Here is a 57,371-nt window from a genome sequence, read left to right as displayed (position 1 = left end):
GGTCAGCTTCGATCCGGCCAAACCGACGGCCGGCAGCGCGCAGCTCGACATCGACGTCGCCAGCTACGATCTCGGCGACGAGAGCTACAACGAGCAGGTGCGCGGCAAGGAATGGTTCGACGCGAAGACCTTTCCGAGCGCGACGTTCGTGTCGAGCGCGATCGCGCCGGCCGGCGGCAGCCAGTTCAAGGTGACCGGTAAGCTGACCATCAAGGGCAAGTCGGAGACGGTCGTGGTGCCGGTCACGGTCGGCCAGCAGGGCGCGATGCAGACCTTCGACGGCGCGCTGCCGATCAAGCGCTCGCAATTCGACATCGGCACCGGCGAATGGAAGGACACATCGGTCGTCGCCGACGAGGTAGTGATCAAGTTTCATATCGTCGCCGCGCGCAAGTAACGCGCACGGCGTGCGCGAGGTCCGCCGCGCCACGTGGGGCGCGGCCGCTTTCCCACCGCAGGTTGCACCGCGATTTTCAACGCAAAACAGGAGCACGAATTGAAAACGTCCATATTGATCGCTGTTGGCGCGCTGGCTTCGTCGCTGTCGCTCGGCGCCTTCGCCGCCGATACCTATCTGCTTGATCCGATGCATACGTTTCCGAGCTTCGAGGCCGACCACTTTGGCGGTCTGTCGATCTGGCGCGGCAAATTCACGAAGACCACGGGAACGGTGACGCTCGATCGCGCGGCCAAAACCGGCACCGTCGACGTCACCGTCGATCCCGCTTCGGTGCAGACCGGCAACCCGAAGCTCGACGATCACCTGAGGGCCGCCGAGTTCTTCGACGTCGAGAAGTATCCGACCGTGACCTACAAGGGCACCGAGATCAAGTTCGACGGCGACAAGCCCGTCGAGGTGATCGGCACGCTGACGATTCGCGGCATCACGAAGCCGGTGAATCTGAAGATCGATTCGTTCAAGTGCATGCAACACCCGGTCCTCAAGCGCGAAGTCTGCGGCGTCGAGGCGAGCACCGAATTCAATCGCGCCGATTACGGCATGGAGTTCGGCGCGAAGTACGGCTTCAGCATGCAGACGCGCCTGCATATCCAGTCGGAAGGTATCAAGCAGCAGTAGGGGCGCCGGCAGCTGTTGCGATTCGATCCGCGCTGCGCCGCAATACGAAAACCGCTTCGGTCGTTCACCGACGAAGCGGTTTTTTGTCGCCCGTTGCGAACGCCTCGGCCATGGTGGCGCGCCTCGGCCATTTGTCGCTCGCATCACTTTTATTTTTTCAGTTAAATAGAGCGCAAGCAGTCATGCCGGTGCTGCGCGTTGCCGGGATGGCCTGGGCGGACGTTATGCGTTCGTGTCGATAAATATTTCGCGCAGTACAGGAGATCTGGATGAATGCAACGACAGCAGCAAGCGTCGCGGGAAGCCGGCAGAATTCGTGGCGCGCGGTGGTGGCCGCCTCGATCGGCAACGCACTCGAATGGTTCGATCTCGTGGTGTACGGCTTTTTCGCCGTGACCATCTCCAAGCTGTTTTTTCCGGCCGGCAACGAGACCGTATCGCTGCTGCTCACGCTCGGCACGTTCGGCGTGTCGTTCTTCATGCGGCCGCTCGGCGCGATCGTGATCGGCGCGTACTCGGACCGCGCCGGGCGCAAGGGGGCGCTCACGCTTTCCATCCTGCTGATGATGAGCGGCACGCTGATCATCGCGATTTTGCCGACCTACCAGAGCATCGGTCTCGCCGCGCCGCTGATCCTCGTGCTCGCGCGGCTGATGCAAGGCTTCTCGGCCGGCGGCGAATTCGGCAGCGCGACTGCGTTTCTCGCCGAGCACGTGCCGGGCCGGCGCGGCTTCTACGCGAGCTGGCAGATGGCGAGCCAGGGTCTGACGACGCTGCTCGCGGCCGGTTTCGGCGCGTTGCTGACCGGCCAGCTGTCGCCGGAACAGATGGCATCGTGGGGCTGGCGCGTGCCGTTCTTCTTCGGTCTGCTGATCGGGCCCGTTGCATTCTACATCCGCACCAGGCTCGACGAGACGCCCGAATTCCTCGCCGCCGAAACGACGCAGACGCCGCTGCGCGATACGTTCGCGACGCAGAAGCTGCGGCTCGTGATCGCGATGGGCGTGGTGATCCTCGGGACCGTGTCCGCGTATCTGATGCTGTTCATGCCGACCTATGGCGTGCGGCAACTGGGGCTCGCGCCGTCGGTCGCGTTCTCGGCGATCGCGGTGACGGGTCTGATCCAGATGGTGTTCTCGCCGGTGGCCGGGCATTGGTCGGACCTGCATGGACGCACACGCATCATGCTGGGCGCGGCCGTGCTGCTGTTCGTGCTCGTCTATCCGGCGTTCGCGTTCCTGATCGCGCATCCGAGCTTCGGCACGCTGATCGTGTGGCAGATCGTGTTCGGTTTTCTCGTCAGCGGCTACTTCGGCGCGACGCCGGGACTGCTGTCGGAGATATTCCCGGTGCAGACGCGCACGACCGGCATGTCGCTCGCGTATAACATCGCGGTGACGATCTTCGGCGGCTTCGGGCCGTTCATCATCGCGTGGCTGATCAGCGCGACCGGTTCGAAGGCAGCGCCGAGCTACTACGTGATGTTTGCCGCGCTGCTGAGCATCGCGGCGCTGATCGGCGCACGGCGCAAGCTGGGGTTCCGCTAGGGCCTGAACAGGCCCTGGGAACGAGGCGGTAACGACGGCGTACGTAAACGCAAAAGGCCGGTTCGACAGAACCGGCCTTTTTTATTGTGCGCATCCTCAGCGGTTACGCGCGCATCAAACCTGGGCGCCCGCGTTCGGATCGTCCGGATCGACGCGTTCCTTCTTGTCCTTGATCAGGTCTTCGCGCTTGACGCCGAACCACATGGCAAGAGCCGCGGCGACGAACACCGACGAGTAGATACCGAACAGAATACCGACCGTCAGCGCGAGCGCGAAGTAGTGCAGCGTCGGGCCGCCGAACAGGAACATCGACAGCACCATCATCTGCGTACAGCCGTGCGTGATGACGGTTCGCGACATCGTGCTGGTGATTGCGTGGTTGATCACTTCGATCACGGTCATCTTGCGTTCGCGGCGGAAGGTTTCGCGAATCCGGTCGAAGATAACGACCGACTCGTTGACCGAATAGCCGAGCACCGCGAGCACCGCGGCCAGCACCGACAGCGAGAACTCCCACTGGAAGAACGCGAAGAAGCCGAGAATGATGACGACGTCGTGCAGGTTGGCGATCACGCCGGCGATCGCGTACTTCCATTCGAAGCGGAACGACAGGTAGATCACGATGCCGGCCACCACGCAGGCGAGCGCGAGCAGACCGTCGGTGGCGAGCTCCTTGCCGACCTGTGGACCGACGAACTCGACGCGCTGCAACTGCACTTCCGGCGTGTCGGCCTTCAGCGCGCCCATCACCTGGTCGCTCTGCTGCGCGGACGTGTAGCCCGTCTTCAGCGGCAGACGGATCAGTACGTCGCGCGAGGAGCCGAAGTTCTGCACCTGCGCGTCGGCATAGCCGAGCTTGCCGAGCGTGTTACGCACCGGGTCGAGCGGCACCGCGCCCGGATACTGCACCTCGATCACGGTACCGCCGGTGAATTCCACCGACAGATGCAGCCCGCGATGCACGAGGAAGAACACGGCGGCGAGGAAGGTGATCAGCGAGATCGCGTTGAAGATCAACGCGCGCTGCATGAACGGAATGTCTTTACGGAAACGGAAAAATTCCATGGTCTTGTTCTCCGGGACTCAGCGGGATGAACCCGGTTTATGCCGCGTCGAGTCATTCGACGTCGGCGTGCCCGGCGCATTGCGGCGACGCACGGTCGGCTTCGCGCGACCCTTCGCGCCGGCCGCGGCCGGTGCCTTCGAGCTTGCCTTCGCGCTCGCCTTCGCCGTGGCGATGGCCTGCGCGGTGTCGGTCGCGGCGTCGCTGCCGCCGAGGGTGTTGCCGGCATATGCGGCCGAGCCTGCCGCCGCCGTTTGCGGACGCCACACCTGGCCGATGGACAGCGACTTCAGCTTCTTCTTGCCGCCGTACCAGAAGTTGACCAGGCCGCGCGAGAAGAACACCGCCGAGAACATCGACGTCAGAATGCCGATACAGTGGACGATCGCGAAGCCGCGCACCGGACCGGAGCCGAACGCGAGCAGCGCGAGGCCGGCGATCAGCGTGGTCACGTTCGAGTCGAGAATCGTCGCCCATGCATGCGCGTAGCCGTTCTGGATGGCCAGTTGCGGCGGCGCGCCGTGGCGCAGTTCCTCGCGCACGCGCTCGTTGATCAGCACGTTCGCGTCGATCGCCATACCGAGCGCGAGCGCGATAGCGGCGATACCCGGCAGCGTGAGCGTGGCCTGCAGCATCGACAGCACCGCGACCAGCAGCAGCAGGTTCACGGACAGGCCGACCATCGAGATCACGCCGAACAGCATGTAGTACGCGCTCATGAATACGGCGATGGCCGCGAAGCCCCACACGACCGAGTGGAAGCCCTTCTTGATATTGTCGGCGCCGAGGCTCGGGCCGATCGTGCGTTCCTCGATGATTTCCATCGGCGCGGCGAGCGAACCGGCGCGCAGCAGCAGCGCGAGGTCGGCGGCCGCTTGCGGGGTCGGCTGGCCGGTGATCTGGAAGCGGTCGCCCAGTTCCGACTGAATGGTCGCGACGGTCAGCACTTCGCCCTTGCCGCGCTCGAACAGCACCATCGCCATTGGCTTGCCGATGTTGTCACGCGATACCGCGCGCACCGCGCGGCCGCCGGCCGAGTCGAGACGGATATTGACCGACGGACGCTGATGCTCGTCGAAGCCCGCCGACGCGTCGATGATGCGGTCGCCGGTGAAGATCACCTGCTTGCGCAGCAGCACCGGCGTCTGGTTGCCTTGCGTGAAGAGTTCATCGCCCGGCGGCACCGGCTCGTTCGGGTTCGGATGCGTGTTGACCGGATCGGCGAGGCGCGCTTCGAGCGTCGCCGTACGGCCGATGATGTCCTTCGCCTTCGCGGTGTCCTGCACGCCCGGCAGCTCGACGACGATGCGGTCCGTGCCCTGTTGCTGGATCACCGGCTCGGCCACGCCGAGTTCGTTCACGCGGTTATGCAGCGTCGTGATGTTCTGCTTGAGCGCGGCTTCCTGCACCGCGCGCTGCACGGCCGGCGTGAAGGTGCCGACGAGCTGCACGCCGCCGTCCGCGCCGGTGTTCGGCTGCGACGCCCACTGCAGTTCGCTGACGCTGCGGCCGAGCAGCTTGAGTGCCGCGTCCGCCGTGGCCTGGTCGGGCAGATTCACCACCACCGACTGGTTCACGCGATTCACGCCGCCGTCGCGCACGTTGTTGTCGCGCAGCAGCGTGCGCACGTCCGAGGCGTCCGAGTCGAGCTTCTTGTTCAGCGCGCCGGCCATGTCGACCTGCAGCAGGAAGTGCACACCGCCGCGCAGGTCGAGACCGAGGTACATCGGCAGCGCGCGCAGCGCGGTCATCCAGGTCGGCGACGCGCTTTGCAGGTTCAGTGCGACGACGTACTGCGGATCGTTCGGGTCGCTATTGAGCGACTTCTGCAGCAGGTCTTTCACGCGCAACTGCGTGTCCGTGTCCGTCAGGCGCACGCGGATGTTCGCGTTGTTCTGCGAGTTGTCGAACGTGATTGCGGTCGGCTTGATGTGATTGGCCGCGAGCGCGGCTTCGATCGACGCTAGCGTGGCGGCGTCGAGTCTGACCGTGGCCTTGCCGCTCGACACCTGCACCGCCGGCGCTTCGCCGTACAGATTGGGCAGCGTGTACACGAGGCCGATGACCAGAGCCACCAGCATCACGGCGTATTTCCAGAGGGGGTAGCGATTCATGAGTGGTCCAACGGGAAGGTTGGCTTGGATGCGATGCGTCCGGCGATGAGCGCGGGCCGTTCAGCGAACTGCCTGAACCGCCGGCGAGGCCGCACCGGACGCGGGGAGTGCAGGCCTTACAGCGACTTGATCGTGCCCTTCGGGAGAATTGTCGTGACCGACGCCTTTTGCACGGTGACTTCCGTGCCTTCCGAGATTTCGATGCCGACGTAGGCTTCGCCCACCTTCGTCACCTTGCCGACGATACCGCCGTTCGTCACGACTTCATCGCCCCTGGCCATCGCTGCGAGCATGTTGCGATGTTCCTTCTGACGCTTCATTTGCGGGCGAATCATGATGAAGTACAGCACGCCGAACATCAGGATCAGCGGCAGGAAGCTCATCAGGTTCGATTCGATACCACCTGCTGCTGCGCCTTGCGCGAAGGCATTGGAAATGAACGACACGTTGGTCTCTCCGTTATCAGTCAAACGATCAAAAAAATCAGCCGATTATTCTACCACCGGCCACACGCGCGCCGGCGCGGCGAATCGGCTTTGGGATCAACCGTTTAAAGGTCCGATTCGGGGCAAATTCAGCGGCCGGCGAAAGTAAATTGTAAGTTGTCCGCGTGCGGCATGCGCAATCCATGTGGCGGGCCGTCAGGACGACGGTTCGACGCCGCGCGCGCGGTCTTCGTGGAAACGCTTGCGGAATGTCTCGAACAGTTTCGCCTCGATCGCATCGCGCATTTCCTGCATCAGTTCCAGGTAGTAATGCAGGTTGTGGATCGTGTTCAGCTGCGCGCCGAGAATTTCGCCGACGCGATGCAGATGATGCAGATAGCCGCGCGTGAAGTTGCGGCAGGTGTAGCAGCCGCATTGCTCGTCGAGCGGGCGCAGCGAGTTCCTGTGGGTCGCGTTGCGGATCTTGATGTCGCCGAAACGCGTGAAGAGCCAGCCGTTGCGCGCGTTGCGCGTGGGCATCACGCAGTCGAACATGTCGACGCCGGCCGCGACGCCGGCCACCAGGTCTTCCGGCGTGCCGACGCCCATCAGGTAGTGCGGCTTGTCGGCCGGCAGCTTCGGGCCGATGTGGTTCAGGATCCGCATCATGTCTTCCTTCGGCTCGCCGACCGACAGACCGCCGATCGCGAGGCCGTGGAAGTTCTTCTCCGCGAGGCCGGCGAGCGACTCGTCGCGCAGATCCTCGAACATGCCGCCCTGCACGATGCCGAACAGTGCATTCGGATTGCCGAGGCGCTCGAATTCGTCGATCGAGCGTTGCGCCCAGCGCATCGACATGCGCATCGATTCGGCGGCTTCCGTGTGCGAGGTCGGGATGTTGTCGGTCGCGTACGGCGTGCATTCGTCGAACTGCATCACGATGTCCGAGTTCAGCAGCTTCTGGATCTGCATCGACACTTCCGGCGACAGGAACAGCCGGTCGCCGTTGATCGGCGACGCGAACGTGACGCCGTCCTCGGTGATCTTGCGCAGGTCGCCGAGCGAGAACACCTGGAAGCCGCCCGAGTCGGTCAGGATCGGCTTCTTCCAGCCCATGAAGCCGTGCAGGCCGCCGTGCGCCTCGATGGTTTCGAGGCCGGGTCGCAGCCACAGGTGAAACGTATTGCCGAGGATGATCTGCGCGTGCATTTCGTCGAGCTCGCGCGGCTGGACCGCCTTCACGGTGCCGTAGGTGCCGACCGGCATGAAGATCGGCGTCTCCACCACGCCGTGATTGAGCGTGACGCGGCCGCGGCGCGCGAGGCCGTCGGTGCCGAGCAGTTCGAATTTGAGGCCGTTCTCGGGGCGCTTGTGGGCAGGCTGTTGCGAGGGATGACCAAGGGTCATGGGGATCACTCCTGGGCGACCGGAAAACAGTCCGGCGCAATCAATGAAAACCGCCACGAGGGATCGCGGCGACTAGGAAAACTGCCAATACGCTGAAGCAGTGCGCGAACCGGCTCATGCATCGCGCCGCGTGAGCAGCATCGCGTCACCGTAGCTGAAAAAACGATAGCGCTCGTCGATCGCATGACGGTACGCGGCGCGAATCGTCTCGACGCCCGCGAACGCCGACACCAGCATCAGCAGCGTAGATTTCGGCAAATGGAAGTTCGTGACCAGCCGGTCGACCACGCGGAACCGGTAGCCCGGCGTGATGAAGATGTCGGTTTCCGCGCTCGCCGCGCCGAGCGGATGGCCGGCGGCTTCGGCGTCGCGCGCGGCGGCTTCGAGCGCGCGCATCGACGTCGTGCCGACCGCGATCACGCGGTTGCCGCGCGCTTTGGTCGCGGCGATCTTGTCCGCGAGCGCTTGCGGCAGGTGATACCACTCGCTGTGCATCTTGTGCTCGGCGATGTTTTCGACGCGCACCGGCTGAAACGTGCCCGCGCCGACGTGCAGCGTCAGCGTCGCGCGGTCGATGCCGAGGGCGTCGAGCCGGGCGAGCAGCGTGTCGTCGAAGTGCAGGCCGGCGGTCGGCGCGGCGACCGCGCCCGGGTTCTGCGCAAATACGGTCTGATAGCGGGTTTCGTCGGTCGCGTCGGGGTCGTGCTCGATGTACGGCGGTAGCGGCAGACGGCCGTACTGCTCGATCAGCGTCAGGCAGTCGTCGGGGAAACGCAGCGTGTAGAACTGATCGACGCGCTCGCCGACGGTGACGTCGAACGCATCCGCGAGACGGATCGTCGTGCCCGCCTGCGGGCTCTTGCTCGCCCGGATCTGCGCGAGCGCGCTGCGCTCGCCAGTCAGGCGCTCGACCAGCACTTCGATCTTGCCGCCGCTCGACTTCTGGCCGAAGAAGCGCGCCTTCAGCACTTTGGTATCGTTGAAGACGAGCAGATCGCCCGGCGCGAGGCACTCGGGCAGTTCGGTGAAGCGGCGGTCGAGCAGGCGCGCGGCGCCGTCGGCGGCGCCTGCGGCGTCCACGTCGAGCAGACGGCTTGCGCTGCGCTCGGGCAGCGCGACTTGCGCGATCAACTCGGGCGGCAGATCGAAATCGAAATCGGAAAGCGTAAACATGCGAACGACTGGAAGCGGGTTGGGACTGATTTGGGACTGAATTGAGCCGAAGCCGGAGCCGGGCGGCTATGATGGCGGGACGCCGAAGCGGCCCGCGCGCTTTGTGCCGCATCCTGCCTGCGCTGGACGCGCGAAGGGCGGCACGACTTCTTTTCGACAGCACCCGATATTGTACTTGCGAAGCAGCCTATGCCTTTGTCCGACCGCCGATCGTCCGTTGCCACCCTCGAAGCGGGCGCCGAACCGCGGCGCCGCGGTGCGCGGGCGGAGGCGGGGGAGCGGGATGCGGCGGAAGATGGCGCGCAAGGCGGCATGATGTCCGCCGGCCACGATGCCGGGCGCGACGGCGACAAGCCCGGCGGCCACGCGGGCGACCCGCCGGATCAATTCGCCGCCGACCGCGCGAGCGACGACAAACCCGCCGCCAAAACCAAAGGCGCGGCAAAAGCCGCCGCCAAAGCCCCGGTCAAAACCGCCGACAAGCTCGCCAAACTCGGCCTCACACGCGACATCGACCTCGTGCTGCATCTGCCGATGCGCTACGAAGACGAAACCTCGCTGACGCCGATCGGTCACTTGCTGCCCGGCGGCATCGCGCAAGCCGAAGGCGTGGTGTTCGACAATGAGATCGCCTATCGCCCGCGCCGGCAGCTGCTCGTGAAGCTGCGCGACGCCGACGGCGACGAACTCGTGCTGCGCTTTCTGAATTTCTACGGCTCGCAGGTCAAGCAGATGGCGCCCGGCGCGCGCCTGCGCGTGCGCGGCGACGTGCGGGGCGGCTTCTTCGGCATGGAGATGGTGCATCCGACCGTGCGCGTCGTCGATGAAGACACGCCGCTGCCGCAGGCGCTGACGCCGGTCTATCCGAGCACCGCGGGCGTGTCGCAGGCGTATCTGCGCAAGGCGATCGACAACGCGCTCGCGCGCACGTCGCTGCCGGAGCTGCTGCCCGCGCCGGTCGCGCGTGCGTTTCTCGAACCGCTCGGCGTGCCGGCGCTGATGGACGCGGTGCGCACGCTGCATCATCCGGGCCCGCAGTCGGACGAAACGGCGCTGATCGACGGCACGCATCCGGCCTGGGTGCGCATCAAGTTCGAGGAGCTGCTCGCGCAGCAGATGTCGCTGAAGCGCGCGCACGACGAGCGGCGCACGCGCGCCGCGCCGGCCATGCCGCGCCGCAAGCTCGGCGACGAGTCGGCGCTGGTCGCGCGGCTGCTGAAGGCGCTGCCGTTTTCGCTGACGGCCGCGCAGCAGCGCGTCGGCGGCGAGATCGCGCTCGACCTGACGCAGCCGCATCCGATGCAGCGGCTGTTGCAGGGCGACGTCGGCAGCGGCAAGACGATCGTCGCGGCGCTCGCCGCCGCGCAGGCGATCGACGCCGGCTACCAGGCCGCGCTGATGGCGCCGACCGAAATTCTCACCGAGCAGCACGCGCGCAAATTGCGCGGCTGGCTCGAGCCGCTCGGCGTGAATGTCGCGTGGCTCGCGGGCAGTCTGAAGACGAAGGAGAAGCGCGCCGCGATCGAAGCGGCCGCGCTCGGCACCGCGCAGCTCGTGATCGGCACGCACGCGATCATCCAGGACGCGGTCGAGTTCGCGCGCCTCGGACTCGTGATCGTGGACGAGCAGCATCGCTTCGGCGTCGCGCAACGGCTCGCGTTGCGCGCGAAGGCGCAGGGCGCCGCCGACGGCGCGGCCGACTTCCAGCCGCATCAACTCATGATGTCCGCGACGCCGATTCCGCGCACACTCGCCATGACCTACTACGCGGACCTCGACGTCTCCACGATCGACGAACTGCCGCCCGGCCGCACCCCGATCCTCACGAAGCTCGTGTCCGACGCGCGCCGCGAAGAGGTGATCGGCCGCGTGCGCGAGGCGGCGTTGACGGGGCGCCAGGTGTACTGGGTGTGTCCGCTGATCGAGGAAAGCGAGACCCTGCAGTTGCAAACCGCGGTCGAGACCTACGAGACGCTGGTGGCCGCGCTGCCCGAGCTGAAGGTCGGGCTGGTGCACGGGCGCCTCGCGCCCGCCGAAAAGGCCACGGTGATGGACGCGTTCTCGCGCAACGAGATCCAGCTGCTGGTCGCGACCACGGTGATCGAAGTCGGCGTCGACGTGCCGAACGCATCGTTGATGGTGATCGAGCATGCGGAGCGCTTCGGTCTCGCGCAGCTGCATCAGTTGCGCGGACGCGTGGGGCGCGGCAGCGCCGCGTCGGTCTGCGTGCTGCTCTACACCGGACCGCTGTCGATGACCGCCCGCGCGCGCCTGCAAACGATGCGCGAAACCACCGACGGCTTCGAGATTGCCCGCCGCGACCTCGAAATCCGCGGGCCTGGCGAGTTCCTCGGCGCGCGGCAGTCAGGCGCCGCGATGCTGCGTTTCGCCGACCTGCAGAACGATCAGCACCTCATCGAGCCGGCGCGCGAAGCCGCCGCGACGCTGCTCGACCAATATCCGGACGTGGTCATTCAGCATCTGGCGGGCTGGCTCGGCGCGCGCGAGCAGTATCTGAAGGCCTGAGCGCCGTCCCCGCCGCAAGCACAACGGCTAAAAAGTTGGCGAACCGACCCTATAGGTGTATAACTAGAACCTATCGAATCCATCGGACTGATTGATCCCCGAATGACGCTCACCGAATTGAAATACATCGTGGCGGTGGCCCGCGAGCGGCACTTCGGCCGTGCCGCCGAAGCGTGTTTCGTCAGCCAGCCCACGCTGTCCGTCGCCATCAAGAAGCTCGAAGACGAGCTGAACGTGCAGATTTTCGAGCGCGGCACCAGCGAGGTCAGCGTGACGCCGATCGGCGAACAGATCGTTACGCAGGCGCAACGCGTGCTCGAGCAGACGCTCGCGATCAAGGAAATCGCCAAGCAGGGCAAGGACCCGCTGCTCGGTCCGCTGCGCCTCGGCGTGATTTACACCATCGGGCCGTACCTGCTGCCGACGCTCGTCAAGCAGATGATCCAGCGCGTGCCGCAAATGCCGCTGATGCTGCAGGAAAACTACACGCTGAAGCTGATCGAGCTGCTCAAGCAGGGCGAAATCGACGTGGCGATCATGGCGCTGCCGTTTCCCGAAACCGGGCTGATGTTGCGTCCGCTGTACGACGAGCCGTTCGTCGTCGCGCTGCCGTCCGGCCACGCATGGGAAAGCCGCCCGAAGATCGACCCCGACGACCTGAAGCAGGAAACCATGCTGCTGCTCGGCAGCGGTCACTGCTTCCGCGATCACGTGCTCGGCGTGTGTCCCGAGCTGATGCGCTTTTCGCAGAACGCCGACGGCATCCAGAAGACCTTCGAGGGCTCGTCGCTCGAAACGATTCGTCATATGGTCGCAAGCGGCGTCGGCATTACCGTGCTGCCGCGCATGTCGGTGCACGAGGTCAAGCCACATGCGGGCGGTATCGACGCGGGCCTGCTCAGCTATGTCGCGTTCGACGAGCCGGTGCCCGATCGCCGCGTCGTGCTGGCATGGCGCAAGAGCTTCACGCGCATGCCCGCGATCGACGCGATCTGCGACGCAATCGCCGCGTGCGACCTGCCGGGCGTCAAAAAGCTCGATCTGCCCGCCGCCGTCAACTGACTCGCCATCATCCGCAGCCGCGCCGGACACCGGTGCGGCCTGCCGCAAAAAGGGCGCAAGCCCTATCGAATAGATTAAAGTAATCAAATACGAATACTCGATAGATGTTGCTATAGTTTCCTCCACGGATCGCCCGATCCCCTTATTCGATAAGGCTCAGCGCCCAGACTCCGAGTCGGGGCGCGAGACAAGCCAGGAGGAAAACACCATGCAAGCGCCTTCACAGCCCATCCACGCTTTTCCCGCGCAACCGGCCACGACGGCCGCCGCGCCGAGTATCCGTACGGTCGCCGTGTCGTTGCTGGCCGACCGGGTGCTGGCCGCCTGACGTGCCTACCCGTGACGGCGTCCGTCGCGCATGGATGCCGCATGCTTTTCCCCGATTCGATAGAGACCACGCAGGAGTGCCCATGTCCGAACGTAAGCTCACCAATGCCGCCGGCGCGCCCGTCGCCGATAACCAGAACTCGATGACCGCCGGCCCGCGTGGCCCCGTGGTGCTGCAGGACGTCTGGCTGCTCGAAAAGCTCGCGCACTTCGATCGCGAAGTGATTCCCGAGCGGCGCGTTCACGCGAAGGGTTCGGGCGCGTTCGGCACGCTGACGGTGACGCACGACGTTTCGCGCTACACGAAGGCGAAGGTATTCGCGCAGGTCGGCCAGGAAACGCCGCTTTTCATGCGCTTTTCGACGGTGGCCGGCGAGCGTGGCGCGGCCGACGCGGAGCGCGACGTACGCGGCTTCTCGATCAAGTTCTACACCGGGGAAGGCAACTGGGACGTGGTCGGCAACAACACGCCGGTGTTCTTCATTCGCGATCCGCTCAAGTTTCCGGACTTCATTCATACGCAGAAGCGTGATCCGTACACGAATCTGCGCAGCAACGTCGCCGCGTGGGACTTCTGGTCGAGTCATCCGGAGTCGCTGCATCAGGTGACGATTCTGATGAGCGATCGCGGCATTCCGAAGAACTACCGGCAGATGCACGGCTTCGGCTCGCACACGTACTCGTTCATCAACGCGAGCAACGAGCGTTTCTGGGTCAAGTTCCACTTCAAGTCGCTGCAAGGCATCGAGAACTTCACCGACGCCGATGCCGCGCAGGTAGTCGCCAATGACCGCGAAAGCGCGCAGCGCGATCTGGTGAACAGCATCGACGCGGGCAACTTTCCGAAGTGGCGCTTCGCAATTCAGGTGATGCCGGAAGCGGATGCGGCGAACTACCGCTTCAATCCGTTCGACATCACGAAGGTGTGGTCGCAGAAGGACTATCCGTTGATCGACGTCGGCACGCTCGAACTGAATCGCAACGCGGCGAACTATTTCGCGGACGTCGAGCAGGCGGCGTTCACGCCGGCGAACGTGGTGCCGGGCATCGGATTTTCGCCGGACCGTCTGTTGCAGGGGCGCCTGTTCTCGTACGGCGATACGCAGCGTTACCGGCTCGGCATCAATCATCACCAGATTCCGGTGAATGCGCCGCGCGTGCCGAACCCGCATTCGTTTCATCGCGATGGCGCGCTGCGCACCGACGGCAATCGCGGCGGCAACGTGAATTACGAGCCGAATCGCTTCGGCGACTTCGTGCAGGACGCGAACGCGTCCGAGCCGCCGCTCGCGGCGGGCGCGGTCGCGCGTTACGAGCATCGCGAGGACGACGACTACTACACGCAGCCGCGCATGTTGTTCGCGCTGTTCGACGACGCGCAACGTGAGCGTCTGTTCGGCAATATCGCGCGACATATCGACGGCGTGCCGCAGGAGATCGTCGCGCGTCAGATCGAGCATTTCCGCCGCGCCGATCCGGCTTACGCGGAAGGTGTGATCGCGGCGCTCGCCGCGTTGCGGGAAGGCAGGAACCGCTAGGCGTCATATACGCGGCGGATGGTAAAGCAGTGGCAAAGTAATCGACGGCGCGGCGCATTGCTGCGCTCCGTCACGAGACGAACCCGGAGTACGATCATGATTCGGATGATGATGGCGAGCATTGGCGGTCGGGCCGCCGCGCCGAGCATGCAGGCGCAATGGCAGGCGTTGATGTTCCGCAAGGCGCTGGGTTTTGCGATCGTCGCGAGCGGCTTTGCGGTAATCGCCGCGCAGGCGTTGCAACACGCGCTGGGCGGCTGAGCGCAGTACCGCCAGAATGGCTGTGCAGCAAGGCTCTCGGGCATGCGTTGCGCAAACCTTGCGGCATTCACGCTACACTGTCGAACGTTTTATTCGTGTTTTCGCTGACCGTCATCTGCCGACCGGTTCGTATCACTCTTCAAAGGAGTCATCATGGCCAAGAAAGAAGCCGCCGCAGCAGTACAGCACGTCAACATCGGGATCAGCGATAAGGATCGCAAGAAGATCGCCGAAGGGCTGTCGCGTCTGCTCGCCGACACCTACACGCTGTACCTGAAGACCCACAACTTCCACTGGAACGTCACGGGTCCGATGTTCAATACGCTGCACCTGATGTTCGAAACGCAGTACAACGAACTCGCGCTCGCGGTCGACTCGATCGCCGAACGCATCCGTGCATTGGGTGTGCATGCGCCGGGCAGCTACAAGGATTTCGCGAAGCTGTCGTCGATCCCCGAAGCGGACGGCGTGCCGGCCGCGGAAGACATGATCCGTCAACTGGTCGAAGGTCAGGAAGCCGTGGTGCGCACCGCGCGCGCGATTTTCCCGTCGACGGAAGCCGCCAACGACGAGCCGACCGCCGACCTGCTCACGCAACGCATGCAGACACACGAAAAGACCGCATGGATGCTGCGCTCGCTGCTCGCCTGATTTGGCGCAACTGAGCCGGTCGAGTCGAGTCCGATGCCGGCGCCGGCATCGCCCGCGCCGTGCTAAAAACGCACAAGCCTCCCTGCACGGGAGGCTTTGTTTTTTGCGCCGCTGCCGCACGACGCACAGATTCGAGCGCGTGGCACTTCGATACGCGGCCGCGCGAATCCTGGGCCGCCGTGCGCTTCCCGTAAAATAGGCGCACCGTGTTCGCACTTCACCGAATTCGTCCCATGTTCGCCCGACTTCCCCTGTATCTGCGCCTCGTGCGCATGGACAAGCCGATCGGCAGCCTGCTGCTGCTGTGGCCGACGCTCAACGCACTGTGGATCGCGTCCGGCGGTCATCCGTCGTGGCAATTGCTGGTGATCTTCACGCTCGGCACGGTGCTGATGCGCTCGGCCGGCTGCGCGATCAACGACTACGCGGACCGCGATTTCGACCGTCACGTGAAGCGCACCGAGAACCGGCCGATCACGTCCGGCAAGATCAATGCGTGGGAAGCGGTCGGGTTGGCAACCGTGCTGTCGCTGGTCGCGTTTCTACTGATTCAGCCGCTCAATGCATTGACCAGGGAGTTGTCGGTGGTCGCGCTGTTCGTCGCCGGCACGTATCCGTTCATGAAGCGCTTCTTCGCGATTCCGCAGGCGTATCTGGGCATCGCGTTCGGCTTCGGTATTCCGATGGCGTTCGCCGCTGTGCAGGATCACGTGCCGCTGCTCGCGTGGGTGATGCTGGTCGCGAATATCTTCTGGGCCGTTGCGTACGACACCGAATACGCGATGGTCGATCGCGACGACGACATCAAGATCGGCATCCGGACGTCGGCGCTGACGTTCGGCCGTTTCGACGTGGCCGCGGTCATGCTGTGCTATGCGGTGACGCTCGGGATTTACGTCGGCATCGGCGTGACGCTCGGGTTTGGTCCGCTGTACTGGCTCGGCTGGGCGGTCGCGGTGGGTTGCGCGATCTATCACTACACGCTGATCCGCCATCGCGAGCGCATGCCGTGCTTTGCCGCGTTCCGTCACAACAACTGGCTCGGCGGCGCGTTGTTCGCGGGGATCGCCGCGCATTACGTGGTGGCTTCGTTTTAATTCGCGTCAGCGCTTTTCTGGCTTCAGACCGCTGCGTTTCTACACGCCGTAGGCGCCTGCCCTGATGAGAAGAAGGACAGTCGCGCTACGGCGTGTCTGTTTCCGCTCTTTCTTTTCGACGCCGGTTCGCGTTACTGCTTGCCGAACTCGTCGCCCATCTCGCGCGCCCGCGCGTCGGCGGCCAGTGCGCCGCGCACGATCGCGTCCTTGATGCCGCTCGCTTCGAACGAGGCGAGTGCTGCCGCGGTCGTGCCGCCTTTGGATGTCACGCGCTCGCGCAGCACGCTCGGCGGCTCGTCGGAGTTGGCCGCGAGTTGCGCGGCGCCCGTGAAGGTCGCGACCGCCAGCGCGCGGCCCTGCGCTTCGTCCATACCAAGCTGGCGCGCGGCTTCCTGCAGCGCTTCAATGAAATAGAACACGTAGGCCGGCCCGCTGCCCGAGATCGCGGTGACCGCGTCGATCTTCGCTTCGTCGTCGAACCAGACGGTTTCGCCGACCGCGCCGAGCACCTGCGACGCGAGCGCGCGGCCCGCTTCGTCGACGCTGCCGCTGGCGACGAGACCCGTGACGCCCATGCCGATCAGCGCCGGCGTATTCGGCATCACGCGCACGACGCGGTTGTGGCCAGCGAGCCAGCGCGACATGTCGCCGATCCGAATGCCCGCGACGATGCTGACGACGAGTTGCGACGCGCGCAGATGCGGCGCCAGCGTCCCGGCGACGCTCTTCAGGATCTGCGGCTTCACCGCGAGCACGACCGCGTCGTAGTCGGCGAGCGTGACGTCGGCGGCCGCGCCGGTGCGGATGCCGAATTGCTGCTCGTTGCGCTGGCGCGCGTCTTCGTTCGGATCGACCGCGTACAGGTCCGCGGGCGCGACGCCCCGCTTGATGAGGCCGCCGATCAACGCCGCGGCCATGTTGCCGCCGCCGATAAACGCAATTTTCATGATGGTCCGGGTAGGTTCAGATGAGATGCGGTGAGGGCTTCGCGCAGCCAGGTTCGCGCAAGGCCCGTGGAAATGCTCAGCGCAAATAATCGCGTGCGCCGAAGATCGCGGTGCCGACGCGCACGATCGTCGCGCCTTCGAGCACGGCTGCTTCAAGATCGGCCGACATGCCCATCGACAGCGTATCGAGCGCGAGCCCGTCGTTACGCAAGCGCTCGAACAGCTCGCGCAATTGGCGATGCGGCGCGCGTTGTTCTGCGAGATCGCCGCCCGGTTCGGGAATCGACATCAGTCCGCGCAGCTTCAGCTTCGGCAGCGCGGCGATCTGCTGCGCGATAGCGGCCGCCTCGGCGATGGCGACGCCACTCTTCGACGCCTCACCGCTGACGTTGACCTGCAGGCACACGTTGAGCGGCGGCAGGTTGTCCGGGCGCTGCTCCGACAGCCGCTGCGCGATCTTCAGCCGATCGACCGAATGTACCCAGTCGAAATGCTCGGCGACGGGCCGCGTCTTGTTCGATTGCAGCGGCCCGATGAAATGCCATTCGAGCGACGCGCGCAGATCGGCAAGTGTCTGGATCTTGTCGAGCGCTTCCTGCACGTAGTTCTCGCCGAATGCGCGCTGACCGGCCGCATGAGCGGCGCGCACGGCATCGGCGGGAAACGTCTTGGAGACCGCGAGCAGCGTCACAAACTGCGCGTCGCGGTGGGCCGCTTGCGCGGCCCTGGCGATGCGCTCGTGCACGTCGGCGAGATTGTGAGGCAGATCGGACATGGAACGAACCGGTGTTCAGCGAAGACGATGCCCCGATTATACGGACAGCATGTGCTCAACCAGTTCGATCCAGTGCGCGACGGGCGTCGACGTACCGCTTTGCAGATGCGCGATGCAACCGACGTTCGCCGACACGATCACCTGCGGCTCCTGCGCCTGCAAACGCTCGAGCTTCTGGTCGCGCAGCGCGTACGACAGGCGCGGCTGCAGCAGCGAGTAGGCGCCGGCCGAGCCGCAGCACAGATGGCTGTCGGCGGGCAGGCGCACTTCGACGCCGAGCGCGCTGAGCAGTTGCTCGACCTTGCCGCGGATCTGCTGGCCATGCTGCAGCGTGCAGGGTGGATGAAACGCGACCGTGTGTACCGAGCGGCGGCGCGTGATGGCGACGAGCTGTTCTTCGAACTCGGGCAGGATCTCGGAGACGTCGCGCGTCAATTCGACGATGCGGCGCGCCTTCTCGGCATAGTTCGGATCGAGGCGCAGCAGGTGCGCGTATTCCTTGACCGTCGCGCCGCAGCCCGACGCGTTCATCACGATCGCTTCAACGCCCTGTTCGACGTAGGGCCACCATGCGTCGATGTTCGCGCGCAGGTCGTCGAGCGCTTCGTCGTGGTAGCCGAGGTGCAGGCGGATCGCGCCGCAGCAGCCGGCGTCGGGCGCGATCAGCGTTTCGATGCCGAGCGCATCGAACACGCGCGCGGTCGCGATGTTGACGTTCGGCATCATCGACGGTTGCACGCAGCCCGCCAGCATCAGCACCTTGCGTTCGTGTTTTGCGCTCGGCCATTCGAGCGGGTGCTGGCGCGCGGGCACCTTGTCGCGCAGCTTCTTCGGCAGCAGGCCGCGCACGTGCTGACCCAACCGCATCGCCGGCGTGAAGATCGCGCTGTTCGGCAGCACGCTCGCGAGCAGGCGTCGCATCAGCCGCTGATTGAGCGGACGCGTGACTTTCTCTTCGGTGAGCTTGCGGCCGATTTCGACGAGCCGTCCATATTGCACGCCCGACGGGCAGGTCGATTCGCAATTGCGGCAGGTCAGGCAGCGGTCGAGGTGAACCTGCGTACTGCGCGTGACCGGCGCGCCTTCGACCATCTGCTTGATCAGATAGATGCGCCCGCGCGGGCCGTCGAGCTCGTCGCCAAGCAGTTGGTAGGTTGGGCAGGTGGCCGTGCAGAAACCGCAATGCACGCATTTGCGCAGGATGGCGTCCGCTTCGTTGCCATCGGGCGTATTACGAATGAAGTCCGCGAGGTTGGTTTGCATCGCGTCGCTCAGAAGTCGGAGTAGAGACGGCCGCGGTTGAAGATGCGGGCCGGGTCGAATGCATGTTTGAGGCCGCGATGGATTTTCATCAGCGGCGCGGGCAGCGGTGTGAATACGCCGGCGCTGCGGTCGTAGCCGTGGCCGCTGCGGAAGATGGTCGCGTGGCCGCCGGCCTGTTTCGCGCTGATGCGCACGGTTTGCGCGTCGGTGTCGGTGATCCACCAGCGCTGGCCGCCGCCCCATTCCATCAGTTGCGCGCCGGGCAGCTGCAGCGGCTCGGTGATCGACGGTAGCGCGAGACGCCACAGCGCGGCCTTCGGTGGAATGCCCGCGAAAAACGAATCGGTCTGTTCGCGCAGGCCGGCCCAGAAGCGCTCAGCTTCGACCGCATCGACGACTTCGCCGCCGAGCCCGGTGCGCGCTGCCTTGACCGCGGCTTCCGCGCCGCCCAGGCGCACCGCGAGCGTGCCGTTGCGCCATGCGCTCGCGGTGATCGGCAGGGGCCGGCCGCCCCATTCGTTGAGCTTGCGTACCGCGTCGGTGCCGTTCATGTCGAACTTCAGCGTGGCTTCGACCTGCGGCCGCGGCAGCACTTTGACCGACAGCTCGAGGATCAGCCCGAGCGTGCCGAGCGAGCCCGCGAGCAGCCGCGACACGTCGTAACCCGCGACGTTCTTGACGACCTGGCCGCCGAAGTGCAGCACCTGCCCCTGGCCGTTCATCACGACGGCGCCGAGCACGAAGTCGCGCGCGGCGCCGACGGCCGGCCTGCGCGGCCCCGAAATGCCAGCGGCGATGCAGCCGCCGAAGGTGGCCTGCGGCCCGAAGTGCGGCGGCTCGAACGGCAGCATCTGGTTGTGCTCGGCGAGCGCGGCTTCGATTTCCAGCAGCGGTGTCCCCGCGCGCGCGGTGATCACGAGCTCGGCCGGATCGTACGCGATGATGCCGCGATAAGCGCGCGTGTCGAGGATCTCACCTTCCAGCGTCTGGCCATACCAGTCTTTGGTGCCGCCGCCGCGGATGCGCACCGCGCGTCCCTCGGCGCTGGCCGAACGCACGCGTTCGGACCATACGGCGACGATGTCGTCCTCTTCCATGGTGTCCTGCTCGTTGTGTTTCGTTTGATTGTACCGGGCGGCGGCTCGCTGGCAAGCCGGAGCGCACCCGCATGACGGGGCGCGGCATCGGTCTGGAGGGGAGGGCGCAAAGCGCCGCGCAGGCCGCGCCAGCATCAGCGCGGGCGCGGCGAACGGTGGATGCGCGCTGCAAACGCCAGCCGCTAGAAGCGCGGCAGCTCGGGATGAGGCAGCAGGCCGCCGCGCACGTGCATCTTGCCGTATTCGGCACAGCGCGCCCGCGTCGGGATGCCCTTGTCGGGGTTCAACAGGCCGGGCGCGTCGAATGCTCGCTTGACTGCGTGGAACGTGTCGCGCTCTTCGGGCGAGAACTGCACGCACATCGAATTGATCTTCTCGATGCCGACCCCATGCTCGCCCGTCACCGTGCCGCCCAGCTCGACGCAAGCTTCGAGGATGTCGCAACCGAACAACTCGGCGCGATGCCACTCGTCCTGGTCGTTGCCGTTGAACAGGATCAGCGGGTGCATGTTGCCGTCGCCGGCATGGAATACGTTGATGCAGCGCAGCTGGTAGGTCTTCTCCATCTCCTCGATGCGCGCGAGCAGCGGCCCGATACTGCGGCGCGGCACGGTACCGTCCATGCAGTAGTAGTCCGGCGAAATGCGGCCGGCGGCCGGAAACGCGTTCTTGCGCCCGGACCAGAAGCGCAGGCGCTCGGCTTCCGTGCGTGAAATCTGGATACGGGTCGCGCCGTGCTCGCGCAGCACCGCGGTCATGCGTACGATCTCGGCCGCGACTTCCTCGGGTGTGCCGTCCGATTCGCACAGCAGGATCGCCGCCGCGTCGAGGTCGTAGCCGGCGTTGACGAACTCCTCGACCGCGCGCGTGGCGGGCTTGTCCATCATCTCGAGGCCGGCCGGAATGATGCCCGCCGCGATGATGCCCGCAACGGCGTCGCCGCCTTTGACGACGTCGTCGAAGCTGGCCATGATGACCTGCGCGGTTTGCGGCTTCGGGATCAGCTTGACGGTGACCTCGGTGACGATCGCGAACATGCCCTCGCTGCCAATCAGCACCGCGAGCAGATCGAGCCCCGGCGCGTCAGGCGCGAGCGAGCCGAATTCGACGATCTCGCCTTCCATCGTGACCGCGCGCACGCGCAGCACGTTGTGCACGGTGAGGCCGTACTTCAGGCAATGCACGCCGCCCGAATTCTCCGACACGTTGCCACCGATCGTGCAGGCAATCTGCGACGACGGATCCGGCGCATAGTAAAGACCATACGGCGCCGCGGCTTCGGAGATCGCCAGATTGCGCACGCCCGGCTGCACGGTCGCGATGCGCGCGTACGAGTCGACTTCGACGATCTTGCGAAAGCGCGCGAGCGATACCACCACGCCGTGCCGAATCGGCATCGCGCCGCCGGACAGCCCGGTGCCCGCGCCGCGCGGCACGATGGGCACCTCGAGGCGATGGCAGATCTGCACGATGCGCTGCACCTGCGATTCGGTTTCCGGCAACACGACCGCGAGCGGCAAACGCCGGTACGCGGCGAGTCCGTCGCATTCGTACGCGACGGTGTCTTCTTCGCGATACAGCAGACAGTGGGTCGGCAGCACGGCCATCAGCGCCTGCACGACTTCGCGCTGACGCTGCGCGAGGACTTCGGCCGACAGTTCAGCGGGGGCGTTCATGTGAGTTGTCTCCTCGTGGCTTGCGCCGGTCCGGCTTGCTGGTTCGAGCCGGCTGTTTCGTGCTGCCTGCTTCGCATCACTTGCGTGTTCAGCTTGGCGCGGTTGCCGCCGGGCGTGTCAGCGGTTTGCCGCGGCCGGCATGCGCAGTGTCGATCAGGCCGCCGCCCAGGCGAAAATCTTGCCCGGGTTCATCAGATTGCGAGGGTCTAGCGCGTGCTTGATGGAGCGCATCGTGTCGACCGCGACGTCGCCGTGCTCCTCGAGCAGAAAGCCCATCTTGTGCAGGCCGATGCCATGCTCGCCGGTGCAGGTGCCGTCCATCCGCAGCGCGCGCTGCACGATGCGATGGTTCAGGCGCTCGGCCTCCTCGAGCTCTTCGGGCTTGTCCGGGTCGATCAGGATCGCGACGTGGAAGTTTCCGTCGCCGACATGGCCGACGATCGGGCAGGGCAGCGGCGACGCCAACAGATCCTGCTCCGTTTCGACCACACACTCCGCGAGACGCGAGATCGGCACGCAGACGTCGGTGGTGACCGCGCGCGAGCCGGGCTTCAGTTGCAGCATCGCGAAATAGGCGTTGTGACGCGCGGTCCACAGACGGCTGCGGTCTTCGGGGCGCGTCGCCCATTCGAAGCCTTCACCGGCATTCTGTGCGGCGATTTCCTCCACGAGTTCGGCCTGTTCCTTGACGCCGGCCTCGGTGCCGTGAAATTCGAAGAACAATGTGGGCGCTTCGCGCAGTGTCAGATTCGAATGGCGATTGATCGAGCGGATCGCAAGTGAATCGACGAACTCGACACGCGCGATCGGCACGCCGATCTGGATCGTCTCGATGACCGCGCGCACCGCATCGCCCATCGACGGGAACCTGCACACCGCGGCCGACACCGCCTCCGGCTGCGGATAGAGGCGCAGCGTGATTTCGGTAATCACGCCGAGCGTGCCTTCCGAGCCGACGAACAGGCGCGTGAGGTCGTACCCCGCCGACGATTTGCGCGCGCGCGAGCCGGTCTTGATCACGCGGCCATCGGCGAGCACGACCGTCAGGCCGAGCACGTTCTCGCGCATCGTGCCGTAGCGCACGGCGTTGGTACCCGACGCGCGGGTTGCCGACATCCCGCCGATGCTCGCGTCCGCGCCGGGGTCGATCGGGAAGAACAGGCCGGTGTCGCGCAGCGCTTCGTTCAGTTGCTTGCGCGAGATGCCGGGCTCGACGGTGACGGTCAGGTCTTCGGCGTTGATCGACAACACCCGGTTCATTTCCGACAGATCGATCGACACGCCGCCTTGCACGGCAAGCAGATGTCCTTCGAGCGACGAGCCATTGCCGTACGGAATGATCGGCACGTCGTACTGGCCGCACAGCTTGACGGCGGTTTGCACGTCTTCGCTTGTACGCGCGAACACGACGGCGTCAGGCAGTTGCGGATCGAACGGTGATTCGTCGCGGCCGTGGTGCGCACGCACGGCTTCGGCAACGGAAACCCGATCGCCGAAAGCGGCTTTGAGCTGGTTCAGCAATTCGGCGGGAAACGGCCGGCGTAGCGGCGCCGGCGGCACGGGATGGTTCACGCATGTCTCCTGTGTCGACCGGAGTTAGCGCTACAGCGCTTACTCCGGTCCCATGAAAGTTTCTTTAGATAACGGTCTGTTTGCAGCACGTGTTTCATTTTACGCCGTTCGCCCGCCAGGCAGCGCTGGGCCGGCTTCCGCTCATATAATGGCGGCGATTTCGCGATGCGTGCAATATGGACAAACCAGCTGGCAGCATTGTCACTAATACATGGGAGACGTCATGGGCAATCGCCTCAGCAAGATCGCCACTCGCACCGGCGACGACGGCACCACCGGTCTCGGCGACGGCCGCCGCGTGCGCAAGGACAGCGCGCGTATCGCCGCGATTGGCGACGTCGACGAACTCAATTCGAATCTCGGCGTGCTGTTGTGCGAGAACCTGCCCGAGAACGTACGCGCGGCGCTGGTCGCAATCCAGCACGACCTGTTCGATCTGGGCGGCGAGCTGTGCATTCCCGGTCACACGATGATTACCGAACAGCATCTCGCGCAGCTCGACGGCTGGCTCGCCGACTACAACGCCACGCTGCCGCCGCTGAAGGAATTCATTCTGCCGGGCGGTTCGCGCGCGGCCGCGCTCGCGCATGTGTGCCGTACCGTTTGCCGCCGCGCGGAGCGGGCGATCGTCGCGCTTGGCGAACACGAGGCGCTGAACACGGCGCCACGTCAGTACGTGAACCGGCTGTCCGATCTGCTGTTCGTGCTGGCGCGCGTGCTCAATCGCGCGGACGGCGGCACCGACGTGCTGTGGCAGCACGATCGCGGCGCGCCGTGAATGGCGACGCACATGTGCGCATGGACACGCACGGTGCTTCGCACGAGCCGAGGCTCAACCGACGGCGAGCGTGACCGGCTTGCCGATGCGGCTCAGCATTTCCACGAGCGTGTCGATCGTGAACTTGGTGGTTTTCTTGTTGACGACGTCGGACACGCGCGGGCGCGACACCATCAGGATTTCGGCCGCCTCGGCCTGCTTCAGATGATGCTGTTCGATCCACGTGGACAGCTCGGTCATCAGCTGTTCCTTGAGCAGCCGCGTGTCGTTGATCTGCTTTTGCGACGCCGCGTGAAGGCGCTTCGCTTCATCGGCGGAAAAACCGAGTTCGAGGAACACGTTCGCGCCGGCTCGCGTTACGTGACGAATGTTGGTGTCGATCGTCATGGCTGGGTGGTCCTGTAATGGGTGATGGCGCGGTAGCGCGTTTCGGCAATTCTTCTGTCGCGCGGTCCGAGCCTCTGCGTTTTCTTCTGAAAGCAATGCAGCACGTACAGCGCTTCGGCGTATTTGGTGACGTACATCACGCGAAAAATGCCGTCCTCGTCTCTGATGCGAATTTCGCGCGTTCCCGCGCCGATAGACTCGAACGGTTTCCAGTCGTCAGGGTCGAGTCCTGACTGAATCTTGTGAAGCTGAAACCCTGCGAGACGACGCGCTTCGTTGGGAAAAGCGAGCAAATCACGGTAGCTGGAGCCTAACCAGCGAATTTCTTTTTCCTGCTCCATCGCCACCTCATGTATAAAATCTTATACGCATTCTCCAGCCCGGTCAAGCGTGTAAGCGACCAGGCAACGCGCTATGACGATATCGAGGCGGCAGGCTGAGTACCATTCGTCCGAATGGCCAATAAAAAACCCCGGTTCGAAATTGAACCGGGGTTTTTTCTACGGACGGCTGACAAGCCCCCGCCGTGGTGGCGGGGCAGGCGTTCAGTTGCCGCTGCCGCGCGCGACGCGGCGCTGCCTGACCGCTTCGGCAAGGCCTTCGAGCACCGCGACGCTTTCGTCCCAGCCGATACACGCATCGGTAATGCTCTGGCCGTACGTGAGCTCGCAGCCTTCCTGCAGATCCTGGCGACCCGCGACGAGGTGCGACTCCACCATCACGCCGACGATCCGCTCGTCACCCGCGGCGATCTGACGGCCGATGTCCGCGCACACCGGAATCTGGTTTTCGTGCTTCTTCGAGCTGTTCGCATGGCTCGCGTCGATCATCAGACGTGCGGCGAGACCCGCCTTGCCGATGTCCGCGCAGGCCGCGTTGACGTTGTCGGCGTCGTAGTTCGGCGTTTTGCCGCCGCGCAGAATCACGTGGCAGTCCTCGTTGCCCGCGGTCGATACGATCGCCGAGTGGCCGCCCTTCGTGACCGACAGGAAATGGTGCGGCTGCGAGGCGGCCTTGATCGCGTCGACGGCGATCTTCACGTTGCCGTCCGTGCCGTTCTTGAAGCCGACCGGGCACGACAGTCCCGAAGCCAGTTCCCGGTGCACCTGCGATTCGGTCGTGCGCGCGCCGATGGCACCCCAGGAGATCAGATCCGCGATGTACTGCGGGCTGATCATGTCGAGGTACTCGGTGCCGGCCGGCAGGCCGAGTTCGTTGATGCGCAGAAGCAGCTCGCGCGCGGTGCGCAGACCTTCGTTGATCTTGAAGCTGTTGTCCATATGCGGGTCGTTGATGAGACCCTTCCACCCCACTGTCGTACGCGGCTTTTCGAAGTACACGCGCATCACGACTTCGAGTTCGCCGGCAAAGCGCTTGCGCTGCTCGATCAGACGCCCCGCGTATTCGATCGCGGCCTTCGGATCGTGAATCGAGCACGGGCCGATCACGACGATCAGACGATCGTCCATGCCGTGCAGAATGCGATGCATCGCGGTGCGCGAGTCGTAGATCACGTTGGAAACCGTCTCGTCGCAGGCAAATTCGCGGATCAGGTGAGCGGGCGGCGTGAGTTCTTTCAATTCGCGGATGCGGACATCATCGGTATTGTGCGGGGGCATGTTGTTCTCCTGAATCGGTTCGTAGCGTGTTCGCGCGGGCAACGGGGGCGATCAGTCAGTGATCAAACAGCGAGGCCAGAGCGGGCGACGATCAAAAAATGGTCAACGACAAAATGTCAGTCAGGTATCGAAAAGCGTGAGACGAAAAAAAACCGCCAGGCTAGCTGGCGGTTTTTCGGGAATTCTCGGTGTCCTGCGTGCACTAACACCCCTCTCGATCCGCCAGCGGTCTGAGATACCAAAAAAAGTAAAAATAAAACTTGGCGGACATGGCGAAGTGAATGCGTCGCTGGTCAAAAAGGGTGAGTGAGTTTATAACCCGGTACAGGCTCGGCTGACAAGCTGGGGCGTCGAAAAATGCGGAAAACCCGCACGCTTCGCGCCTTGCGTGCGCGAAGCGTGCATCCGTGACGAAATCAGGCCGTGCCGCCGACCGTCATCCGCTCGATGCGCAGCGTCGGTTGACCGACGCCCACCGGCACGCTCTGGCCTTCCTTGCCGCACACGCCCACGCCCGAATCGAGCTTCATGTCGTTGCCGATCATCGTGACGTACTTCAGCGATTCCGGTCCGCTGCCGATCAGCGTCGCGCCCTTGACCGGATACGTGATCTTGCCGTTCTCGATCATGTACGCCTCGGAGGCCGAGAACACGAATTTGCCGTTCGTGATGTCGACCTGACCGCCGCCGAAGTTCACCGCATACAGGCCGTTCTTCACGGATGCGAGGATTTCTTGCGGGTCCTTGTCGCCGTTCAGCATGTACGTGTTGGTCATGCGCGGCATCGGCAGCGCCGCGTACGATTCGCGCCGTGCGTTGCCGGTGACCGGCATCTTCATCAGACGCGCGTTCAGGGTGTCCTGGATGTAGCCCTTCAGGATGCCGTCCTCGATCAGCGTCGTGCACTGGGTCGGATTACCTTCGTCGTCGATATTGAGCGAGCCGCGACGATTCGGCAGCGTGCCGTCGTCGACCACGGTGACGCCCTTCGCGGCGACCTGCTCGCCGATGCGTCCCGCGAATGCCGACGACCCTTTGCGGTTGAAGTCGCCCTCGAGCCCGTGGCCGATCGCCTCGTGCAGCAGCACGCCGGGCCAGCCCGGCCCGAGCACGACGGTCATCGCGCCGGCCGGCGCCGGACGCGCGTCGAGATTGACGAGAGCGGCGTGCACCGCGTCGTCGACATAGCGCGACAGCACTTCATCGGTGAAATAGCCGTAGTCGAAACGCCCGCCGCCGCCGCCGCTGCCGATTTCGCGGCGGCCGTTCTGCTCGGCGATCACCGTCACCGAGACACGCACGAGCGGCCGGATGTCGGCCGCGAAGCCGCCGTCGCTGCGCGCGACCAGCACCACGTCGTATTCGCCGGCGAGGCCCGCCATCACCTGCTGGATGCGCGGGTCGCGGCCGCGCGCCATCTGCTCGATGCGCTCGAGCAGCTTGACCTTGGCGGTGGCGTCGAGCGAATGCAGCGGGTCGGACGGCAGGTACAGATCGCGCCCGGCGATGCCGGTCAGCGACGACGCCACCTTGATCTTCTGCTTGCCGCCGCCTGCCTTGGCGATCGCGCGCGTGGCGATGGCCGCCTGGCGGATCGCTTCGGGCGACAGGTCGTCCGAGTAGGCGAACGCGGTGCGGTCGCCCGACACGGCGCGCACGCCGACACCCTGATCGATGCTGAAGCTGCCCGACTTTACGATGCCTTCCTCGAGACTCCACGCTTCGCTGCGGGTGGTCTGGAAGTACAGGTCCGCGTAGTCGACGCGGTGCGTGAAGATTTCGGCGAGCGTGCGCGTGAGCAGCGATTCGTCGAGACCATAGGGCGTGAGGAGAATGTCCTTGGCGGCGGCGAGATTACGGATACCGGGTTCGATGATGTTCATGCGAAGTATGTTCTGCTCGATACGAAGGGGTCGGGGAGCGCCTGCGTCGCTATATGCGTGGCAGGCGCCGCAGTTTCAATGTCGGTTTCAGGTCAGCACGCGATGACGCCATGCCGGCAGGCTCTGCCGCACTTCGTCGATGCGCGCGCGTTCGAGGTTGCCCGCGACCACGCCGGCGCCCTCGTCGCGCACCGCGACGATCTCGCCCCACGGGTCGATCAGCATGCTGTGGCCCCAGGTGCGGCGGCCGTTTTCATGTTTGCCGCCTTGCGCCGCGGCGAGCACATAGCACTGGTTTTCGATCGCGCGAGTGCGCAGCAGCAGCTCCCAATGCGCGCGGCCGGTCGTGTAGGTAAACGCCGACGGCACCACGATCAGCGCGCAGTCGCCCATGCGCCGGTACAGCTCGGGAAAGCGCAGATCGTAGCAGACCGACAGGCCGACCCGGCCGAATGGCGCCTCGAAGCTTTGCACCGAGGTGCCGGGTCGAATCGTGCGCGCTTCGTCGAACGATTCTTCGCCCTTTTCGAAGTTGAACAGGTGGATCTTGTCGTAGCGCGCGGCCTCGTTGCCGTTCGGGTCGAACACCAGCGTCGTGTTCAGTACGCGCGACGGCTCCGGTGCGTTCAGCGGCAGGGTGCCGCCGATCACCCAGATCTGGTGGCGGCGCGCGGCGTCGGCGAGAAAGCGTTGGATCGGGCCGTCCTGATGTGGCTCGCGCACGGCGAGCTTGTCGGTGTCCTTGAAGCCCATGAAACAGAAATACTCGGGGAGCAGCACGAGTTGCGCGCCGTCGGCGGCGGCTTCTGCGATCAGGCGCTCTGCGTCGGCGAGATTGCGATCGCGATCCGGCGAGCTGACCATCTGCAGCGCGGCGACCCGGAAGGGGCTGGCTACAAGGCCGCTGGACGTTGCGGCGGATGCGGATGAAGTGACGTGTGTTTCGCTCATGAGCGTGTCGAAAGACTCCCGGCGGGCGGCGGTGTGAAGCGCGGGCGCCGCATGCATGGTTCTGGGCTGGCTCGGCCCCGTTGGCGCATTGAGTCGATAGAGCGGCACGAGCGGCCGCGTGGTTCGAGACGGCGGCGCCAGGGAAACCGGAGCTCAGTGCGCTTCCACGGTCGAAGCCGGAGCGTCAATCTTACCCCCTTCGCCCGTCACCCGCTCGACGTGCGGTTTCGACCACGAGCCGGTGATCGCGTAGTCGCGCGCGAATACGTGCGACACCCCATGTGTGAACGCGATATCGGCGATCAGTGCGCCGAGGCCGATCAGCGGATTGATGACCGTCGCGGCGATCACCGCGGAGCCGGCGCTGACGGTCGGCACTACGTGCAGGTGCAGGTCCTGGCTCTTCTGCGCGATGTCGACCGAGCCCACCATCTCGGCGCGGGCCGGCGCGGTCACCATCCTGAAGTTGTCGGTGCGGGCGATGCCGTCATGAATCTGCGCGGTACCCGTCACGCTCGAGAACGGCAGGCCCTCGCCGATCACATCGCGGAAATTGAGTGTGGCGATGCGCGCGAGGCTTTGCAGGCTCAGCACGCCGAGCAGCGTCGCGACGCCCGGATCGACCTTCAGGATCTGACCGTGGCGTAGATCCAGCGCGAGGTTGCCGTTCAGCGTCGAATAGTCGATCGTGGTCGGGCCGCCTTGCCACACGGCCTTGCCCTGAATCGAGCCGGTGCCGCCCCTGAGCGTCCTCGGCAGACCGAAGCGCTCGAGCATCGCGCCGGCATCCTTGATGTCGAGCTTGAAATCGAACACGGTGCGGCGCGGCATGGCTTCGTCGGCCGAGATGGGCAGTTCGGTCGAGGTGCGCCAGTTCGCGGTCGCGGTCAGCGTCGCGGTGGGGTTCGTCACGTCGAGCTTGTCGAGCTGCCAGACCGGCACGCCGTTTTCTTCGAAGTTGTGCGCGTCGACCTCGAGCCGGCCGACGTTGCGATCGTGCACGATCAGCTCGTCGACGACCAGATCGATCGACGGCATGTTCAGCGCGGGCGCCGACATCGCCGGACCGAGCAGGTCCTTGTCCGCGACCGACGGAATCACGACGCGCGCGAAGCGCGCCTGCAGTTCGCCCGGCGATTCGCGGGTCGCTCCCGGCAGCCACGACACGTGGCCTGACACCTGATTCGACGCGATGTTCGCCTGCCACGTGCGGTCCGTGTGCGATGCGCCGACGATCACGTTGTCCCAGTGACGCTTGAGCAGCGTAAGCATGTCGATGTGCAGCGCGAAGCGGTTCGGCAGGAACTGCGTGAGCATGGGATTCGGCACGGCCGTAGGCGCGGCCGCGGGTGTGGCCGCGCTGCTGGCGGTATTGCCGCCGTTCGCACCGCCGTTCACGCCATTCGCCCCGCCCGCGCTCACGCCCGCGCGCAGCTGCGCGGCGAGCGCGCGCCAGGCGTCGGCATCGATCTCCTTGATGTCCGCCGCGGCGACCACGCCCTCGGACGGCAGGTCGACCGGCCGGTTCACGCCGATCGCGCCGCGCACGACGGTCGGTGACGTACGCGGCTGCGCGTTCGGCCGATAGCGCAGCAGATACGCGGCGGCGACCGGCCCCAACGTCAGGTCGGCGCGTTCGAGGCCGGCTTCGCCCGGCAACGTCGACGGATTGACCGAGAAGTGCAGCGGCATCGGCGTGCCGGCAGTCTTTTTGAACGGCGCTGGAAAATCGAGCCCGAGGCCGCTCAGATCAGAGTTGGCGCTGACCTCCGGCAGGCGGCCCTTCGCGCCGGTGACGCGCAATGCATACGGCGCGCTGCCGCTCATATGCGTGAGCACCTGTGCGGCCGGGCCATGCAGATGCAGCTCGCGCGCGGCATCGACGGCGATGTGGCCGTTGAGTGCGAGCGCGTACGTGCCGTCTTGCCGCAAGCCGCCGTTCGCACGCACGTCACCGCCGAGGAACTGGCCGGAGAGCCGCTCGACCTCGGCCGTGCGTTCGGTGAAGCGCACCCGGCCGTTCAGCTGCGACAGCGACGGCGCATTGCTCACGCTCAGGCGATTGTTCTGGAAGCCGAGCGCACCTTCCACGCCGATATGCGGCTTCGGCGTACGCGGGATCGTCAGCTTCAGCGCGAGCGACGCGGGCCCTTCCGCGCGAATCTTTTCGGTCTGGTGCCGGGCCATGATGCCGAGCGAGCTGCCGTTCACGTAGTCGAGCATATCGGCGAGCGGGCCGCGGCCGTTGCCCTCTATGGTGAGGTTCGAGCCTTTGGTGCCGAGGTCGTCGATGCGGCCGTTCACGCCGGTCAGCGCGACGCGCTTGTAACGGCCACGGTCGATGTCGAAGCGCAGCACGTTCTGCTTGAGCTCGAACACGCCGTCGATGCCGTCGAGCGGCGGCCAAACGTTTGGCGTGCCGTTGCGCATGTTGCGCGGCGGGAACGACGTCGGATCGAACTTGCCGCCGGTGAACGGCGCGACGATGTGGAAGATGCCGGCGTCGGGGTCGCGCGCGTAGGGGAACTTGGTCAGGTCGCCGTGCACTTCGATCGTGCCGCCATGCGACACGCCAGCCTGCAAGCCGTGGCCGAGGTAAATGCGCAGCTTTTCGCTGACCGCGGTCGGCAGATAGCGGGCGATGTGCGTCACCTGCGCGCGCTGGAAGTCGGCTTTCAGGTCGAGCGAGCCGCGGCCGTGGCCGGGATTGCTGTAGCTCGCAGTCGCGCTCGCCTCGACGTCAGGGTTCGATACGCTGAAATCGTTGAGCTTGAGCGCGAACGCGGGACGCGTGTCGCCCGGTGCCTTCGTGCCCATCGTCCAGTCGGCGCGGCCGTGCAGACGCGCAAGCGTGAGACGCGGATCGTCGAACACGCCCGGCAGCGTGATCGCCACGTTGGTCGTATCGAAGTTCGCGTGGCCGCCTTTTTCATCGGCGTCGACGTTGCCCCACAGGTTTTCGATGCCGGGAACGCCGGCGCGCGGGTGGCCGCGCGGCGTCAGGCCCGGCCCCGGCTCCTGGGCGGCAAAGCTGATGCCCTGCAAATCGCCCTTGAAGCGATAACGCTCGATCGGTTCGGCACCCGTCGGCCGATGGTCGCTGCCCACTTCTCCGGATTCCGGCTTGCCGCGCTCGAGCTCGATCACGTAGTTCGCGACGCGCCCGCGCGGATTGATGCGCACGAGTTCATTGAGAAAGTGCCGCGGCAGCGGCAGCGCGCGGCTGAATTCGGCGAGGATGCCGAGATCGACGCGATCGCCGCTGACGCTCAAAAGCTGCCCATGCTGCTGCGACGCCATCCGGTAGCGGCTGTCGAGGGTCCGGAAGCGCAGGATGCGCGTGAGCGGCGTGCCGTCTTCGAGCGGCGGCTGGCCGAGCTCGGCACGCAGGTCCGACAGCTGCAGCCGGTACTCGCCTTCGTTTGCCTCGACGCGCCACAGAAAGTGGGCGATCGGCACGAGCAGCTTTGGCTGGGTCGGGCGCACGCGCATCGCGACGTCGTAACCGCTCAACTGGCCGGTCGCCTGGGTCATGCGGCCTTCGCTGAAGTCGATCCAGATTGCATTGTCGATGCGGCCGGCGAACGTCTCGATCGGGAACTGGACGTAGCGCGCGAGCGTCGGCAGATCGACCGGGCCCGTCGACATGTACACCTGCCCGCTCCAGTTGATCGGCTTGCCGAGCGCCGAGAGCGGCGCGTGGCGGAAGTGCGTGCGGAAGTCGAGCGGGCCTTTCAGCACCTGGCCGTCGGGTGGCGCCTGCAGCGCCATGCGGTGGTCGCGGCCGTCATTGAGGATCGCGATGCGGATGTCGCGCAGCGCCAGTTCGGGTTCGTTGCGCGTCGCGTCGCGCCAGCGCAGCACGCCGCCGCGCACGACGATCGCCTGCTGACGCAACAACCAGGTGGACAGCGCGTCGTTGCCGCTGTGGCGCGTCGGCACCGGCACGCCCGCGACCGACAGCACGCCGTCCTCGCTGCGCGACACCAGCACGTCCGGCTGATCGACGATCAGGCTCGACAGCGCCAGATGAAACTCCCACAGCGAGCGCCAGGACACCGACGCGGTGGCGTGCGGAATCGTCAGCGCGGGTTGGCCGTCGTGATCGCGGATGACGAGATTCGTGACATCGAGCCCTGGCTGGAAGCCGCTCCAGTGCGGCGCGAGCCGGCCGATCGTGAATTGGGTGCGCAGCTTGTCGGAGACCGCGGCTTCGATGCGCGGCCGGAACATGTCGGCGCGCGGCAGCACCACGTAGCGCAAACCCAGAAACAGTCCGCCCGCGATGAAATAGAGGATGAGCGCGAGCGCGGCGAGCACGCGCAACGTCCGACGCAGCACGATGTGGTCGCTTCCGCTCACATGCCGGACCTGCGGTGGGGTTTGCGGGTCGGCGGATTCGTTTCGCTCGGACATGCTGCGGCGGCTGGGCGTATGGTAGTTTTGCGTGTTAACGACGAAATGTATCACACGGGAAAGCGTCGGCGGACCTCCTGCAAACCCTGTCCGATGGCCCGTGACGGCGATTGGCGAGGCCGTCCGGCACGGGGGCCGGCACGCTTGTCGCCGCATGCCGATGGCACGACGGAACGACACGACAACGACCCCGGAACGACACCGTACACCGTCAGAATACCGCCGGACAAATTCGATCAAGCAACGAGCGAGCCAGATTTTTGATGACTGACGCCACCCTCCTGAGTTCCAGCTATTCGTACTATGCCGCGCGCGCCGCCGCGGCCCGCCCGCAACTGGTCGCGCATGTCGGCGCGCTGACCGACGAACCGCTGACGCGCGAGCGCATCGACGCGCGTCTCGACGAACTGTGCGCCGAGGCGGCGGGCCCAGCCGGTGCGCCGGTCAACGAAGATGCGCTGAAGCGCGCGCTGCGCCAGCTGCGCACCGAAGTATTCTGCGCGGTGATGGAGCGCGACCTGGCCGGTGAGGCCGATATCGCCGAAGTCACCGGCGCGATGACCGATCTCGCGGAAACGACGATCCAGCGCGCGCTGACGGTGCTGAGCGCCGAGCTCGAAGCGCTGTATGGCGAGCCGCGCGACCAGCAGGGCGAACGGCTCACACTCGGCGTGGTCGGTATGGGCAAGCTCGGCGGGCGCGAGCTGAACGTGTCGTCGGATATCGACCTGATCTTCGTCTATGAGGACGACGGCGAGACCGCCGGCGGCCAGCGCTCGCCGCTCGCGACCCAGGAGTTCTTCACGCGGCTCGGCAAGCGGCTGATCGGCGCGCTCGCCGAAGTCACCGCCGACGGCTACGTGTTTCGCGTCGATATGCGTCTGCGGCCGAACGGCGATTCGGGGCCGCTCGTATGCAGCCTCGGCATGCTCGAAGAGTATTTCTATGTGCAGGGCCGCGAGTGGGAGCGCTACGCGTGGATCAAGGGCCGGCTCGTGTCCGAGGGCGCGAGCGCCTCGGCGCAGCGGCTGCAGAAGCAGCTCGGGGCGATCGTCACGCCGTTCGTCTATCGACGCTATCTGGATTTCGGCGTGATCAGCGCGATTCGCGCGCTGCATCTGCAGATCCGCCAGGAGGCGCAGCGCCGCGCGTCGATGCGCCCCGACAAGGCCGACGACATCAAGCTCGGCCGTGGCGGCATCCGTGAAATCGAATTCAGCGCGCAGGTGTTCCAGCTGATCCGCGGCGGCCAGGACGCCGGCTTTCGCGTGCGGCCGACGCTCGCCGTGCTGCGCCACGCGGCCACGAATGGGTTGATGGATCCGTCGGTGTGCGTGAAGCTGTCGCAGGCGTATCGCTTTCTGCGGGAGCTCGAGCATCGTTTGCAATATCGCAACGACGCGCAGACCCACGCGATGCCCGTCGATGCCGAAGACCGCATGGCGCTCGCGCGCGTAATGGGCTGCGACGACTACCCGCAATTGATGACGAAGCTCGACGCGCATCGCGAGTTCGTCGAACAGCAGTTCGACCAGATTTTCGCCGACAAGGTGGGCGGCCGCGACGGTTGCGGCGCGCCCGAGGACGGCGCGGCCGCGTGGGTGTGGAGCAGCGCGCTCGCCGACGATAGCGCCGACGACGCACTGCGCGCGCGCCTCGTCGAACTGGGGGTGGCCGAGCCCGGTGAGCTGCTCGCCCGGCTGCAGGCGGTGTGGCGCTCGTCGCGCTACACGGGCCTGAACGAGCGCAGCCGGCAGCGTTTCGACATCGTCGCGCAGCGCGCGCTCGAAGCCGCGCGCACGCTGGAGCCGGCCGGGCGGCGCGGCGATACGGTCGCGCGCCTGTTCGATCTGCTCGAAGCGGTGAGCCGGCGCGGCGCGTATCTGGCGCTTCTGACCGAGTATCCGCAGGCGCTGCACCAGGTGCTGTCGGTGCTGGGCGGCTCGCGCTGGGCGGCCGGTTATCTGATCCGCCATCCGCAGCTGCTCGACGAGCTGCTCGACGTCGAGGCGATCAACAGTCCGTTCGACTGGGCTGAATTCAAGCGTACGTTGCGTTTGCGGCTCGCCGCCGCCGATGGCGTCGAGCAGCAGATGGATCTGCTGCGTCACGCGCATCAGGCCGAGGTGTTCCGCATTCTGCTGATCGAGCTTGCCGGCAAGCTGTCCGTCGAGCACGTTAGCGACCGGCTGTCCGAGCTCGCCGACGCAGTGCTCGACGTGACGATCGAAGCCGTGTGGAAGCAGTTGGCCAAACGTCATCGCGACGTGCCGCGCTTCGCGGTGATCGCCTACGGCAAGCTCGGTGGCAAGGAGCTCGGCTACGCGTCGGACCTCGACGTGATCTTTCTGTACGACGATCCCGGCGATGCCGCCGCCGACGTCTACGCAACCTACACACGGCGTCTGATCACATGGCTGACCACCGCGACCGGCGCCGGCACATTGTTCGACATCGACCTGCGGCTGCGACCCAACGGCGAGTCGGGCCTGCTCATCACCGACCTCGATGCGTTCCGTCGCTACCAGCTGCGCGAGGGCGACGCGGCGAATACCGCGTGGGTGTGGGAGCATCAGGCGCTGACGCGTGCGCGCTACTGCGCGGGCGATCCGGAGATCGGCGCGAAGTTCGAGGCGATCCGCGAACAGGTGCTGACGACGCCGCGCGAAGCGGCGCCGCTCGCGAAAGAGATCGTCGAGATGCGCGCGCGTGTCGAGGCGGGACATCCGAACCATACGCCGGCGCTGTTCGACCTGAAGCACGACCGCGGCGGCATGGTCGATATCGAGTTCACCGTGCAGTACTGGGTGCTGCTGCATGCGGCGCGCGATCCCGAGCTGATCCGGAATACCGGCAATATCGCGCTGCTGCGTGAGGTGTCGCGTTTCGGGCTGATGAGCGAAGCGGAAGCGGAGACGGTCGGCGCCGCCTATCGGCGCTATCGCAAGCTGCAGCACACGCTGCGGCTCGATGGGATGGAGAAGGCGCGGGTCGATCCGGCGCTGGTCGCGGCCGAGCGCGAGGCGGTGCTGGCGTTGTGGAAGAGGGTGTTTGGGTAAGGGCGCTCACGCACTTCGCGTAGCGCATCATGCGCGGCCGGGATCGGTGTGACGTCCCGGCCAGGCCGACTCAGCCGTGTGCGGCCGCCTATGCGCGGCGCAATTTCAGGCGGCCAGCATTTCCTTCGCGTGCTTGCGCGTGGTCGCCGTGATTTCGAGGCCGCCGAGCATTCGCGCGACTTCCTCGATGCGGCTCGCCTTGTCGAGCGCGCTCACGCTGCTGAGCGTGCCGCCGGTGCCGTTGCTCATCTTTGCGACCTGGAAATGATGATCGCCGCGCGCGGCGACCTGCGGCAGATGGGTCACGCACAGCACCTGGCGCGCCTCGCCGAGCTGATGCAATAGCCGTCCGACCACTTCGGCCACGCCGCCGCCGATGCCCGTATCCACTTCGTCGAAGATCAGGGTCGGTGTCGGGCTGGCCGCGCTCGCGATCACTGCGAGCGCGAGACTGATACGCGCGAGTTCGCCGCCTGACGCAACCTTCGCGAGCGGCCGCAGCGGCACGCCGGCATGACCGGCGACGCGGAACTCGATCTGCTCGAGCCCGTGCGCGCCACCTTCGGGCAGCGGCACCAGCGCGACGTCGAAGCTGCCGCCTTTCATCGACAGTTCCTGCATGCCGGTCGTGACCGCCTCGCCGAGCGCCTTGCCTGCTTTCGCGCGTGCCTTCGACAGCTTTTTCGCCTCGGCGACGAACACTTCCTTCGCTTGCGCTTCGGCGGCGCGCAGGCCGTCGAGGTCGGCGGCGGCGTCGAGCGCGGCCAGTTGCTTGCGCCGCTCGGCGTGTTCTTCCGGCAGCGTCTCAGGCCGCAGGCGGAACTTGCGCGCGGCCGAGTGCAGCGCGTCGAGGCGTTTTTCGACCTGCGCGAGCCGCTCCGGATCGAGCTCGAGCTTCTGCGCGTAGTGGCTCAGCGAATACGCGGCTTCCTGCAACTGGATTTCGGCCGGTTCGAGCGCGGCGAGCACGTCGTTCAGCGCGGGGTCGATCTCCGCGAGGTCGCGCACCTTCGACACGATCGAGCCGAGATGCGTGATCATCGCGTCGTCCGATTCGGACAGCGCGCCGAGCGCTCCCTGCACGCCGTCGATCAGATTCGCGGAATGCGACAGCCGCCGATGCTCGGTGTTGACTTCTTCCCATTCGCCCGGCTGTGGCGCGAGCTTGTCGAGTTCGGTGAGTTGCCACGCGAGTCGCTCGCGTTCGAGTTGCAGCTCGCGATCGCGCGTTTGCGCGTGCTCGACGACCTGCGCCTTGTCGCGCCACGTGCGCCACGCGCGCGTGACGGCGGCGGCCAGGTCGGACAGGCCCGCGTGCGTGTCGAACAGCTCGCGCTGCGCGTCGGGGCGCATCAGCAACTGGTGCGCGTGCTGGCCGTGAATATCGACGAGCATCTCGCCGACCTCGCGCAGCTGCGCGAGCGTGGCCGCCGTACCGTTGATGAACGCGCGCGAGCGGCCGTTCGCGTCGACCACCCGCCGCAGCATCACGGTGCCGCCGTGCTGGCCGTTGTCGGCCGCGCCGAGCGCCTGCGTGTCGAGCCATTGATCGACCTGTGCGTGCGTCTCGAACTCCGCGGTGATGTCGGCGCGGCTCTCGCCGGTGCGCACGACGCTCGCCTCGGCGCGCGCGCCTAGTGCCAGCGCGAGCGCGTCGATCAGGATCGATTTGCCGGCGCCGGTTTCGCCCGAGAAAACGGTAAAGCCGCTGTCGAATTCGAGGTCGAGCGCGGCGACGATGACGAAGTCGCGTATCGAGAGGTGGCGAAGCATGGAGGTCGTCGGGTGAGCTTGGGATTCGGGTGGCGGCCGCGGCGGCGTGCGAAATCAAAGTGCCGCTTACGGCCTCGGGTCTTCTTCGTGCGACGGGTACTCGTGCCAGTGCAGCTTCTTGCGTAGCGTCGCATAGTAGCTGTAGCCGACCGGATGCAGCATCGGCACCGTGTGACGCGAACGGCGCACCTCGATCGTGTCACCGAGCTCCAGCGACGTGAACGACTGCATGTCGAAATTGACGTTCACCTCGCGCCCGGAAACGATCTGGATGCTGACCTTCGATTCGTCCGGCAGCACGATCGGCCGGTTCGACAGCGCGTGCGGCGCGATCGGCACGAGCACGATGCCCTGTAGTTGCGGATGCAGGATCGGCCCCTGCGAGGACAGCGAATACGCGGTCGAGCCGGTCGGCGTCGCGACGATCAGGCCGTCCGAGCGCTGGTTGTACATGAAGCGGCCATCGACCGACACGCGCAACTCCGCCATGCCCGAGAAGCCGCTGCGGTTGACCACCACGTCGTTGAACGCGAGCGCGTGGTAGATCGGCGTGCCGTCGCGCACGATGCGCGCTTCGAGCAGCAAGCGCTCCTCGCGCTCGAAATTGCCGGACAGCATCTGCGGCACGATCTCGCGCATGTCGGAGATCGGAATGTCCGTGATGAAGCCGAGCCGCCCGTGATTGATGCCGATCAAGGGCGTGCGATACGGCGCGAGCTGGCGGCCGATGCCGAGCATCGTGCCGTCGCCGCCGAGCACCACGGCGACGTCGGCGCGCGCGCCGATCTCGGCGAGACGCAGCGCCGGATAGTCGGTCACGCCGATTTCGGCGGCGGTGTCTGCTTCGAACACGACTTCGAGGCCGAGCTTCGCGATGCAGGCGGCGAGCGCGGTCAGCGGCTCGCCGATGCCTGGCGTATTGCTGCGCCCGACGAGCGCGACGGTCTTGAACTGGCTGGTCACTTGCATGCCGGCATTACACCATAGGTAGGGCCTGAAAAGAACCGCAGACCAACCCGGTTGTGGGGCGGCGCACGCAGGGCGTCTGCGTATGTCGCGATTATCGTTAGAATGGTGAAGACCCGATGACATGCGAGCCCGCCGACGGCGGTGCATTCGCCGGGAGCGGGCGCCGCGGGCGCTCTCGGCTGCGATGCCAATGAGCTAAAATTTTTCGTCATGCTAGATCCTCGCGCACAAACCCTCCTCAAAACGCTGATTGAGCGCTACATCGCCGAAGGTCAGCCGGTCGGCTCGCGCACGCTGTCACGTTATTCGGGCCTCGAACTGAGTCCGGCCACGATCCGCAACGTGATGTCGGACCTCGAGGATCTGGGGCTCGTGATCAGTCCGCATACGTCGGCAGGGCGCATTCCGACGCCACGCGGCTACCGCCTGTTCGTCGACACGATGCTGACCGTCGAATCCGCCGCCGACGAGGAGGCGGTGACGCGCACCGTCAAGACCACGCTGCAGGTGGGCGAGCCGCAGAAGATCGTCGCCGCGGCGGCGAGCGTGCTCTCAAATCTGTCGCAGTTCGCCGGCGTCGTGCTCACGCCGCGTCGCAGCCATGTGTTCAAGCAGATCGAATTCATGCGCCTGTCCGACCAGCGCATTCTGCTGATCATCGTGACGCCCGAAGGCGACGTGCAAAACCGCATCCTCGCCACCCAGCGCGACTTTTCGCCTTCGCAGCTGGTGGAAGCCTCCAATTACATCAACGCGCACTTCGCGGGCCTCTCGTTCGACGAGGTGCGCCGCCGCCTGCGCGAGGAAATCGACGAGCTGCGTGGCGACATGACCTCGCTGATGCACGCGGCCGTCACCGCCAGCACCGACGAATCCGACACCGGCGAGACCGTGTTGATCTCGGGCGAGCGCAATCTGCTCGAAGTCGCCGACCTTTCGTCGGACATGGCGCGCCTGCGCAAGCTGTTCGATGTGTTCGACCAGAAGACCAGCCTCCTTCAGTTGCTCGACGTGTCGAGTCACGCGGCGGGCGTGCAAATATTCATTGGCGGCGAATCGAATCTGGTACCGATCGAGGAAATGAGCGTCGTCACCGCGCCGTACGAGGTGAACGGCAAGATCGTCGGCACGCTCGGTGTGATCGGACCGACCCGCATGGCCTACAACCGCGTGATTCCGATCGTGGACATCACCGCGCGGCTATTGTCCATGACGCTCAGCCAGCAGTAGTCCTCGGGCTCCGCGGAACTGTCGTCATCGCAGTCCGTGGCGATCATGATGCGCGAACGCGCGGTGTCTGCCAATCGTCCGAATGGCCAGGGGTCTCTGGCGGCGCCGGGCAGAACCCGCGCCGCTATAATGAATCTCCATTGAATCGACTCGCCGCAAAATGCGGTGATTTCTGCTACCTATGCGCTTCGACCTCGAGCGGCCTTCACAGAACGCCACGTCGCATCGCGTCGCCGTGTTGCTGATCAATCTCGGCACGCCCGACGCGCCGACGCCGCGCGCGGTGCGCCGCTACCTCGCGCAGTTCCTGTCCGATCCTCGCGTGGTCGAAATTCCGGCGCTGCTGTGGCAGCTCATTCTGCGTCTGCTGATTCTGCCGTTTCGCGGCCGCAGCTCTGCGAAGAAGTATGCGGCGGTGTGGATGCCCGAGGGCTCACCGCTGCGCGTCCACACCGAAAAGCAGGTCGAGGGCCTGCGCCATCTGCTGCAACTGAACGACTACACGGTGCTGGTCGACTACGCGATGCGCTACGGCACGCCCGGCATTCCGGCAATGCTGAACCAGCTGAAGCTCGCGGGCGCCGAGCGCGTGTTGCTGATGCCGATGTATCCGCAGTATTCGGCGTCGACCACTGCGACCGCGTTCGACGAAGCCTTTTCCGCGCTCAAGCGCATGCGCAACCAGCCGGAAATCCGCACCGTGCGCCAGTACGCCGATCACCCGGCGTACATCGCGGCGCTCGCCGCACAGGTGCACCACTACTGGCATCTGCACGGCCGCCCCGATTTCGCGGCGGGCGACAAGCTCGTGCTCAGTTTCCACGGCGTGCCCAAGCGCACGCTCGACCTCGGCGACCCGTACCACGAGCAATGCCAGCAGACCGGCGCGCTGCTGATGCAGGCGCTCGATTTGACGTCGGTCGAATGCCGCATCACATTCCAGTCGCGCTTCGGCAAGGCCGAATGGCTGCAGCCCTACACGGCGCCGACGTTGAAGGAACTCGGCGCGGCAGGCGTGCGGCGTGCTGACGTGTTTTGCCCGGGTTTCACCGCCGACTGCCTCGAAACGATCGAGGAAATCGGCATGGAAGTGCGCGGCGAATTTCTGCAGGCGGGTGGCAAGGAGTTTCACCGGATCGCCTGTCTGAACGCGTCGCAGCCGTGGGTTGCCGCGCTTGGCGAAATCGTTGCGCAGCATCTGCAGGGCTGGCCCGTGCAGGCGGTGCCGGTGCCGCACACGACAGGAGCTTGAATACGCAGATGAACTACCGCATTTCAACCGAACCGGGCGCGAAACTGCGCATCGACAAATGGCTGTGGGCCGCGCGCTTCTTCAAGACGCGTTCGCTGGCCGCGGAGGCGGTCGACAAGGGGCGGGTGCGTATCGGCGGCGTCGCCGTGAAGCCGGCGAAGGACGTGCGTGTCGGCGATCTGGTCGAAATCGAGATCGAGCGCTACGTGTGGCAGGTGGAGGTGCTGGGCGTATGCGACGTACGCGGTCCGGCGAGCGTCGCGCAGACGCTTTATGTGGAAACCGCGCAGAGCAAGGAGAAGCGGCAGGTCGAGCAGGAACGGCGCAAGGTCTACCACGAGCCGGCCGCCGCGCTGCACGGCCGACCGACCAAACGCGACCGGCGCACTATCGACAGATTTTCAGGTGGGGATTGAGAAACTGCTCCACGGTGGCGTGTGCGCCGCCGTACTCGGTGGTGTGGTCGTTGACCGCACCGGACATGCAGATGGTCGTGGTGCCCGCGATCAGTACCAGTGCGACCACCCCGATTGCAAAGGTCAGTTTCACGGTACTCCCCTTGATGGGCTGAAACAGGCTATCGGAACGACTGTCAGGTGTCGGTAACGCTTACGTCAGATTAGGGTTAACGTGGCGTTGCCGCTCCATGACTGGAGAATAGGTCAGTTGCGGGCTGCACTCAATCTCTATCTGATTGCGCCACGTTGAGGCTTGTTACGGCGCATTTCGCCTGCACGTCGGTGGTGCGAAAAAACCCTCGACCCGCTTGAAACGGCTTTTTCAGGCCCCATCTGGGGTCCGGTCTGGCGGATCGGCGCGAAGACGCGTGTCGCGATTTTGCAAAGCATGAATCGTACTGTGTCGGAACGGCTTGCACCGCCTTTGGCTTTTACTTTTTAACGACTTTCAGCGACATGGAAAACACGCAAGAGAACCCGACGAGCCAGAATCCCACGCCCGCCGACGAAGCCGCGCGCCAGGCCGCCGAGGCGGCCGGGGCCGCTGCTCAACAGCCGGACACCGGCGCCCCCGCGGAACCCGCCCAGGGTGCCGCCGAGCAGGCGCTGGCCGACGCTCAGGCGAAGATCGCCGAGTTGCAGGAAAGCTTCCTGCGCGCGAAGGCCGAAACCGAAAACGTGCGTCGGCGCGCTCAGGAAGACGTCGCCAAGGCGCACAAGTTTGCGATCGAGAGCTTCGCCGAGCATCTGCTGCCGGTGGTCGACAGTCTCGAGGCGGCCGTCGCCCATTCGTCCGACGACTTGCAGAAGGTCCGCGAAGGCGTCGAGCTCACGCTGCGGCAGTTGAGCGGCGCGCTCGAGAAGGGTCGAGTCGTGGCGATCAATCCGGTCGGCGAAAAGTTCGATCCGCATCGTCATCAGGCCATTTCGATGGTGCCGGCCGACCAGGAGCCGAACACCGTCGTCGCGGTGCTGCAAAAGGGCTTTGTGATCGCGGATCGCGTACTGCGTCCCGCGCTCGTGACCGTCGCGGCGCCGAAGTAATCACGTCGACACTCGCTCAGGGCGTTTGCGCCGGTGGCGTCTGCTGCGTCGCTTCGCATCGCTACGTGCCGCAAAGGTCCGATCGATTCAGGCACCTCCGGCGAACCACGCCGGGGGCGCCGCGCAGACTGACGGAGCGGGCTCGCAGCGAAGATTCAGGCGCCTCGCCCCCTGATTGAAAAAAATTAAAGACCGCATCGCAAAAGAGGTCTTGAAAACGATGCGGCCGCACTTATTTTGAGTGCAGGTATGAATTGAGAGCGGATCGTCCCGCCGCCAGATGGGTCAACCGGGCGCTTTCCGCAGCGATCAAAGTCAGGAGATTTGTAAAAATGGGCAAAATCATCGGTATCGACCTCGGCACGACCAACTCGTGCGTGGCGATCATGGAAGGCAACTCGGTCAAGGTCATCGAGAATTCGGAAGGCGCGCGCACCACGCCGTCGATCATCGCTTACATGGATGACAGCGAGATCCTGGTCGGCGCGCCGGCCAAGCGTCAGTCGGTCACGAACCCGAAGAACACGCTGTTCGCGGTCAAGCGCCTGATCGGCCGCCGCTTCGAAGAGAAGGAAGTGCAGAAGGACATCGGCCTGATGCCCTACAAGATCATCAAGGCCGACAACGGTGACGCGTGGGTCGAAGTGCGCGACCAGAAGCTCGCGCCGCCGCAAATCTCCGCCGAAGTCCTGCGCAAGATGAAGAAGACCGCGGAGGACTACCTTGGCGAGACCGTCACGGAAGCCGTGATCACGGTGCCGGCGTACTTCAACGACAGCCAGCGTCAGGCAACCAAGGACGCCGGCCGCATCGCCGGTCTGGAAGTCAAGCGGATCATCAACGAACCGACCGCCGCGGCTCTCGCGTTCGGTCTGGACAAAGCTGAAAAGGGCGATCGCAAGATCGCGGTGTACGACCTGGGCGGCGGTACGTTCGACGTGTCGATCATCGAAATCGCGGACGTCGACGGTGAAATGCAGTTCGAAGTGCTGTCCACGAACGGCGATACGTTCCTCGGCGGCGAAGACTTCGACCAGCGCATCATCGACTACATCATCGGCGAGTTCAAGAAGGAGCAGGGCGTCGATCTGTCGAAAGACGTGCTCGCGCTGCAGCGCCTGAAGGAATCGGCTGAAAAGGCCAAGATCGAGCTGTCGTCGAGCCAGCAGACCGAAATCAACCTGCCGTACATCACGGCGGACGCATCGGGTCCGAAGCACCTGAACCTGAAGATCACGCGCGCCAAGCTGGAAGCGCTGGTCGAAGACCTGATCGAACGCACCATCGAGCCGTGCCGCGTCGCGATCAAGGATGCGGGCGTGAAGGTCGGCGAAGTCGACGACGTGATCCTGGTCGGCGGTATGACCCGTATGCCGAAGGTGCAGGAAAAGGTGAAGGAGTTCTTCGGCAAGGATCCGCGCCGTGACGTGAACCCGGACGAAGCCGTGGCCGTTGGTGCCGCGATCCAGGGCCAGGTTCTGTCGGGCGACCGCAAGGACGTGCTGCTGCTCGACGTGACCCCGTTGTCGCTCGGCATCGAAACGCTCGGCGGCGTGATGACGAAGATGATCAACAAGAACACGACGATCCCGACCAAGCACGCGCAGGTCTACTCGACGGCTGATGATAATCAAGGCGCCGTGACGATCAAGGTGTTCCAGGGCGAACGCGAAATGGCAGCGGGCAACAAGCTGCTCGGCGAGTTCAACCTCGAAGGCATTCCGCCGGCACCGCGCGGCGTGCCGCAGATCGAAGTGAGCTTCGACATCGACGCGAACGGCATTCTGCACGTCGGCGCGAAGGACAAGGCGACCGGCAAGGAGAACCGCATCACGATCAAGGCGAACTCGGGTCTGTCCGAAGCCGAAATCGAGAAGATGGTGAAGGACGCCGAAGCGAACGCGGAAGAAGATCACAAGCTGCGTGAGCTGGCCGACGCCCGCAACCAGGGTGACGCCCTCGTCCACAGCACGAAGAAGGCGCTGACCGAGTACGGCGACAAGCTCGAAGCTGGCGAGAAGGACAAGATCGAAGCCGCGTTGAAGGACCTCGAAGACGCGCTGAAGAGCAACTCGAGCGACAAAGCCGCGATCGAAGCGAAGATCGAAGCGGTGGCCACGGCCTCGCAGAAGATGGGCGAGAAGATGTACGCCGACATGCAGGCTGCGCAAGGTGCCGAAGCGGCGGCGGGCGCGGCGGGCGGTGCCGGTGCATCGGCGGGTGCGAGCCAGCAGGCCGACGATGTGGTCGACGCTGACTTCAAGGAAGTGAAGAAAGACTAAAGCCAGGTCGGCATCCGACCGTAAAGCCGTGCACAGCAATGTGCGCGGCCCGGCTGCACGAGAACGGCGCCCCCGGGGGCGCCCAAAGTGCAAGAGCGGTTTTCGCGCCTGGCGAGCCTTTTTGGGGCTCTCCGGGCACGTTCGTTTTATGGAGGGCGTTGTTTTGAACCGTGCCCTGGCGCGGCGCAGACAGCGGCCGGACGAGTCGTGAGACTCCACAGCATTCACAAGGAGCTACCGCGTCGCTTTGCGCGGCGGCGTTGAACCGATATGGCGAAACGGGATTACTACGAGGTTCTGGGCGTCGCAAAGAACGCGAGCGACGACGAAATCAAGAAGGCTTATCGCAAGCTCGCGATGAAGCACCACCCCGACCGCAATCCGGGTCACAAGGATGCGGAAGAGCATTTCAAGGAAGTGAAGGAAGCCTATGAAATGCTGTCGGATTCGCAAAAGCGCGCCGCGTACGATCAGTACGGTCACGCGGGCGTCGATCCGAACATGGGTGGGGCCGGCGCGCAAGGTTTCGGCGGCTTTGCCGATGCATTCGGCGACATCTTCGGCGACATCTTCGGCCAGGCGGCCGGCGGCGGCGCACGCGGAGGCGGCCGCGCGGGCCCGCAGGTGTATCGCGGCGCCGATCTGCGCTACAGCATGGAAATCACGCTCGAGCAGGCCGCACACGGCTACGACACGCAGATTCGCGTGCCGAGCTGGGTTTCGTGCGAAGTCTGCCATGGCTCGGGCGCGAAGCCGGGCACCAAGCCGGAAACCTGCCCGACCTGTAGCGGCTCGGGTTCGGTGCGCATGTCGCAGGGCTTCTTCAGCATCCAGCAGACTTGCCCGAAGTGCCACGGCACCGGTACCTACATCCCCGAGCCGTGCAATCACTGCCACGGCGCGGGTAAGGTGAAGGAAACCAAGACGCTCGAAGTGAAGATCCCGGCCGGTATCGACGACGGCATGCGCATCCGCTCGGCCGGCAACGGCGAACCGGGCATCAACGGCGGTCCGGCGGGCGATCTGTACGTCGAGATTCATATCAAGCAGCACTCGGTGTTCGAGCGTGACGGCGACGATCTGCATTGCCAGATGCCGATCCCGTTCACTACCGCGGCGCTCGGCGGCGATATCGAGGTGCCGACGCTCGCCGGTCGCGCCAGCTTCACGGTGCCGGAAGGCACGCAGTCCGGCAAGACGTTCCGTTTGCGCGGCAAGGGCATCAAGGGGCTGCGTTCGAGCATCGCCGGCGATCTGTACGTACACGTGCAGGTTGAAACGCCGGTCAAGCTCACCGAAGCGCAGCGCGATCTGCTCAAGCAGTTCGAAAAGGCGCTCGTGGAAGGCGGTTCGCGGCATAGTCCGCAAAGCAAGAGCTGGTTCGATCGCGTAAAGAGCTTTTTCGATTGATTTGATTCGGCGGTCAGTATGACGGTGGACAGTCGCGGCGCGGCGTTCGCGCTGCTCGACGATTGCGGTGCAACGGCGGCGCTTCCGTCGAGCCGCTTGTACACGGGTTTCGTGCGCGAGCGGGTCTGCACGGAGGCGGCGCAGCTCGAAGCCGTGTGCGACAGCGTTGCGGCGGATACCCGGAGCGGTTTGCACGCTGTTGTGCTCGCCGATTATGAATTTGGCCGCGCGCTGATGGGTTTCGATGCGCGCCGATCTTCTGAAACGCAGCGTGGCAATGCCACGCTGCGTTTTTTATTGTTCGAACGTTGTGCGAAGCTTTCGCGCGACGAGGTCGACGCGTGGCTGACGGCGCGGGACAACGGCGCTTTCGAGCCGTCGGTCGCGGGCACCGCGAACGTGCGCGAGAGCGTCGATCGCGCCGAGTTCGACGCGGCGATCGACGCGATTCACGCCGCCCTGCGCGCGGGCGATTCCTATCAGGTCAACTACACGTACCGCCTCGGCTTCGACGTGTTCGGCTCGCCGCTCGCGTTCTATCGGCGGTTGCGCGCGCGCCAGCCCGTGTCGTTCGGCGCGCTGATCGCGTTGCCGGACGATGCGTGGGTGCTGTCGTGTTCGCCCGAACTATTCGTCGAAAAGCACGGCCCGACGTTGCGCGCGCGGCCGATGAAGGGCACGGCGCCGCGCTCGCAAGATCCTGCCGTCGACCGGGGTAACGCCGAGTTCCTCGCGACCGATCCGAAGAACCGCGCCGAGAACGTCATGATCGTCGATCTGTTGCGCAACGATCTGTCGCGAGTCGCGCGGATCGGCTCGGTCAGCGTGCCGGCGTTGTTTTCGGTCGAGCCGTATGCGTCGGTGTGGCAGATGACGTCGACTGTCGAGGCGACGTTGCTCGACGGCACCTCGTTCGCGACGATCCTGCGCGCGCTGTTTCCCTGCGGCTCGATTACCGGTGCGCCGAAGCATCGCACGATGCAGTTGATCGACGAACTGGAAAGCACGCCGCGCGGGCTCTATACCGGCGCGATCGGCTGGCTCGATGCGCCGGGCGATGATCACGATTGCGGCGACTTTTGCATGTCGGTCGCGATTCGCACGTTGACGTTGACTGCGTCATCGGCGTCAGACGGTGGCACGAACGGTCTGCGCGGCAGCATGGGCATCGGCGCGGGCATCGTGCTCGACAGCGTGGCCGCCGACGAGCACGAGGAGTGTCGATTGAAAGCACGTTTTCTGATGGGCGCCGAGCCGGGTTTCGAACTGTTCGAAACGATGTACGCGACGCGGGAAGACGGCGTGCGGCACGTCGAGCGGCATCTGCGGCGCTTGTCGTCGAGCGCCGCGACGCTTGGCTTTGGGTTCGACGAAGCGCGCATTCGCGGGGAGATTTCAGCGCGGTGCGCCACGCTCCCGGCGCAGATGCCGCATCGAATGCGGCTTGCTTTGAGCAAGAGCGGGGTGACCCAGATCTCGGCCGCGATACTTGCGCCGTTGGCGGATGCGGTCGTTGGTGTTCTGCTCGGCCCCGAAGCGCAGTTCGCGCCGACCCACGCCGCCGATCCGCTGCTGCGCCACAAGACCACGCGCCGGGCAGACTACGACCGCGGCTGGCGCGAAGCCGAAGCGAAGGGCGCCTTCGATACGCTGTTTTTCAACGAACGGGGCGAACTGACCGAAGGCGGCAGGTCGAACGTGTTCGTGAAGCTCGCGGGACAATGGTGGACGCCGCCGCTCGCGTCAGGCGTGCTGGCGGGTGTAATGCGAAGCGTGTTGCTCGACGAGGCGTCGGGCTTGCGGGCAGGTGAAAAAGTGCTGACGCGGGCGGATGTGCTGAACGCCGAAGCGCTGCTCGTGTGCAACGCGTTGCGCGGCGCGGTGCCGGCACGGCTTGTTGGTTAAAGCACTGAAAAATACGGGATGCCGCGCGCTCGCGCGGCAATGAAGCATCAGAACGTGTGCTCGGCGCCGGGAAACGTGCCGTCCTTTACCGCCCGCACATACGCCTCGACGGCCGCCTGAATATTCGGCTGTCCCTGCATGAAATCCTTCACGAAGCGCGGTCGCTTGCCAGGAAAAATCCCGAGCATGTCGTGCAGCACCAGCACCTGACCCGAGCAGCCGAGGCCCGCGCCGATACCAATCGTCGGAATGCGCAGCTGCTGCGTGACCTCGCCCGCGAGTTGCGACGGGATCGCTTCCATCACGATCAATTGCGCGCCGGCTTCCTGCACGGCGAGCGAATCGCGCAGCAGCTGGCTCGCGCCCGCTTCGGTCTTGGCCTGCACCTTGAAGCCGCCGAACGCATGCACCGACTGCGGCGTGAGACCCACATGCGCGCACACCGGAATCGAGCGCTCGACCAGAAACCGCACCGTGTCGGCGAGCCATTCGCCGCCTTCGAGCTTGACCATCTGCGCGCCCGCGCGCATCAGTTCGACCGAGCTCCTGAATGCGTCTTCGCGCGTGCCGTAGGTGCCGAACGGCAGGTCCGCGACGATCAGCGCCGACGGCCGCGCGCGCGCGACGCTCGCCGTGTGATACGCGATGTCGGCAAGCGACACCGGCAGCGTGGTCGCCTGGCCTTGCAGGACGTTGCCGAGCGAGTCGCCGATCAGCAGCACGTCGACGCCCGCGCGATCGAGCAGCGCGGCGAAGCTCGCGTCGTAACAGGTGAGCATGGCGATTTTTTCGCCAGCGTCGCGCATTGCCTGCAGTTTCGGCACGGTGATCGCGCTCCGGCTCGCTTCCTGCAAATAAGTCATGGTCAATCCAGTGAAAAAAATGAACTAGCCGCGCCGCTTACAGCGACGTGGCTTTGACAAAGAATTCCTTGCGGCCGCGCATCGTCTCGATGCGTTCGGCGAGCAGCGCAAGGTCCGCGTCGGAGTCGAGCGGATTCAGGTGTTCGGCGTTGACCGTCAGCACGGGCGTGCGGTCGTAGTGGTAGAAGAATTCGTTGTACGCGTCGCACAGCGCGCGCAGATAGGCATCGGAAATCTGCAGCTCCATCGGCACCGCGCGCTTCTGGATGCGCGCGAACAGCACCTCCGGGCTCGCCTGCAGATAAACGACGAAGTCCGGCTCCGGCGCGCTGACGTCGAGCCGCACGGCAAGCGCGCGGTACAACTGCCACTCGTCTTCCTGCAAGGTCAGACGCGCGAAGATGTCGTTTCGCTGCGTAATGAAGTCGGCGATCAGCGGCGTGCCGCTCGCCTGCGCGGCGCTGACTTCCTGCGCCTGCTGCGCGCGTTGCAGCGCGAAGTGCAACTGCACCGGTAGCGCATAGCGCGTGGTGTCGCGATAGAAGCGTTCAAGAAACGGATTGTCTTGCGAGCGTTCGAACAGTTCGCGCATCGACCAGCGTTGCGCGAGGCGCCGCGCGAGTGAGGTTTTGCCGACGCCGATCGGCCCCTCGATCGCGATATAGCCGAACGGCGGGCGCAGCTGCGGCGCGGTGACCGTGAGCGGCGGCGAACTCATTCGCAACGGCCTTTCTCGGCGGAATTGCCGGTCAGCGCATTGAGCATCGGGCACTGGCAGGGCGACTTTACTTTCTCGATGCGCTGATCGCTCACGCTGTCGAGCAGCGCGGCGGCCCGGCCATGCAGCGGAATGACGATCGCCGCGTCGATCTCGACAAGCGGCACCAGCGCAAACGCGCGCTCGACGAGGCGTGGGTGCGGCACGATCAGATCGGCTTCGTCGATCGATTGATCGCCATACAGCAGGATGTCGAGATCGAGCGTGCGCGGCGCATTGCGGAACGGCCGCTCACGGCCGAACTGATGCTCGATCTTGTGGCACAGCGCGAGCAGATGCCGTACGGGGAGCGTCGTTTCCAGCTTCACGACGCAGTTGAAATAGTCGTCGCCGCCCGCGTCGATCGGGGCAGTACGATACAGGCTCGATTTGGCGAGCACGGTGATGGTGTGCTGTTGTGCGAGGCACACCACCGCGTCTTTCAGGGTCTGGCGCGCGTCCCCGAGATTCGCGCCGAGGCCGAGATAAGCAACCGTCATGGCATAACTTCCTGCAGCTATCGTTTTGACGGCTTTTCCGCGAACGCCGCGTCAGTCTTCGTGCGAGCCTTCGAGGCCCGCGTCGTTGTCCGTGCGTTCGGCGGACGAGCCGCCCTCCACTCCGTCACCTGATTCGCGGCTTCTGGCGCCACCGCGCCGCCGTCGTTTTCTTGGGCTCCGGTCCTTCCCGCCTTGCGTGAGCAATGTCTCGCGCGCGGTGACGTCTCCTTCGATGAACTCCGTCCACCACGCGCCGACCGACTCGTCGAGTTCGCCCGATGCGCAGCGCAACAGGAGGAAATCATACCCCGCTCTAAATCTTTGGTGTTCGAGCAGCTTCAGCGCGCTGCGCCCCGAGCGTTTTTCGAGGCGCAGCTGCAGGCCCCAGATCTCGCGCATGTCGGCCGAGAAGCGCTTGTGGATCGCGAGCTTTTCGGTCTGCATGTCGAGCACTTCGTCCATCGCGCGATGCAGCGCGGGCACCGGATACTCGCCTTCGGCCTCGAACTTCTGCCAGCGCTGCTGCACGTCGTGCCACAACAGCGTCGCGAACAGGAAGCCCGGCGACACCGGCTTGCCGGCGAGCACGCGTGCATCTGTGTTAGAGAGTGCCAGAGAAATGAATTTTTCGCCGGTCGGCTGCTCGAGCACGACGTCGAGCAGCGGCAACAGCCCGTGATGCAGGCCTTCCTGGCGCAGCCGCGTCAGGCACGCGAGCGCGTGACCCGACAGCATCAGCTTCAGCATTTCGTCGAACAGACGCGCGGCGGGCACGTTGTTGATCAGATCGGCCATCTTCTCGATCGGCGCGCGCGTGGCGTCGTCGATGTCGAAGTCGAGCTTGGCGGCGAAGCGCACGACGCGCAGCATGCGCACCGGATCCTCGCGATAGCGCGTGGCCGGGTCGCCGATCATGCGCAACAGGCGCGCGCGCATGTCGGCCATGCCGTTGTGGTAGTCCAGTACGGTTTGCGTGGCCGGATCGTAGTACATCGCGTTGATCGTGAAGTCGCGGCGCGTGGCGTCCTCGTGCTGCTCGCCCCACACGTTGTCGCGCAGCACGCGGCCGCTCGCATCGACCGCGTGGGTGCGGCGGTCGAGCTCGTCGCGCTTCAGACGCTTCGGCGGCGGCGCGTCGGCCGCGGGCGGATCGACCAGCGCGCGGAACGTCGAGGTTTCGATGATTTCCTGGCCGAACTGCACGTGCACGATCTGGAAGCGCCGGCCGATGATGCGCGCGCGGCGGAACAGCTTCTGCACCTGTTCGGGGGTCGCGTCGGTCGCGACGTCGAAGTCTTTCGGCTTGACGCCGAGCAGCAGGTCGCGCACCGCGCCGCCGACGATGAACGCACGGAAGCCCGCCTGTTGCAGGCCCTCGGTCACGCGGATCGCATTGCGCGAGATCAGCGTGGGGTCGATGCCGTGCACGTCGTGCGGAATGATGACGGGTACGTCCGGCTCGCGCGGCGCTTGCGCGGCAGCAGCGGCACCTGCGGACTTGCGGCGCGGCCGCGCGGCCGTGCCGGAAGCGGTCGTGCCGGATACGGACTTGCCGCGCGCCGGCGGCTTGTCATTGGCATTGCCGTCGACGCTGGCGGCGGCGGAGAGCGTGTCGTCAGCGGTCGCCGTGTCCTGGCCGAATAGCTTGCGGATGAGTTTCTTGATCACGAGGGTTGGAAGAGTTCGAGGATGCGCCAGCCTTTGGCCTGCGCATGGGCGCGCAACGTGTCGTCCGGATTGGTCGCGATGGGATCGGTGACTTTTTCGAGCAGCGGGATGTCGTTGTGCGAATCGCTATAGAAATAGCTGTGCTCGAAGTCGCTCCAGCTCTTGCCGAGCGACGCGAGCCACATTTCGGTGCGCACGATCTTGCCTTCCTTGTAGCTCGGCGTGCCGGTGGGGCGACCGGTGTAGGCGCCGTGCGGCTCCCCGTCGACGGTCTCCGCCTCGCACGCGATCAGCGTGTCGACGCCGAACGCCTGCGCGATCGGCCGCGTGATGAACTCGTTGGTCGCGGTGACGACGCAGCACAGGTCGCCCGCTTCACGATGCTGTTTCACGAGTTCGAGCGCCACCGGCTGGATGGCCGGCGTGATGACCTCGTGCATGTACTGCGCGTGAAAGTCCGCGAGCTGCGCGCGTGTGTACTTCGCGAGCGGCGTCAGCATGGCGATCAGATAAGCGTGAATGTCGAGCTTGCCGGCCTTGTAATCGGCGTAAAAGCGATCGTTTTCACGGGCGAAATTTTCGGCGTCGACCATGCCTTTTTTCACCATGAAGCGGCCCCATTCGTGGTCGCTGTCGGTGGGAATGAGCGTGTGGTCGAGATCGAAGAGTGCAAGGTTAGCCATGGGCGCCTATTTTACTTGAAGCGGGAAGAGCGGCGTGTGAACCGGGCGCGGCGGCGGGGTCGGGCGACGCGAGCATCGTGCGCAACAGCGGCAGCGTGACCGCGCGTTTCTGTTCGAGCGAGAAGCGGTCGAGCGCGTCGAGCAGCGCCATCAGGCTCGGCATGTCGCGGCGAAAGTGCGTGAGCAGGTAGGCCGGCACGTCGTCGGCGAGCATGATGCCGCGCTCGCGCGCCGCGCGTTTCAACACCGCGGCCTTCGCGTCGTCGGGCAACGGCGCAAGGTGAAACACCAGTCCCCAGCCGAGGCGCGTGCGCAAATCTTCGCGCACCGTCATGCCGATCGGCGCCGCGTTGCCCGCGGCGACGAGCGCGCTGGTCGGATGAGCGCGCACTTCGTTGAACAGGTTGAACACGGCGATCTGCTGCGCGGCCGACAGCGCGTCGCAGTCGTCGATCGCATAGAGCGCGACGCGCGGATCGAAGCCGAAGGCGGCGAGGCTGCTTTGCGGCCCGGCGAAGCGCGCATGCCCCGGCGGCGCTTCGTGCACGAGCGCCTGCAGCAGGTGCGTGCGGCCGCTGCCGGCTTCGCCCCAGATGTAGAAAGTGCGATCGGCGACCGGTCCGGAGGCGAGCGCGTCGTCGAGCTCACGCAGGCGCGTGACCAGCTCGGCGTTCGCGCCGGCGAAGAAATTGTCGAATGTCGATGGCGGCGGGGTGCCGAGATCGAGCGTCAGTTGACGAAGCACAGTAGGTTAATGCCGAAAATGAGGCTCAGGCCGCAAGTGGCCCGGACCTCGGGGCCTGGAAGGTTGCCAGGCGCTCAGTTGTCGTGAAGCGTGCTCGCCGGGTCGTGAGGCCGCGCGTCGCGAAGCACGGCTGGCGCAATTGCGCGGGTCGGCGGCGCCGGAATCGGGGTGTCGTGTTGCAATGTCGTTTCCAGGATATCGTCGGAACGCGTGAATTCCAGCCAGGCGACCAGCATCGGGTAAAATCGCATTTTACCGACCTTCGAGCTTTTCCCCATGAATCAACCGAAATCCGCCGAGCATTCAACCGATTCGGCCCAAGGTTTGTCGTATCGCGACGCCGGCGTGGACATCGATGCGGGTGACGCCCTCGTCGACGCCATCAAGCCCTTTGCCAAGAAGACCCTGCGCGACGGCGTGCTGGGCGGTATCGGTGGATTCGGCGCGTTGTTCGAAGTGCCGAAGAAGTACAAGGAACCGGTGCTCGTGTCCGGCACCGACGGCGTCGGCACCAAGCTGCGTCTCGCGTTCCTGCTGAACAAGCACGACACGGTCGGCCAGGATCTGGTCGCGATGAGCGTCAACGACATCCTCGTGCAGGGCGCCGAGCCGCTGTTCTTCCTCGACTATTTCGCCTGCGGCAAGCTCGACGTCGGCACGGCGGCGACCGTCGTGAAGGGCATTGCGCACGGCTGCGAGCTGTCGGGCTGCGCGTTGATCGGCGGCGAAACCGCGGAAATGCCGGGCATGTACCCGGACGGCGAATACGACCTGGCTGGTTTCGCGGTCGGCGCGGTGGAAAAGAGCAAGATCATCGACGGCAGCAAGATCGCGTCGGGCGACGTGGTGCTCGGGCTCGCGTCGAGCGGCATCCATTCGAACGGCTTTTCGCTCGTGCGCAAGATCATCGAGCGTGCCAATCCCGATCTGAACGCGGACTTCGACGGCCGCACGCTCGCCGACGCCTTGATGGCGCCGACGCGCATCTACGTGAAGCCGCTGCTCGCGCTGATGCAGCAGATCGAGGTCAAGGGTATGGCGCACATCACGGGCGGCGGCCTGGTCGAGAACATTCCGCGCGTGCTGCGCGAAGGCCTGACGGCCGAGCTCGACCATCGCGCGTGGCCGCTGCCGCCGCTGTTCTCGTGGCTGCAGAAGCACGGCGGCGTCGCCGATGCGGAAATGCACCGCGTGTTCAACTGCGGTATCGGTATGGCGGTGATCGTGTCGGCCGCGGATGCCGAAGCGGCGATCGGTCTGCTGTCCGCGGCGGGCGAGCAGGTCTGGAAGATCGGCACGGTCCGTGAAAGCGCAGCGGGTGAAGCGCAGACGGTCGTGGTCTAAAGATTGACGCGGGCTCGCGTGGCGTGCCGCAATGGTGCGCCGCGCGGGCCTCGAATCCTTCTTCACATTTTCCGCTTCAAATTCCCGCTTTACGTCCCTCCGATTCCCCCAACGCTGATCGGCGCCTCAAACCAGCGTTTCGATCAACTCCACCACCCGCGCCGTCGCGTGCGGATCGCAGCAATCCACCACCTGTCTTTCCGGCATGCTGCGCAGCCACGTGAGCTGCCGCTTGCAGAGTTGCCGCGTCGCGAAGACGCCCTTGTCGCGCATGGTCCGATAGTCGACCGCGCCATCGAGGTATTCCCACACCTGCCGATACCCGACGCAGCGCATCGACGGCATCTCGGGCAGCAGGTCGCCGCGCGCGCGCAGCTTCACCACTTCATCGACGAAACCGTGCGCGAGCATCGAATCGAAGCGCTGCTCGATGCGCGCGTGCAGCACGCCACGCTCGGACGGCTCCAGCGCGACCGGCACGAAGCGTGCCGATGCGGCGTCGTCGGTGCGCGCGGGCGCGGCGAGCAGCGTCGACATCGGCTGGCCGGTCAGCATGAACACTTCCAGCGCGCGCTGGATGCGCTGCGAATCGTTCGGCGCGAGACGCGCGGCCGTGACCGGATCGAGCGCGGCGAGCCGCGCGTGAAGCGCCGGCCAGCCGTCGCGGGCGGCGTCGGCGTCGAGCCTCGCGCGTACTTCGGCATCGGCGGCGGGCAGGTCGTTGAGGCCCTGCGTGAGCGCCTTGTAGTAAAGCATCGTGCCGCCGACCAGCAGCGGCAGCCGCCCGCGCGCATGAATTTCTCCGACGAGCCGCAGCGTATCGGCGCGAAACTGCGCGGCCGAGTACGAGTCGGCCGGATCGACGATATCGATCAGATGATGCGGCGCGACCGCGCGTTCTTCCGCGGTCGGCTTCGCGGTGCCGATGTCCATCTCGCGATAGACGAGCGCCGAGTCGACGCTGATGATTTCGACCGGCCGCCGCGCGGCGAGCGCGAGCGCGGCGGCGGTCTTGCCGGACGCGGTCGGGCCGAGCAGGCACGGGATGGGGGTAGGGTGTGACGTCATGGGCAAGCGGGCGCGCGGCGCAACGGTGTGATCGAAACGCAGCGTCGTTACTGCCCGCGCATGAACAGCCGATCGAGATCGGCCAGCGTCAGCTGATACCAGGTCGGACGCCCGTGGTTGCACTGATCGGCGCGCTCGGTCGCTTCCATCTGGCGCAACAGCGCGTTCATTTCGTCGAGCGTCAGACGCCGGTTCGCGCGCACCGCGTGATGGCACGCGAGCGTGCCGAGCAGTTCGTGCTGCCGCTCGGTCAGCACGCGCGAGCCGCCGAATGCATGCAGGTCGGACAGCACCGCGCGCGCCAGCGCTTGCAGGTCGGCGTCCTTCAGCAAGGCGGGGACCGCGCGGATCGCGAGCGTGGTCGGCGACAGCACCGCGAGGTCGAAGCCGAGCGCATCGAGCGTATCGCGCTCTTCCTCGACCGTGCCGATTTCGACCGGATCGGCCTGCATCGTCTGCGGGATCAGCAGCGGCTGCACGGCGATCGCGCGGTCGGCGAGCGCGCTCTTGAACTGCTCGTACAGGATGCGCTCGTGTGCCGCATGCATGTCGACGATTACGAGCCCTTGGCGGTTCTGCGCGAGCACGTAGATGCCGTGGATCTGGCCTAGCGCGAAGCCGAGCGGCTGGTCGTCGGTGGCGTCGAATGCGGGGGAAGCCGGGCGCGGCGCGAACGGCGCTGCGTCGTATGGCGACGTCGCGTCGGTTGCGGAGTCGCGCGCTTCGAA

49 protein-coding genes (2 of these 49 only partly in view) are annotated in these 57,371 nt (G+C 65.5%); 20 read left to right on the top strand and 29 right to left on the bottom strand.

Translation table 11 applies throughout. The features are described from left to right. From OKW30_RS15810 to OKW30_RS15800, 3 genes are all read left to right on the top strand, one after another. Window positions 1-397, top strand: partial view of a YceI family protein gene (locus tag OKW30_RS15810; protein WP_184067231.1) — the 3' portion only. It extends 167 nt beyond the left edge of the window; 397 of the gene's 564 nt are visible here — the last part of the coding sequence; the start codon falls outside the window, past its left edge; its stop codon occupies window positions 395-397. A gap of 111 nt (window positions 398-508) precedes the next feature. Further along, window positions 509-1,078, top strand: a complete 570-nt coding sequence (locus OKW30_RS15805) for a YceI family protein (RefSeq protein WP_184034536.1) — start codon at window positions 509-511, stop codon at window positions 1,076-1,078. A gap of 269 nt (window positions 1,079-1,347) precedes the next feature. After that, a complete protein-coding gene (locus OKW30_RS15800) occupies window positions 1,348-2,625 on the top strand; it encodes an MFS transporter (RefSeq protein WP_187618935.1) in 1,278 nt (425 codons plus the stop codon). 114 nt (window positions 2,626-2,739) lie between these two features. Here the strand turns inward: OKW30_RS15800 and secF are convergent, their stop codons facing one another. The 5 genes from secF to queA form a co-directional block, all read right to left on the bottom strand. Next, window positions 2,740-3,690, bottom strand: coding sequence for a protein translocase subunit SecF (gene secF / locus OKW30_RS15795; RefSeq protein WP_184034530.1), 951 nt, complete (start codon window positions 3,688-3,690; stop codon window positions 2,740-2,742). An 18-nt stretch (window positions 3,691-3,708) separates the two neighbouring features. Continuing rightward, the gene (gene secD / locus OKW30_RS15790; RefSeq protein ID WP_429347071.1) at window positions 3,709-5,802 is read right to left on the bottom strand and encodes a protein translocase subunit SecD; all 2,094 of its coding nucleotides are present in this window, start codon (window positions 5,800-5,802) and stop codon (window positions 3,709-3,711) included. Between the two features lie 116 nt (window positions 5,803-5,918). After that, entirely contained in the window at window positions 5,919-6,248 is a 330-nt protein-coding gene (gene yajC, locus OKW30_RS15785) for a preprotein translocase subunit YajC (protein ID WP_184034524.1), read from the bottom strand. A 195-nt stretch (window positions 6,249-6,443) separates the two neighbouring features. After that, complete coding sequence (gene tgt, locus OKW30_RS15780) at window positions 6,444-7,634, bottom strand: tRNA guanosine(34) transglycosylase Tgt (RefSeq protein WP_429347070.1); 1,191 nt, start codon at window positions 7,632-7,634, stop codon at window positions 6,444-6,446. A 114-nt stretch (window positions 7,635-7,748) separates the two neighbouring features. Beyond that, window positions 7,749-8,807 (bottom strand): tRNA preQ1(34) S-adenosylmethionine ribosyltransferase-isomerase QueA, encoded by a 1,059-nt coding sequence (queA, locus tag OKW30_RS15775; protein WP_429347069.1) that lies wholly within the window; start codon window positions 8,805-8,807, stop codon window positions 7,749-7,751. 189 nt (window positions 8,808-8,996) lie between these two features. Here queA and recG point away from each other — a divergent pair, with 189 nt between their 5' ends. The 6 genes from recG (at window position 8,997) to ubiA (ending at window position 16,269) form a co-directional block, all read left to right on the top strand. Further along, window positions 8,997-11,333 (top strand): ATP-dependent DNA helicase RecG, encoded by a 2,337-nt coding sequence (gene recG / locus OKW30_RS15770; protein WP_429347068.1) that lies wholly within the window; start codon window positions 8,997-8,999, stop codon window positions 11,331-11,333. A gap of 102 nt (window positions 11,334-11,435) precedes the next feature. Then, complete coding sequence (locus OKW30_RS15765) at window positions 11,436-12,395, top strand: LysR substrate-binding domain-containing protein (RefSeq protein ID WP_187627301.1); 960 nt, start codon at window positions 11,436-11,438, stop codon at window positions 12,393-12,395. A 410-nt stretch (window positions 12,396-12,805) separates the two neighbouring features. Beyond that, a complete protein-coding gene (locus OKW30_RS15760) occupies window positions 12,806-14,260 on the top strand; it encodes a catalase (RefSeq protein WP_429347067.1) in 1,455 nt (484 codons plus the stop codon). Window positions 14,261-14,356: 96 nt separating this feature from the next. Then, window positions 14,357-14,521 (top strand): hypothetical protein, encoded by a 165-nt coding sequence (locus OKW30_RS15755; protein WP_184034506.1) that lies wholly within the window; start codon window positions 14,357-14,359, stop codon window positions 14,519-14,521. Between the two features lie 153 nt (window positions 14,522-14,674). After that, on the top strand, window positions 14,675-15,172 hold the full coding sequence (locus OKW30_RS15750) for a Dps family protein (protein ID WP_184034504.1): 498 nt from the start codon (window positions 14,675-14,677) through the stop codon (window positions 15,170-15,172). A 233-nt stretch (window positions 15,173-15,405) separates the two neighbouring features. Then, complete coding sequence (ubiA, locus tag OKW30_RS15745) at window positions 15,406-16,269, top strand: 4-hydroxybenzoate octaprenyltransferase (protein ID WP_429347066.1); 864 nt, start codon at window positions 15,406-15,408, stop codon at window positions 16,267-16,269. A 131-nt stretch (window positions 16,270-16,400) separates the two neighbouring features. On the opposite strand, the gene proC is transcribed toward ubiA, so the two are convergent. The 6 genes from proC to OKW30_RS15715 form a co-directional block, all read right to left on the bottom strand. Beyond that, the gene (gene proC, locus OKW30_RS15740) at window positions 16,401-17,216 is read right to left on the bottom strand and encodes a pyrroline-5-carboxylate reductase (protein WP_184067259.1); all 816 of its coding nucleotides are present in this window, start codon (window positions 17,214-17,216) and stop codon (window positions 16,401-16,403) included. A 76-nt stretch (window positions 17,217-17,292) separates the two neighbouring features. Beyond that, entirely contained in the window at window positions 17,293-17,991 is a 699-nt protein-coding gene (locus OKW30_RS15735; RefSeq protein WP_184067262.1) for a YggS family pyridoxal phosphate-dependent enzyme, read from the bottom strand. A gap of 36 nt (window positions 17,992-18,027) precedes the next feature. Next, on the bottom strand, window positions 18,028-19,254 hold the full coding sequence (glcF, locus tag OKW30_RS15730; RefSeq protein ID WP_184067265.1) for a glycolate oxidase subunit GlcF: 1,227 nt from the start codon (window positions 19,252-19,254) through the stop codon (window positions 18,028-18,030). An 8-nt stretch (window positions 19,255-19,262) separates the two neighbouring features. Beyond that, window positions 19,263-20,351, bottom strand: a complete 1,089-nt coding sequence (glcE, locus tag OKW30_RS15725; RefSeq protein ID WP_184067268.1) for a glycolate oxidase subunit GlcE — start codon at window positions 20,349-20,351, stop codon at window positions 19,263-19,265. Between the two features lie 182 nt (window positions 20,352-20,533). Continuing rightward, complete coding sequence (locus tag OKW30_RS15720; RefSeq protein ID WP_090803097.1) at window positions 20,534-22,027, bottom strand: FAD-linked oxidase C-terminal domain-containing protein; 1,494 nt, start codon at window positions 22,025-22,027, stop codon at window positions 20,534-20,536. A 153-nt stretch (window positions 22,028-22,180) separates the two neighbouring features. Next, the gene (locus OKW30_RS15715; RefSeq protein WP_184067275.1) at window positions 22,181-23,599 is read right to left on the bottom strand and encodes an FAD-linked oxidase C-terminal domain-containing protein; all 1,419 of its coding nucleotides are present in this window, start codon (window positions 23,597-23,599) and stop codon (window positions 22,181-22,183) included. 223 nt (window positions 23,600-23,822) lie between these two features. On the opposite strand from OKW30_RS15715, the gene OKW30_RS15710 reads away from it, so the two are divergent. Then, entirely contained in the window at window positions 23,823-24,377 is a 555-nt protein-coding gene (locus tag OKW30_RS15710) for a cob(I)yrinic acid a,c-diamide adenosyltransferase (RefSeq protein WP_184067278.1), read from the top strand. A gap of 54 nt (window positions 24,378-24,431) precedes the next feature. Here OKW30_RS15710 and OKW30_RS15705 read toward each other — a convergent pair whose 3' ends face one another. The 3 genes from OKW30_RS15705 to aroG form a co-directional block, all read right to left on the bottom strand. Beyond that, window positions 24,432-24,764 (bottom strand): helix-turn-helix domain-containing protein, encoded by a 333-nt coding sequence (locus OKW30_RS15705; RefSeq protein WP_090803102.1) that lies wholly within the window; start codon window positions 24,762-24,764, stop codon window positions 24,432-24,434. Further along, complete coding sequence (locus tag OKW30_RS15700) at window positions 24,761-25,105, bottom strand: type II toxin-antitoxin system RelE/ParE family toxin (RefSeq protein ID WP_429347065.1); 345 nt, start codon at window positions 25,103-25,105, stop codon at window positions 24,761-24,763. The genes OKW30_RS15705 and OKW30_RS15700 overlap by 4 nt, the downstream gene beginning before the upstream one ends. A gap of 204 nt (window positions 25,106-25,309) precedes the next feature. Beyond that, window positions 25,310-26,383, bottom strand: coding sequence for a 3-deoxy-7-phosphoheptulonate synthase AroG (gene aroG / locus OKW30_RS15695; protein WP_090805593.1), 1,074 nt, complete (start codon window positions 26,381-26,383; stop codon window positions 25,310-25,312). 58 nt (window positions 26,384-26,441) lie between these two features. On the opposite strand from aroG, the gene OKW30_RS15690 reads away from it, so the two are divergent. After that, window positions 26,442-26,693, top strand: coding sequence for a hypothetical protein (locus OKW30_RS15690; RefSeq protein ID WP_221311849.1), 252 nt, complete (start codon window positions 26,442-26,444; stop codon window positions 26,691-26,693). A gap of 106 nt (window positions 26,694-26,799) precedes the next feature. On the opposite strand, the gene tldD is transcribed toward OKW30_RS15690, so the two are convergent. From tldD to OKW30_RS15675, 3 genes are all read right to left on the bottom strand, one after another. Beyond that, window positions 26,800-28,266, bottom strand: a complete 1,467-nt coding sequence (tldD, locus tag OKW30_RS15685) for a metalloprotease TldD (protein WP_018419472.1) — start codon at window positions 28,264-28,266, stop codon at window positions 26,800-26,802. 87 nt (window positions 28,267-28,353) lie between these two features. Next, window positions 28,354-29,217: a carbon-nitrogen hydrolase family protein gene (locus tag OKW30_RS15680; RefSeq protein ID WP_184062298.1), complete on the bottom strand. Its 864-nt coding sequence runs from the start codon at window positions 29,215-29,217 to the stop codon at window positions 28,354-28,356. Window positions 29,218-29,370: 153 nt separating this feature from the next. Next, window positions 29,371-33,633 (bottom strand): YhdP family protein, encoded by a 4,263-nt coding sequence (locus OKW30_RS15675; protein ID WP_429347064.1) that lies wholly within the window; start codon window positions 33,631-33,633, stop codon window positions 29,371-29,373. A 263-nt stretch (window positions 33,634-33,896) separates the two neighbouring features. Here OKW30_RS15675 and glnE point away from each other — a divergent pair, with 263 nt between their 5' ends. Continuing rightward, the gene (glnE, locus tag OKW30_RS15670) at window positions 33,897-36,692 is read left to right on the top strand and encodes a bifunctional [glutamate--ammonia ligase]-adenylyl-L-tyrosine phosphorylase/[glutamate--ammonia-ligase] adenylyltransferase (RefSeq protein WP_429347063.1); all 2,796 of its coding nucleotides are present in this window, start codon (window positions 33,897-33,899) and stop codon (window positions 36,690-36,692) included. Window positions 36,693-36,797: 105 nt separating this feature from the next. Here the strand turns inward: glnE and recN are convergent, their stop codons facing one another. After that, on the bottom strand, window positions 36,798-38,465 hold the full coding sequence (gene recN / locus OKW30_RS15665; protein WP_184067296.1) for a DNA repair protein RecN: 1,668 nt from the start codon (window positions 38,463-38,465) through the stop codon (window positions 36,798-36,800). Window positions 38,466-38,531: 66 nt separating this feature from the next. Further along, window positions 38,532-39,434 (bottom strand): NAD kinase, encoded by a 903-nt coding sequence (locus OKW30_RS15660; RefSeq protein ID WP_184067299.1) that lies wholly within the window; start codon window positions 39,432-39,434, stop codon window positions 38,532-38,534. Between the two features lie 210 nt (window positions 39,435-39,644). Here OKW30_RS15660 and hrcA point away from each other — a divergent pair, with 210 nt between their 5' ends. The 3 genes from hrcA to OKW30_RS15645 all read left to right on the top strand — a co-directional run bounded on the left by hrcA (window position 39,645) and on the right by OKW30_RS15645 (window position 42,332). Beyond that, complete coding sequence (gene hrcA / locus OKW30_RS15655) at window positions 39,645-40,664, top strand: heat-inducible transcriptional repressor HrcA (RefSeq protein ID WP_090803113.1); 1,020 nt, start codon at window positions 39,645-39,647, stop codon at window positions 40,662-40,664. A gap of 181 nt (window positions 40,665-40,845) precedes the next feature. Next, the gene (gene hemH, locus OKW30_RS15650; RefSeq protein WP_429347062.1) at window positions 40,846-41,916 is read left to right on the top strand and encodes a ferrochelatase; all 1,071 of its coding nucleotides are present in this window, start codon (window positions 40,846-40,848) and stop codon (window positions 41,914-41,916) included. Between the two features lie 8 nt (window positions 41,917-41,924). Continuing rightward, complete coding sequence (locus tag OKW30_RS15645; RefSeq protein ID WP_187627315.1) at window positions 41,925-42,332, top strand: RNA-binding S4 domain-containing protein; 408 nt, start codon at window positions 41,925-41,927, stop codon at window positions 42,330-42,332. Here the strand turns inward: OKW30_RS15645 and OKW30_RS15640 are convergent. Further along, window positions 42,304-42,465: a hypothetical protein gene (locus OKW30_RS15640; RefSeq protein WP_167368620.1), complete on the bottom strand. Its 162-nt coding sequence runs from the start codon at window positions 42,463-42,465 to the stop codon at window positions 42,304-42,306. The two genes, OKW30_RS15645 and OKW30_RS15640, sit on opposite strands and share 29 nt — an antisense overlap. Before the next feature lie 365 nt (window positions 42,466-42,830). On the opposite strand from OKW30_RS15640, the gene grpE reads away from it, so the two are divergent. The 4 genes from grpE (at window position 42,831) to pabB (ending at window position 49,015) form a co-directional block, all read left to right on the top strand. Then, complete coding sequence (grpE, locus tag OKW30_RS15635; protein WP_090803117.1) at window positions 42,831-43,418, top strand: nucleotide exchange factor GrpE; 588 nt, start codon at window positions 42,831-42,833, stop codon at window positions 43,416-43,418. 332 nt (window positions 43,419-43,750) lie between these two features. After that, window positions 43,751-45,700: a molecular chaperone DnaK gene (gene dnaK / locus OKW30_RS15630; protein WP_184067307.1), complete on the top strand. Its 1,950-nt coding sequence runs from the start codon at window positions 43,751-43,753 to the stop codon at window positions 45,698-45,700. 270 nt (window positions 45,701-45,970) lie between these two features. After that, window positions 45,971-47,110: a molecular chaperone DnaJ gene (gene dnaJ / locus OKW30_RS15625; RefSeq protein ID WP_184067310.1), complete on the top strand. Its 1,140-nt coding sequence runs from the start codon at window positions 45,971-45,973 to the stop codon at window positions 47,108-47,110. Between the two features lie 18 nt (window positions 47,111-47,128). After that, entirely contained in the window at window positions 47,129-49,015 is a 1,887-nt protein-coding gene (pabB, locus tag OKW30_RS15620) for an aminodeoxychorismate synthase component I (protein ID WP_429347061.1), read from the top strand. A 47-nt stretch (window positions 49,016-49,062) separates the two neighbouring features. Here the strand turns inward: pabB and panB are convergent, their stop codons facing one another. The 7 genes from panB to OKW30_RS15585 form a co-directional block, all read right to left on the bottom strand. Further along, window positions 49,063-49,878: a 3-methyl-2-oxobutanoate hydroxymethyltransferase gene (gene panB, locus OKW30_RS15615; protein ID WP_184034424.1), complete on the bottom strand. Its 816-nt coding sequence runs from the start codon at window positions 49,876-49,878 to the stop codon at window positions 49,063-49,065. Between the two features lie 37 nt (window positions 49,879-49,915). Continuing rightward, the gene (locus tag OKW30_RS15610; RefSeq protein WP_429347060.1) at window positions 49,916-50,596 is read right to left on the bottom strand and encodes a deoxynucleoside kinase; all 681 of its coding nucleotides are present in this window, start codon (window positions 50,594-50,596) and stop codon (window positions 49,916-49,918) included. Continuing rightward, on the bottom strand, window positions 50,593-51,135 hold the full coding sequence (gene folK, locus OKW30_RS15605) for a 2-amino-4-hydroxy-6-hydroxymethyldihydropteridine diphosphokinase (protein ID WP_090803125.1): 543 nt from the start codon (window positions 51,133-51,135) through the stop codon (window positions 50,593-50,595). Before folK ends, OKW30_RS15610 begins: the two co-directional genes overlap by 4 nt. Window positions 51,136-51,186: 51 nt before the next feature. Beyond that, window positions 51,187-52,803: a polynucleotide adenylyltransferase PcnB gene (gene pcnB, locus OKW30_RS15600; RefSeq protein ID WP_429347059.1), complete on the bottom strand. Its 1,617-nt coding sequence runs from the start codon at window positions 52,801-52,803 to the stop codon at window positions 51,187-51,189. Continuing rightward, window positions 52,800-53,486, bottom strand: a complete 687-nt coding sequence (locus OKW30_RS15595) for an HAD family hydrolase (protein WP_429347058.1) — start codon at window positions 53,484-53,486, stop codon at window positions 52,800-52,802. Before OKW30_RS15595 ends, pcnB begins: the two co-directional genes overlap by 4 nt. Next, a complete protein-coding gene (gene hda, locus OKW30_RS15590; protein WP_090803130.1) occupies window positions 53,479-54,231 on the bottom strand; it encodes a DnaA regulatory inactivator Hda in 753 nt (250 codons plus the stop codon). Before hda ends, OKW30_RS15595 begins: the two co-directional genes overlap by 8 nt. A gap of 74 nt (window positions 54,232-54,305) precedes the next feature. Further along, entirely contained in the window at window positions 54,306-54,509 is a 204-nt protein-coding gene (locus OKW30_RS15585; protein WP_184067323.1) for a hypothetical protein, read from the bottom strand. Between OKW30_RS15585 and purM the strand changes: the two genes are divergently transcribed. Continuing rightward, window positions 54,508-55,575: a phosphoribosylformylglycinamidine cyclo-ligase gene (gene purM, locus OKW30_RS15580; protein ID WP_429347057.1), complete on the top strand. Its 1,068-nt coding sequence runs from the start codon at window positions 54,508-54,510 to the stop codon at window positions 55,573-55,575. The genes OKW30_RS15585 and purM overlap by 2 nt on opposite strands. Before the next feature lie 126 nt (window positions 55,576-55,701). On the opposite strand, the gene miaA is transcribed toward purM, so the two are convergent. Next, a complete protein-coding gene (gene miaA / locus OKW30_RS15575; RefSeq protein ID WP_184067329.1) occupies window positions 55,702-56,643 on the bottom strand; it encodes a tRNA (adenosine(37)-N6)-dimethylallyltransferase MiaA in 942 nt (313 codons plus the stop codon). Window positions 56,644-56,690: 47 nt separating this feature from the next. After that, window positions 56,691-57,371, bottom strand: the final stretch of a protein-coding gene (gene mutL, locus OKW30_RS15570) for a DNA mismatch repair endonuclease MutL (RefSeq protein ID WP_429347056.1). 1,425 nt of this gene lie beyond the right edge of the window; 681 of the gene's 2,106 nt are visible here — the last part of the coding sequence; its start codon lies off the right edge, out of view; it ends in the stop codon at window positions 56,691-56,693.

The sequence above is a fragment of the Paraburkholderia sp. Clong3 genome (assembly GCF_050436485.1).
GTDB classification, from domain to species: Bacteria; Pseudomonadota; Gammaproteobacteria; order Burkholderiales; family Burkholderiaceae; genus Paraburkholderia; species Paraburkholderia tuberum.
Note: the sequence above shows the minus strand (reverse complement) of the source record. Positions and strands in the feature narration are given on the sequence as shown.

What these genes read in the sequence shown, in the direction of transcription:
- OKW30_RS15800 (WP_187618935.1), top strand. Translation starts at nt 1,348, where the DNA reads ATGAATGCAACGACAGCAGCAAGCGTCGCGGGAAGCCGGCAGAATTCG.
- secF (WP_184034530.1), bottom strand. Translation starts at nt 3,690, where the DNA reads ATGGAATTTTTCCGTTTCCGTAAAGACATTCCGTTCATGCAGCGCGCG.
- secD (WP_429347071.1), bottom strand. Translation starts at nt 5,802, where the DNA reads ATGAATCGCTACCCCCTCTGGAAATACGCCGTGATGCTGGTGGCTCTG.
- tgt (WP_429347070.1), bottom strand. Translation starts at nt 7,634, where the DNA reads ATGACCCTTGGTCATCCCTCGCAACAGCCTGCCCACAAGCGCCCCGAG.
- queA (WP_429347069.1), bottom strand. Translation starts at nt 8,807, where the DNA reads ATGTTTACGCTTTCCGATTTCGATTTCGATCTGCCGCCCGAGTTGATC.
- recG (WP_429347068.1), top strand. Translation starts at nt 8,997, where the DNA reads ATGCCTTTGTCCGACCGCCGATCGTCCGTTGCCACCCTCGAAGCGGGC.
- OKW30_RS15765 (WP_187627301.1), top strand. Translation starts at nt 11,436, where the DNA reads ATGACGCTCACCGAATTGAAATACATCGTGGCGGTGGCCCGCGAGCGG.
- OKW30_RS15760 (WP_429347067.1), top strand. Translation starts at nt 12,806, where the DNA reads ATGTCCGAACGTAAGCTCACCAATGCCGCCGGCGCGCCCGTCGCCGAT.
- OKW30_RS15755 (WP_184034506.1), top strand. Translation starts at nt 14,357, where the DNA reads ATGATTCGGATGATGATGGCGAGCATTGGCGGTCGGGCCGCCGCGCCG.
- OKW30_RS15750 (WP_184034504.1), top strand. Translation starts at nt 14,675, where the DNA reads ATGGCCAAGAAAGAAGCCGCCGCAGCAGTACAGCACGTCAACATCGGG.
- ubiA (WP_429347066.1), top strand. Translation starts at nt 15,406, where the DNA reads ATGTTCGCCCGACTTCCCCTGTATCTGCGCCTCGTGCGCATGGACAAG.
- proC (WP_184067259.1), bottom strand. Translation starts at nt 17,216, where the DNA reads ATGAAAATTGCGTTTATCGGCGGCGGCAACATGGCCGCGGCGTTGATC.
- OKW30_RS15735 (WP_184067262.1), bottom strand. Translation starts at nt 17,991, where the DNA reads ATGTCCGATCTGCCTCACAATCTCGCCGACGTGCACGAGCGCATCGCC.
- glcF (WP_184067265.1), bottom strand. Translation starts at nt 19,254, where the DNA reads ATGCAAACCAACCTCGCGGACTTCATTCGTAATACGCCCGATGGCAAC.
- glcE (WP_184067268.1), bottom strand. Translation starts at nt 20,351, where the DNA reads ATGGAAGAGGACGACATCGTCGCCGTATGGTCCGAACGCGTGCGTTCG.
- OKW30_RS15720 (WP_090803097.1), bottom strand. Translation starts at nt 22,027, where the DNA reads ATGAACGCCCCCGCTGAACTGTCGGCCGAAGTCCTCGCGCAGCGTCAG.
- OKW30_RS15710 (WP_184067278.1), top strand. Translation starts at nt 23,823, where the DNA reads ATGGGCAATCGCCTCAGCAAGATCGCCACTCGCACCGGCGACGACGGC.
- OKW30_RS15705 (WP_090803102.1), bottom strand. Translation starts at nt 24,764, where the DNA reads ATGACGATCGACACCAACATTCGTCACGTAACGCGAGCCGGCGCGAAC.
- OKW30_RS15700 (WP_429347065.1), bottom strand. Translation starts at nt 25,105, where the DNA reads ATGGAGCAGGAAAAAGAAATTCGCTGGTTAGGCTCCAGCTACCGTGAT.
- aroG (WP_090805593.1), bottom strand. Translation starts at nt 26,383, where the DNA reads ATGCCCCCGCACAATACCGATGATGTCCGCATCCGCGAATTGAAAGAA.
- tldD (WP_018419472.1), bottom strand. Translation starts at nt 28,266, where the DNA reads ATGAACATCATCGAACCCGGTATCCGTAATCTCGCCGCCGCCAAGGAC.
- OKW30_RS15680 (WP_184062298.1), bottom strand. Translation starts at nt 29,217, where the DNA reads ATGAGCGAAACACACGTCACTTCATCCGCATCCGCCGCAACGTCCAGC.
- OKW30_RS15675 (WP_429347064.1), bottom strand. Translation starts at nt 33,633, where the DNA reads ATGTCCGAGCGAAACGAATCCGCCGACCCGCAAACCCCACCGCAGGTC.
- glnE (WP_429347063.1), top strand. Translation starts at nt 33,897, where the DNA reads ATGACTGACGCCACCCTCCTGAGTTCCAGCTATTCGTACTATGCCGCG.
- recN (WP_184067296.1), bottom strand. Translation starts at nt 38,465, where the DNA reads ATGCTTCGCCACCTCTCGATACGCGACTTCGTCATCGTCGCCGCGCTC.
- OKW30_RS15660 (WP_184067299.1), bottom strand. Translation starts at nt 39,434, where the DNA reads ATGCAAGTGACCAGCCAGTTCAAGACCGTCGCGCTCGTCGGGCGCAGC.
- hrcA (WP_090803113.1), top strand. Translation starts at nt 39,645, where the DNA reads ATGCTAGATCCTCGCGCACAAACCCTCCTCAAAACGCTGATTGAGCGC.
- hemH (WP_429347062.1), top strand. Translation starts at nt 40,846, where the DNA reads ATGCGCTTCGACCTCGAGCGGCCTTCACAGAACGCCACGTCGCATCGC.
- OKW30_RS15645 (WP_187627315.1), top strand. Translation starts at nt 41,925, where the DNA reads ATGAACTACCGCATTTCAACCGAACCGGGCGCGAAACTGCGCATCGAC.
- grpE (WP_090803117.1), top strand. Translation starts at nt 42,831, where the DNA reads ATGGAAAACACGCAAGAGAACCCGACGAGCCAGAATCCCACGCCCGCC.
- dnaK (WP_184067307.1), top strand. Translation starts at nt 43,751, where the DNA reads ATGGGCAAAATCATCGGTATCGACCTCGGCACGACCAACTCGTGCGTG.
- dnaJ (WP_184067310.1), top strand. Translation starts at nt 45,971, where the DNA reads ATGGCGAAACGGGATTACTACGAGGTTCTGGGCGTCGCAAAGAACGCG.
- pabB (WP_429347061.1), top strand. Translation starts at nt 47,129, where the DNA reads ATGACGGTGGACAGTCGCGGCGCGGCGTTCGCGCTGCTCGACGATTGC.
- panB (WP_184034424.1), bottom strand. Translation starts at nt 49,878, where the DNA reads ATGACTTATTTGCAGGAAGCGAGCCGGAGCGCGATCACCGTGCCGAAA.
- OKW30_RS15610 (WP_429347060.1), bottom strand. Translation starts at nt 50,596, where the DNA reads ATGAGTTCGCCGCCGCTCACGGTCACCGCGCCGCAGCTGCGCCCGCCG.
- folK (WP_090803125.1), bottom strand. Translation starts at nt 51,135, where the DNA reads ATGACGGTTGCTTATCTCGGCCTCGGCGCGAATCTCGGGGACGCGCGC.
- OKW30_RS15595 (WP_429347058.1), bottom strand. Translation starts at nt 53,486, where the DNA reads ATGGCTAACCTTGCACTCTTCGATCTCGACCACACGCTCATTCCCACC.
- purM (WP_429347057.1), top strand. Translation starts at nt 54,508, where the DNA reads ATGAATCAACCGAAATCCGCCGAGCATTCAACCGATTCGGCCCAAGGT.
- OKW30_RS15585 (WP_184067323.1), bottom strand. Translation starts at nt 54,509, where the DNA reads ATGGGGAAAAGCTCGAAGGTCGGTAAAATGCGATTTTACCCGATGCTG.
- miaA (WP_184067329.1), bottom strand. Translation starts at nt 56,643, where the DNA reads ATGACGTCACACCCTACCCCCATCCCGTGCCTGCTCGGCCCGACCGCG.